The 53,409-nt window shown below is 67.7% G+C and carries 57 protein-coding genes (1 of these 57 running past the window's edge); 34 read left to right on the forward strand and 23 right to left on the reverse strand.

What is annotated here, in order from left to right; genetic code table 11:
• Nucleotides 1-51: 51 nt before the first annotated feature.
• The 5 genes from creD (at nucleotide 52) to ACHMXA_RS03560 (ending at nucleotide 6,874) form a co-directional block, all read left to right on the forward strand.
• A complete protein-coding gene (gene creD / locus ACHMXA_RS03540) occupies nucleotides 52-1,530 on the forward strand; it encodes a cell envelope integrity protein CreD (RefSeq protein WP_395318504.1) in 1,479 nt (492 codons plus the stop codon).
• Nucleotides 1,527-2,819 (forward strand): glycoside hydrolase family 3 N-terminal domain-containing protein, encoded by a 1,293-nt coding sequence (locus ACHMXA_RS03545; RefSeq protein ID WP_395318506.1) that lies wholly within the window; start codon nucleotides 1,527-1,529, stop codon nucleotides 2,817-2,819. Before creD ends, ACHMXA_RS03545 begins: the two co-directional genes overlap by 4 nt.
• 17 nt (nucleotides 2,820-2,836) lie before the next feature.
• Nucleotides 2,837-5,242: a penicillin-binding protein 1A gene (locus ACHMXA_RS03550; RefSeq protein ID WP_395318508.1), complete on the forward strand. Its 2,406-nt coding sequence runs from the start codon at nucleotides 2,837-2,839 to the stop codon at nucleotides 5,240-5,242.
• A gap of 98 nt (nucleotides 5,243-5,340) precedes the next feature.
• Complete coding sequence (locus tag ACHMXA_RS03555) at nucleotides 5,341-5,946, forward strand: hypothetical protein (protein WP_176665414.1); 606 nt, start codon at nucleotides 5,341-5,343, stop codon at nucleotides 5,944-5,946.
• A gap of 10 nt (nucleotides 5,947-5,956) precedes the next feature.
• Nucleotides 5,957-6,874 (forward strand): acyl-CoA desaturase, encoded by a 918-nt coding sequence (locus ACHMXA_RS03560; RefSeq protein WP_395318510.1) that lies wholly within the window; start codon nucleotides 5,957-5,959, stop codon nucleotides 6,872-6,874.
• On the opposite strand, the gene creC is transcribed toward ACHMXA_RS03560, so the two are convergent.
• Nucleotides 6,860-8,299, reverse strand: a complete 1,440-nt coding sequence (creC, locus tag ACHMXA_RS03565; RefSeq protein WP_176665416.1) for a two-component system sensor histidine kinase CreC — start codon at nucleotides 8,297-8,299, stop codon at nucleotides 6,860-6,862. The genes ACHMXA_RS03560 and creC overlap by 15 nt on opposite strands.
• Nucleotides 8,300-8,422: 123 nt before the next feature.
• Nucleotides 8,423-9,214 (reverse strand): two-component system response regulator CreB, encoded by a 792-nt coding sequence (gene creB / locus ACHMXA_RS03570; RefSeq protein ID WP_176665417.1) that lies wholly within the window; start codon nucleotides 9,212-9,214, stop codon nucleotides 8,423-8,425.
• 570 nt (nucleotides 9,215-9,784) lie between these two features.
• Here creB and ACHMXA_RS03575 point away from each other — a divergent pair.
• Entirely contained in the window at nucleotides 9,785-10,726 is a 942-nt protein-coding gene (locus tag ACHMXA_RS03575; RefSeq protein WP_395318513.1) for a YcjF family protein, read from the forward strand.
• 109 nt (nucleotides 10,727-10,835) lie between these two features.
• Here ACHMXA_RS03575 and cueR read toward each other — a convergent pair whose 3' ends face one another.
• Together cueR and ACHMXA_RS03585 are read right to left on the reverse strand one after the other, a co-directional pair.
• Nucleotides 10,836-11,237, reverse strand: coding sequence for a Cu(I)-responsive transcriptional regulator (gene cueR / locus ACHMXA_RS03580; RefSeq protein WP_395318515.1), 402 nt, complete (start codon nucleotides 11,235-11,237; stop codon nucleotides 10,836-10,838).
• Nucleotides 11,234-11,428 carry a heavy-metal-associated domain-containing protein gene (locus tag ACHMXA_RS03585; protein WP_176665420.1) on the reverse strand — a complete coding sequence of 65 codons (195 nt, stop codon included), beginning with the start codon at nucleotides 11,426-11,428 and terminating at the stop codon, nucleotides 11,234-11,236. The genes cueR and ACHMXA_RS03585 overlap by 4 nt, the downstream gene beginning before the upstream one ends.
• 132 nt (nucleotides 11,429-11,560) lie before the next feature.
• Here ACHMXA_RS03585 and ACHMXA_RS03590 point away from each other — a divergent pair, with 132 nt between their 5' ends.
• A complete protein-coding gene (locus ACHMXA_RS03590; protein WP_395318518.1) occupies nucleotides 11,561-13,798 on the forward strand; it encodes a heavy metal translocating P-type ATPase in 2,238 nt (745 codons plus the stop codon).
• A gap of 18 nt (nucleotides 13,799-13,816) precedes the next feature.
• On the opposite strand, the gene ACHMXA_RS03595 is transcribed toward ACHMXA_RS03590, so the two are convergent.
• The 5 genes from ACHMXA_RS03595 to ACHMXA_RS03615 all read right to left on the reverse strand — a co-directional run bounded on the left by ACHMXA_RS03595 (nucleotide 13,817) and on the right by ACHMXA_RS03615 (nucleotide 17,642).
• Nucleotides 13,817-14,299, reverse strand: coding sequence for a GNAT family N-acetyltransferase (locus tag ACHMXA_RS03595; RefSeq protein WP_395318520.1), 483 nt, complete (start codon nucleotides 14,297-14,299; stop codon nucleotides 13,817-13,819).
• A 55-nt stretch (nucleotides 14,300-14,354) separates the two neighbouring features.
• On the reverse strand, nucleotides 14,355-15,485 hold the full coding sequence (locus tag ACHMXA_RS03600) for a sterol desaturase family protein (RefSeq protein ID WP_395318522.1): 1,131 nt from the start codon (nucleotides 15,483-15,485) through the stop codon (nucleotides 14,355-14,357).
• 33 nt (nucleotides 15,486-15,518) lie between these two features.
• Nucleotides 15,519-16,739, reverse strand: coding sequence for a beta-ketoacyl-[acyl-carrier-protein] synthase family protein (locus ACHMXA_RS03605; RefSeq protein WP_395318524.1), 1,221 nt, complete (start codon nucleotides 16,737-16,739; stop codon nucleotides 15,519-15,521).
• 61 nt (nucleotides 16,740-16,800) lie between these two features.
• Entirely contained in the window at nucleotides 16,801-17,097 is a 297-nt protein-coding gene (locus ACHMXA_RS03610) for an acyl carrier protein (protein ID WP_176665425.1), read from the reverse strand.
• 44 nt (nucleotides 17,098-17,141) lie between these two features.
• Nucleotides 17,142-17,642: an alpha/beta hydrolase gene (locus ACHMXA_RS03615; protein WP_395318526.1), complete on the reverse strand. Its 501-nt coding sequence runs from the start codon at nucleotides 17,640-17,642 to the stop codon at nucleotides 17,142-17,144.
• A 71-nt stretch (nucleotides 17,643-17,713) separates the two neighbouring features.
• Here ACHMXA_RS03615 and ACHMXA_RS03620 point away from each other — a divergent pair, with 71 nt between their 5' ends.
• From ACHMXA_RS03620 to ACHMXA_RS03630, 3 genes are all read left to right on the forward strand, one after another.
• Complete coding sequence (locus ACHMXA_RS03620; RefSeq protein ID WP_395318528.1) at nucleotides 17,714-17,836, forward strand: hypothetical protein; 123 nt, start codon at nucleotides 17,714-17,716, stop codon at nucleotides 17,834-17,836.
• 304 nt (nucleotides 17,837-18,140) lie between these two features.
• Nucleotides 18,141-18,830 (forward strand): response regulator transcription factor, encoded by a 690-nt coding sequence (locus ACHMXA_RS03625; RefSeq protein ID WP_019653620.1) that lies wholly within the window; start codon nucleotides 18,141-18,143, stop codon nucleotides 18,828-18,830.
• 7 nt (nucleotides 18,831-18,837) lie between these two features.
• Nucleotides 18,838-20,238, forward strand: coding sequence for a sensor histidine kinase (locus ACHMXA_RS03630; RefSeq protein WP_395318531.1), 1,401 nt, complete (start codon nucleotides 18,838-18,840; stop codon nucleotides 20,236-20,238).
• Here ACHMXA_RS03630 and ACHMXA_RS03635 read toward each other — a convergent pair.
• The 8 genes from ACHMXA_RS03635 to gstA all read right to left on the reverse strand — a co-directional run bounded on the left by ACHMXA_RS03635 (nucleotide 20,235) and on the right by gstA (nucleotide 27,128).
• Nucleotides 20,235-20,999 carry a VOC family protein gene (locus tag ACHMXA_RS03635; RefSeq protein ID WP_395318533.1) on the reverse strand — a complete coding sequence of 255 codons (765 nt, stop codon included), beginning with the start codon at nucleotides 20,997-20,999 and terminating at the stop codon, nucleotides 20,235-20,237. The two genes, ACHMXA_RS03630 and ACHMXA_RS03635, sit on opposite strands and share 4 nt — an antisense overlap.
• Nucleotides 20,999-21,463 carry a GNAT family N-acetyltransferase gene (locus ACHMXA_RS03640; protein ID WP_395318535.1) on the reverse strand — a complete coding sequence of 155 codons (465 nt, stop codon included), beginning with the start codon at nucleotides 21,461-21,463 and terminating at the stop codon, nucleotides 20,999-21,001. The genes ACHMXA_RS03635 and ACHMXA_RS03640 overlap by 1 nt, the downstream gene beginning before the upstream one ends.
• Nucleotides 21,460-21,945 carry a RidA family protein gene (locus ACHMXA_RS03645; protein ID WP_395318537.1) on the reverse strand — a complete coding sequence of 162 codons (486 nt, stop codon included), beginning with the start codon at nucleotides 21,943-21,945 and terminating at the stop codon, nucleotides 21,460-21,462. The genes ACHMXA_RS03640 and ACHMXA_RS03645 overlap by 4 nt, the downstream gene beginning before the upstream one ends.
• Nucleotides 21,946-21,958: 13 nt before the next feature.
• Nucleotides 21,959-22,444 carry a hypothetical protein gene (locus ACHMXA_RS03650; RefSeq protein WP_395318539.1) on the reverse strand — a complete coding sequence of 162 codons (486 nt, stop codon included), beginning with the start codon at nucleotides 22,442-22,444 and terminating at the stop codon, nucleotides 21,959-21,961.
• A 106-nt stretch (nucleotides 22,445-22,550) separates the two neighbouring features.
• Nucleotides 22,551-23,654, reverse strand: a complete 1,104-nt coding sequence (locus tag ACHMXA_RS03655; protein WP_176665431.1) for an alkene reductase — start codon at nucleotides 23,652-23,654, stop codon at nucleotides 22,551-22,553.
• An 85-nt stretch (nucleotides 23,655-23,739) separates the two neighbouring features.
• The gene (locus tag ACHMXA_RS03660; RefSeq protein ID WP_395318541.1) at nucleotides 23,740-25,572 is read right to left on the reverse strand and encodes an acyclic terpene utilization AtuA family protein; all 1,833 of its coding nucleotides are present in this window, start codon (nucleotides 25,570-25,572) and stop codon (nucleotides 23,740-23,742) included.
• Nucleotides 25,569-26,351 carry an enoyl-CoA hydratase/isomerase family protein gene (locus tag ACHMXA_RS03665; protein WP_395318543.1) on the reverse strand — a complete coding sequence of 261 codons (783 nt, stop codon included), beginning with the start codon at nucleotides 26,349-26,351 and terminating at the stop codon, nucleotides 25,569-25,571. The genes ACHMXA_RS03660 and ACHMXA_RS03665 overlap by 4 nt, the downstream gene beginning before the upstream one ends.
• Before the next feature lie 168 nt (nucleotides 26,352-26,519).
• A complete protein-coding gene (gene gstA / locus ACHMXA_RS03670; RefSeq protein ID WP_395318545.1) occupies nucleotides 26,520-27,128 on the reverse strand; it encodes a glutathione transferase GstA in 609 nt (202 codons plus the stop codon).
• Between the two features lie 185 nt (nucleotides 27,129-27,313).
• On the opposite strand from gstA, the gene ACHMXA_RS03675 reads away from it, so the two are divergent.
• The 9 genes from ACHMXA_RS03675 (at nucleotide 27,314) to ACHMXA_RS03715 (ending at nucleotide 35,406) form a co-directional block, all read left to right on the forward strand.
• A complete protein-coding gene (locus ACHMXA_RS03675; RefSeq protein WP_056574793.1) occupies nucleotides 27,314-27,499 on the forward strand; it encodes a DUF1328 family protein in 186 nt (61 codons plus the stop codon).
• Nucleotides 27,499-28,395, forward strand: coding sequence for a transglutaminase family protein (locus ACHMXA_RS03680; protein ID WP_395318548.1), 897 nt, complete (start codon nucleotides 27,499-27,501; stop codon nucleotides 28,393-28,395). Before ACHMXA_RS03675 ends, ACHMXA_RS03680 begins: the two co-directional genes overlap by 1 nt.
• 172 nt (nucleotides 28,396-28,567) lie before the next feature.
• Nucleotides 28,568-30,499: a tRNA uridine-5-carboxymethylaminomethyl(34) synthesis enzyme MnmG gene (gene mnmG, locus ACHMXA_RS03685; protein WP_395318550.1), complete on the forward strand. Its 1,932-nt coding sequence runs from the start codon at nucleotides 28,568-28,570 to the stop codon at nucleotides 30,497-30,499.
• Complete coding sequence (rsmG, locus tag ACHMXA_RS03690) at nucleotides 30,496-31,149, forward strand: 16S rRNA (guanine(527)-N(7))-methyltransferase RsmG (RefSeq protein WP_395318552.1); 654 nt, start codon at nucleotides 30,496-30,498, stop codon at nucleotides 31,147-31,149. Before mnmG ends, rsmG begins: the two co-directional genes overlap by 4 nt.
• Nucleotides 31,150-31,275: 126 nt before the next feature.
• A complete protein-coding gene (locus ACHMXA_RS03695) occupies nucleotides 31,276-31,890 on the forward strand; it encodes a LysE family transporter (protein ID WP_395318554.1) in 615 nt (204 codons plus the stop codon).
• Nucleotides 31,891-31,912: 22 nt separating this feature from the next.
• A complete protein-coding gene (locus ACHMXA_RS03700; protein WP_395318556.1) occupies nucleotides 31,913-32,833 on the forward strand; it encodes a ParA family protein in 921 nt (306 codons plus the stop codon).
• 42 nt (nucleotides 32,834-32,875) lie between these two features.
• The gene (locus ACHMXA_RS03705) at nucleotides 32,876-33,421 is read left to right on the forward strand and encodes an RBBP9/YdeN family alpha/beta hydrolase (protein WP_395318558.1); all 546 of its coding nucleotides are present in this window, start codon (nucleotides 32,876-32,878) and stop codon (nucleotides 33,419-33,421) included.
• The gene (locus tag ACHMXA_RS03710) at nucleotides 33,421-34,389 is read left to right on the forward strand and encodes a ParB/RepB/Spo0J family partition protein (RefSeq protein WP_395318560.1); all 969 of its coding nucleotides are present in this window, start codon (nucleotides 33,421-33,423) and stop codon (nucleotides 34,387-34,389) included. Before ACHMXA_RS03705 ends, ACHMXA_RS03710 begins: the two co-directional genes overlap by 1 nt.
• 117 nt (nucleotides 34,390-34,506) lie before the next feature.
• Nucleotides 34,507-35,406 (forward strand): CsgG/HfaB family protein, encoded by a 900-nt coding sequence (locus tag ACHMXA_RS03715; RefSeq protein ID WP_176665442.1) that lies wholly within the window; start codon nucleotides 34,507-34,509, stop codon nucleotides 35,404-35,406.
• A 79-nt stretch (nucleotides 35,407-35,485) separates the two neighbouring features.
• Here ACHMXA_RS03715 and ACHMXA_RS03720 read toward each other — a convergent pair whose 3' ends face one another.
• A complete protein-coding gene (locus ACHMXA_RS03720) occupies nucleotides 35,486-36,910 on the reverse strand; it encodes an FAD-binding oxidoreductase (protein ID WP_176665443.1) in 1,425 nt (474 codons plus the stop codon).
• Between the two features lie 71 nt (nucleotides 36,911-36,981).
• On the opposite strand from ACHMXA_RS03720, the gene ACHMXA_RS03725 reads away from it, so the two are divergent.
• The 4 genes from ACHMXA_RS03725 to ACHMXA_RS03740 all read left to right on the forward strand — a co-directional run bounded on the left by ACHMXA_RS03725 (nucleotide 36,982) and on the right by ACHMXA_RS03740 (nucleotide 39,274).
• Nucleotides 36,982-37,482: a DinB family protein gene (locus ACHMXA_RS03725; RefSeq protein ID WP_395318563.1), complete on the forward strand. Its 501-nt coding sequence runs from the start codon at nucleotides 36,982-36,984 to the stop codon at nucleotides 37,480-37,482.
• A 19-nt stretch (nucleotides 37,483-37,501) separates the two neighbouring features.
• Nucleotides 37,502-38,101, forward strand: coding sequence for a cob(I)yrinic acid a,c-diamide adenosyltransferase (locus ACHMXA_RS03730; RefSeq protein ID WP_395318565.1), 600 nt, complete (start codon nucleotides 37,502-37,504; stop codon nucleotides 38,099-38,101).
• Nucleotides 38,098-38,457 carry a hypothetical protein gene (locus ACHMXA_RS03735; RefSeq protein WP_395318567.1) on the forward strand — a complete coding sequence of 120 codons (360 nt, stop codon included), beginning with the start codon at nucleotides 38,098-38,100 and terminating at the stop codon, nucleotides 38,455-38,457. Before ACHMXA_RS03730 ends, ACHMXA_RS03735 begins: the two co-directional genes overlap by 4 nt.
• Before the next feature lie 289 nt (nucleotides 38,458-38,746).
• Complete coding sequence (locus ACHMXA_RS03740) at nucleotides 38,747-39,274, forward strand: class IV adenylate cyclase (protein ID WP_395318569.1); 528 nt, start codon at nucleotides 38,747-38,749, stop codon at nucleotides 39,272-39,274.
• Here the strand turns inward: ACHMXA_RS03740 and ACHMXA_RS03745 are convergent.
• Nucleotides 39,252-39,890 carry a GDSL-type esterase/lipase family protein gene (locus ACHMXA_RS03745; RefSeq protein WP_395318571.1) on the reverse strand — a complete coding sequence of 213 codons (639 nt, stop codon included), beginning with the start codon at nucleotides 39,888-39,890 and terminating at the stop codon, nucleotides 39,252-39,254. The genes ACHMXA_RS03740 and ACHMXA_RS03745 overlap by 23 nt on opposite strands.
• 167 nt (nucleotides 39,891-40,057) lie before the next feature.
• Between ACHMXA_RS03745 and ACHMXA_RS03750 the strand changes: the two genes are divergently transcribed.
• Genes ACHMXA_RS03750 through ACHMXA_RS03775 form a run of 6 tightly spaced genes read left to right on the forward strand, consistent with a single transcriptional unit; the run spans nucleotide 40,058 to nucleotide 46,370 of the window.
• The gene (locus ACHMXA_RS03750) at nucleotides 40,058-41,239 is read left to right on the forward strand and encodes an ABC transporter substrate-binding protein (RefSeq protein ID WP_176665449.1); all 1,182 of its coding nucleotides are present in this window, start codon (nucleotides 40,058-40,060) and stop codon (nucleotides 41,237-41,239) included.
• Between the two features lie 59 nt (nucleotides 41,240-41,298).
• Nucleotides 41,299-43,128, forward strand: coding sequence for an ABC transporter permease (locus ACHMXA_RS03755; RefSeq protein WP_395318574.1), 1,830 nt, complete (start codon nucleotides 41,299-41,301; stop codon nucleotides 43,126-43,128).
• Between the two features lie 14 nt (nucleotides 43,129-43,142).
• Nucleotides 43,143-43,721: an OsmC family protein gene (locus tag ACHMXA_RS03760; protein ID WP_395318576.1), complete on the forward strand. Its 579-nt coding sequence runs from the start codon at nucleotides 43,143-43,145 to the stop codon at nucleotides 43,719-43,721.
• Entirely contained in the window at nucleotides 43,705-44,568 is an 864-nt protein-coding gene (locus ACHMXA_RS03765) for an ABC transporter ATP-binding protein (protein WP_395318578.1), read from the forward strand. The genes ACHMXA_RS03760 and ACHMXA_RS03765 overlap by 17 nt, the downstream gene beginning before the upstream one ends.
• Nucleotides 44,565-45,419: an ABC transporter ATP-binding protein gene (locus ACHMXA_RS03770; RefSeq protein ID WP_395318580.1), complete on the forward strand. Its 855-nt coding sequence runs from the start codon at nucleotides 44,565-44,567 to the stop codon at nucleotides 45,417-45,419. Before ACHMXA_RS03765 ends, ACHMXA_RS03770 begins: the two co-directional genes overlap by 4 nt.
• A gap of 39 nt (nucleotides 45,420-45,458) precedes the next feature.
• Complete coding sequence (locus ACHMXA_RS03775; RefSeq protein WP_395318582.1) at nucleotides 45,459-46,370, forward strand: VOC family protein; 912 nt, start codon at nucleotides 45,459-45,461, stop codon at nucleotides 46,368-46,370.
• Between the two features lie 54 nt (nucleotides 46,371-46,424).
• Here the strand turns inward: ACHMXA_RS03775 and ACHMXA_RS03780 are convergent, their stop codons facing one another.
• Nucleotides 46,425-46,847, reverse strand: a complete 423-nt coding sequence (locus ACHMXA_RS03780) for a helix-turn-helix domain-containing protein (RefSeq protein ID WP_176665453.1) — start codon at nucleotides 46,845-46,847, stop codon at nucleotides 46,425-46,427.
• Nucleotides 46,848-46,947: 100 nt separating this feature from the next.
• Between ACHMXA_RS03780 and ACHMXA_RS03785 the strand changes: the two genes are divergently transcribed.
• Both ACHMXA_RS03785 and ACHMXA_RS03790 read left to right on the forward strand, forming a co-directional pair.
• Nucleotides 46,948-47,541, forward strand: a complete 594-nt coding sequence (locus tag ACHMXA_RS03785; protein ID WP_395318585.1) for a dihydrofolate reductase family protein — start codon at nucleotides 46,948-46,950, stop codon at nucleotides 47,539-47,541.
• A 124-nt stretch (nucleotides 47,542-47,665) separates the two neighbouring features.
• Nucleotides 47,666-48,097, forward strand: a complete 432-nt coding sequence (locus ACHMXA_RS03790) for an RcnB family protein (protein ID WP_395318587.1) — start codon at nucleotides 47,666-47,668, stop codon at nucleotides 48,095-48,097.
• Here ACHMXA_RS03790 and ACHMXA_RS03795 read toward each other — a convergent pair.
• Both ACHMXA_RS03795 and ACHMXA_RS03800 read right to left on the reverse strand, forming a co-directional pair.
• Nucleotides 48,016-48,447, reverse strand: coding sequence for a hypothetical protein (locus ACHMXA_RS03795; protein ID WP_395318589.1), 432 nt, complete (start codon nucleotides 48,445-48,447; stop codon nucleotides 48,016-48,018). The two genes, ACHMXA_RS03790 and ACHMXA_RS03795, sit on opposite strands and share 82 nt — an antisense overlap.
• Nucleotides 48,448-48,574: 127 nt before the next feature.
• Entirely contained in the window at nucleotides 48,575-49,519 is a 945-nt protein-coding gene (locus tag ACHMXA_RS03800; RefSeq protein ID WP_093196167.1) for a CysB family HTH-type transcriptional regulator, read from the reverse strand.
• A gap of 180 nt (nucleotides 49,520-49,699) precedes the next feature.
• On the opposite strand from ACHMXA_RS03800, the gene ACHMXA_RS03805 reads away from it, so the two are divergent.
• Nucleotides 49,700-50,302, forward strand: coding sequence for a TetR/AcrR family transcriptional regulator (locus tag ACHMXA_RS03805; protein WP_395318591.1), 603 nt, complete (start codon nucleotides 49,700-49,702; stop codon nucleotides 50,300-50,302).
• A 222-nt stretch (nucleotides 50,303-50,524) separates the two neighbouring features.
• Nucleotides 50,525-51,439, forward strand: coding sequence for an alpha/beta hydrolase (locus tag ACHMXA_RS03810; protein WP_395318593.1), 915 nt, complete (start codon nucleotides 50,525-50,527; stop codon nucleotides 51,437-51,439).
• A gap of 20 nt (nucleotides 51,440-51,459) precedes the next feature.
• On the opposite strand, the gene ACHMXA_RS03815 is transcribed toward ACHMXA_RS03810, so the two are convergent.
• The gene (locus ACHMXA_RS03815) at nucleotides 51,460-52,395 is read right to left on the reverse strand and encodes a fatty acid desaturase (protein ID WP_395318595.1); all 936 of its coding nucleotides are present in this window, start codon (nucleotides 52,393-52,395) and stop codon (nucleotides 51,460-51,462) included.
• 186 nt (nucleotides 52,396-52,581) lie between these two features.
• On the opposite strand from ACHMXA_RS03815, the gene ACHMXA_RS03820 reads away from it, so the two are divergent.
• Nucleotides 52,582-53,409, forward strand: partial view of a Bug family tripartite tricarboxylate transporter substrate binding protein gene (locus ACHMXA_RS03820; RefSeq protein ID WP_395318597.1) — the 5' portion only. It continues 153 nt past the right edge of the window; only the first 828 of its 981 coding nucleotides appear in the window; the start codon lies at nucleotides 52,582-52,584; its stop codon lies off the right edge, out of view.

Raw genomic sequence — 53,409 nt, forward strand, 5'->3', positions numbered from 1 at the left:
CGGTTCGCGCGGCGAGCATCGCGGCCATCGCTACAGACGAGGAGAGAAAAGATGTTTCAGCTGCTGAAGGCGCTCCAGAGCTCCATGCTGGCGAAAGTCGCCGGCCTGTTTTTCCTGCTGCTGCTCCTGTGCATTCCGCTGGGGGAGATCGATTCGATCAACCGCGCCCGCGGCGAGAGCCAGCGCGAGGCCGCCGATGAACTCGCCGCCACCTACGCGGGCCGCCAGACCATGGTGGGACCGCTGCTGCTGGTGCCCTACGTGGAACGCTGGATGGAGCCGCTGCGTAACGCACAGGGCAAGGTGATCGGCCAGGAGCCGCGCAGCAAGGAGATGGCCCACGTGGTGTTCCCCGACAAGCTGCACATCGAGGGCTCGATGGCGCCGCAGGAACGCTATCGCGGCATCTTCAAGATTCCGTTCTACACGCTCGACGCCACGCTCAGCGGCGGCTTCGCGGCCTTCGACCCCAAGGCCGTGCCGCACAGCGAGCCCGACTCGAAGATCGAGTTCAAGTCGCCGCTCATCGCCTTCAACGTGAGCGACCTGCGCGGCCTCGATGGTTCACCGAGCATGACGATGGGCGGCGAGGCCCTGCGCTTCAGGCAGCGCGTGCCAGGCCTGGACGACGATGCCTGGTTCGCGAACGGCATCCACGCACCGGTCACCGGCGCCGCGCTCACGGCCTGGCAGGCCGGCACGCCGATCCCCTTCGAGATGAAGCTGGGCCTGGTCGGGCAGGACACGCTCGCCATCGCTCCCATCGCCGAGGAGACGACCGCACACCTGCGTTCGCCCTGGGCGCATCCCAGCTTCGGCGGCCGCTTCCTCGCGGCCGAGCGCAGCGTGACGCCTCAGGGCTTCGATGCGCACTGGCGTGTGTCCTCGCTCGTGACCTCGGCGCGCGAGCAGGTGCGTGCGGGCCTTTCAGGCCAGGGCGGCTCGGCGGACGTGGCCGGCAGCGCCCACCCGGCGGCGGCCGTTCCGACACGCCGCAACATGGGCCCGCTGCAGACCTTCGACGTATCGCTCGCGCAGCCGATCAACGTCTATTCGATGAGCACGCGCGCGGGCAAGTACGGCGTGCTCTTCATCGGCCTCGTGCTGATGGCGGCCTTCATGTTCGAGCTGTTCCGCAAGCTGCGCCTGCATCCGATCCAGTACGGCCTGGTCGGCCTGTCGATCGCGCTTTTCTTCCTGCTGCTGCTGGCGCTGTCGGAGAAGTTCACGTTCTGGATGGCCTATGCGGGCGCCGCCTCGGCGAGCGTCATGCTGCTGGCCGTGTACTTCAGCGCGGTGCTCGGCGGCTGGCGGCGAGGCCTCTCGTTCGGTGCCTTCGTGGCGCTGCTGTATGGCGCGCTCTACGGCCTGCTGGCTTCGGAAAGCAACGCGCTGCTGCTGGGTGCGCTGCTGATCTTCGGCATGCTGTCGGTGCTGATGCTCGTGACGCGCAAGGTCGACTGGTACGCGCTCTCGCGCCGCAGCGAAGCCGCTCCCGTGGCGGCGCCCGAGGCGCAGACGGCCGCATGAAGCCCCTGCGGGTCATCGCAGGTGCTTCGGGCTGGCTGGCCCTGGCCGTGCTGTGGTTCTGGGCCTGGCACCTGAAGGACCCGCACCTGCGCTTCATGCGCGCATGGGAACTGCCGCTGCTCCTGGCACTGACGGCGGCGGCCATCGCGATCGCGTGGCGGCTCTCACGCGGCAGGGTGCGCCCGCTGGCCCTCGGGCTGGCGTTCGCGGCATTGCTGACCGCCCTGTGCAACGAGGCGGCTTCGCACCGGCACCGCGCCGAGGTGAATGCGTCCGGCGGCTCGCTTGCCCGGGCGCTGGGTGCGCACTTCATCGTCGGCTACGACGATGCGAGAAATCTGCGCGACTTGGCCGGCAAGGGGCTGATCGGCGGCATCTTCGTAACCGGTCGCAATGTCAGGGGCCGGACGGCCGACGAGCTGCGCAGCGAGATCGCCGATCTGCAGGCGGTGCGCCGCGCGGCCGGGCTGCCGCCGCTGATCGTCGCGACCGATCAGGAAGGCGGCGCCGTCTCGCGGCTGTCGCCGCTGGTCGAACACCAGCCCTCGCTCGCCTCGCTGCTGGATGCAGACCTGCCCGACGAGGAACTCGCGCAACGTGCCCGTGCCTACGGAGCCCGCCAGGGCAGGGCACTTGCCGGCCTGGGCATCACGCTCAATTTCAGTCCGGTGGTCGACCTGCGCACAGGCCGCGCGCCGGGGCGCTGGGACCTGCACACCCGCATCGACGAACGCGCCATCTCGGCAGACCCGGCGGTCACTGCGCAGGTGGCGCTCGCTTACGAGCTGGGCCTCGAATCGGCTGGGGTGCGCGGCACGCTCAAGCACTTTCCCGGGCTGGCCGGCGTGATCGAGGACACCCACCATTTCGCCGCCGAACTGCGCACGCCGGTCGCCCGGCTCTCGGCCCACGACTGGAAGCCGTTTCAAGACGTATCGAAACATTCGGATGCGGCGATCATGCTCGGCCATGTCATCCTTGCGGAACTCGACGCCGTCTATCCGGTCTCTTTCTCGCGCAAAATCGTGCAGCGGGTGATTCGAGGCGAATGGGGCTACCAGGGCCTGCTCGTCACCGACGATCTCACGATGGGCGCGGCCTACAACCGCGGTCTTTGCGACGCCACCGTCCACGCCCTGAACTCCGGCGTGGATCTCCTGCTGATCGCCTTCGACCACGACAAGTATTTCGATGCCATGCATTGCGCGCAGCGCGCTGCGCGGCAAGGCACGCTCGACTTCCGGATGCTGGAACGCGGCAACGCGCGGCGGCTCCAATCCTTTCGATAGCCAAACAGGCATTTCCCATGTTCAAACGCTCAAATTCCAAGGCTTCCGGCGACGACGGCGCGGCGCCACCCGGCTCCCGCTTCAACTGGAAGCGCGTTGCCGGCTGGGGCGCCATCGGTGTCGGCTCCGGCGCGCTGGTGGTGCTGGTCGCGGCCATCGTCGCCGTGGTCACCATTTACCCGAAGCTGCCCGACGTCTCGGAGCTTTCCGACTACCGCCCCAAGCTGCCGCTGCGTGTGTATTCCACCGAAGGCCAGCTGATCGGCGAGTTCGGCGAAGAGCGCCGCAACCTCACGCCCTTCGCCAACATCCCGAAGGTGATGAAGGACGCGGTGCTGGCCGTGGAGGACGCCCGGTTCTACGACCACGGCGGCGTCGACTACAAGGGCTTCCTGCGAGCGGCCGTGGCGAGCCTGAAGGGCGGACGCAAGCAGGGCGCCTCGACCATCACGATGCAGGTGGCACGCAACGTGTACCTCACCTCCGAGCGGACCATGAGCCGCAAGACCTACGAGATCCTGCTGGCGATGCGGCTGGAACAGCAGCTCACGAAGGACCAGATCCTCGAGATCTACCTGAACCAGATCTACCTCGGCAACCGCGCCTACGGCTTCGCCGCCGCGGCCGAAACCTATTTCGGCAAGCCGCTGCAGAACATCACCATCGCCGAGGCCGCGATGCTCGCCGGCCTGCCGAAGGCGCCCGGCGCCAACAACCCGGTCGCCAACCCGCGACGCGCGCGTGCGCGCCAGCTGTACGTGATCGACCGCATGCAGGAGACCGGCTTCATCACCGCCGAGCAGGCGGCGGCCGCGAAGAAGGAAGAGCTGCACCTGCGCGATGCGGCCGACCCGAACCGGCTGCACGCCGAATACGTGGCCGAGACGGTGCGCCAGATGATGTACGCGCAGTACGGCGACAGCATCTACACCAGCGGCATGAAGGTCTACACCTCGATCGTGGCGGCCGACCAGGCTGCGGCGTACCGGTCGCTGCGCAAGGGCATCATGGACTACGAACGCCGCCAGCCCTACCGCGGGCCAGAGAAGTTCGTCGACCTGCCGACAGAGCAAAAGGAAATCGACGAAGCGGTGGACGACGCGCTGGCCGAGCATCCGGACAACGGCGACGTGATCGCGGCCGTGGTGCTCGACGTGAACGCGAAGGAAATCAGCGCGGTGCGCGCGAACGGCGAAACCATCCAGATCACCGGCGACGGCCTCAAGCCCGCTCAGTCGGGCCTTGCCGCGAAGGCGCCGCCCAACATCAAGATCCGCCGTGGCGCCGTCATCCGCGTGGCGAAGACGCCGAAGAACACCTGGGAGATCACCCAGCTGCCCGAGGTGGAGGGCGCCTTCATCGGCATGGACCCGCGCAGCGGTGCCATCAAGGCGCTGGTGGGCGGCTTCGACTACGGCAAGAACAAGTTCAACCACGTGACGCAGGCCTGGCGCCAGCCGGGTTCGAGCTTCAAGCCCTTCATCTACTCGGCCGCGCTCGAGAAGGGCTTCACGCCCGCCACCGTGGTGAACGATGCGCCGCTGTACTTCGACGCCAGCGCCAACGGCGGCCAGCCCTGGGAACCGAAGAACTTCGAGGGCACCTACGAAGGCCCGATGCCGCTGCGCACCGCGCTGATGAAGTCGAAGAACCTGGTCACGCTGCGCGTGCTGCAGTCCATTGGCGCGCCCTATGCGCAGGACTGGATCACGAAGTTCGGCTTCGACAAGGACAAGCATCCCGCCAACCTGCCGATGGGCCTGGGCGCCGGCTCGGTCACGCCGATGCAGATGGCGGTGGGCTACTCGGTGTTCGCCAACGGCGGCTATCGCGTCAATCCCTATCTGGTCACGCGCGTCACCGACCTGCGCGACAAGGTCATCATGGAAACCGAGCCGCCTGTGCTCGACGAGACGCGCCGCGCCATCCCGCAGCGCAACGCCTTCATCATGGATTCGCTGCTGCAGAGCGTGGTGCGAAACGGCACCGGCTTCAAGGCCTACCAGACGCTCAAGCGCGACGACCTCTACGGCAAGACCGGCACCACCAACGATTCCTTCGACACCTGGTTCGCCGGCTTCCAGCCGACCATGGTGGGCATCGCATGGGTCGGCTACGACACGCCGCGCCAGCTCGGCGTGCGCGGAGAGACCGGCGGCAGCCTGAGCCTGCCGATCTGGACCGGCTACATGCAGACCGCGCTGCAGGGCGTGCCGGTGACGCATCCGGCCCAGCCCGAAGGCGTGGTGAGCATCGACGGCGAGTGGTACTTCGACGACTTCACGCCGGGCCACAACGTGGCGAGCCTGGGCCTGGAGAACAGCGACACGCCGCCGCCGCCGGTGGAAGAGCTCACCGGCGCGCCCGTGGGTGCGCCGCCTCCGCCGGAAGAGCGCAACCGGATCCTCGATTTCTTCCGGTAGCCGGGCTCTCTTCACGGAGTTGAAAAGAGAAGGCGGGTCGCGGTGCCTACACTCGGTACCGCGACCCGCCTTTTCTTTTTTCTCCTCTGCCCGTATCCATGGAAATCCTCACCCTGGTGGCACTCTTCGCCGCCGGCTTCTACATCCTCAAGTCTAGGGAGCAGCGCATCCGCATCGCGCTGCTGGCCAGCCACCTCGGCCGCTACCAGATCGAGAAGCTGATGGAGAGCCTCACCTCCGGCTACATGCGCTGCCTGGGCGAAGACGATGCCGAACGCCGCCGGCAGATCTGGCTGCTGCTCGACACCACCGAGGAAAAACTCTCCAGCCAGGTCGACGGCTTCGCGGCCGAGTTCTCGCGCATGCCCGAGCCGATCACCCGCGTGAGCAAGCTGCCCGTGGCCATCCCGCTCTTCACTCAGCTATTTCCGGCCGCGAGCTTCGACATGCGCCAGGCATTGCTCATCCACGCGCGCGGCATTGCCGGTGTGATGCGCAACGAAGCGGGCCGCACGCCGAAGTCCAAGGCCTACATGATGTCGGCCGAGCTGTTCCTGCTGCAGCACACCTGCCACTGGTATTGCCGTTCGAAGACGGTGGCCTCGGCACGCATGATCGGGCAGCACCAGACGCAGTACCTGCAGGCCCTCGGAGCCGTGAGTCCGGAGACGCGCGAAGCCTATCGTGCGCTGATCGGGCGCTGAGCCTTGCGCGATGCTGCCCACGGGTCTCGACAATCATCGGGTTCACGCGGGGCAGGCCGATTTCGTCTGCCAGGGCGAAGTTCTGTACGCACCGGTCAAGTCGCTCTGGTTCTCCGGCATGGCCGCCGCCGCACTGGTTGGCGGTTTTTTCTTTTTCCGGTGGGATGCATTCGCGCTTTTCGTCGCAAGCACCGCGCTCGTGCTGTTGTTCGGCCACTCGCTGGGCAGCCATCGCCAGCTGATTCATCACAGCTTCCAATGCCCCCGATGGCTGCGCTGCGCCTTGATCTACTGCGGCGTGCTCGTCGGCCTGGCCGGTCCTCTGGGCATTCTTCGCCAGCACGAGTTGCGCGACTACGCACAACGCCTGCCGGTCTGCCATGACTACCTGCGTCACGGCCGCGGTTTCTGGACGGATGCATGGTGGCAGCTTCACTGCGAGCTTCATCTCGCGCATCCACCCGGCATCCGGATCGAACCGCTTGTTGCGAACGACCGCTTCCTGCAATGGCTGGAAAGAACCTGGATGCTGCAGCAGTTGCCCGTCGCCGTACTTTTTTATCTGTGGGGCGGGTGGGCTTTCGTTTTCTGGGGCGTGTGCGCACGCGTCACCGCGGGCGTGCTGGGTCACTGGTTGATCGGCTGGTTCGCGCACAACCAGGGCGAGATGAACTACGAAGTGCGAGGCGCTGCCGTGCAAGGGCGAAACATACCGTGGACCTCGCTGCTGACCATGGGCGAGAGCTGGCACAACAACCACCATGCCTTTCCCGGCTCCGCCAGGCTGGGGCTCGCGCCCGGGGAATGGGACCCGGGATGGTGGATGCTCCGGCTGCTCGAACGGTGCGGCCTGGTGTGGGATCTGCGCCTTCCCGAAACGCTTCCGCCGCGCCCGGAACTCGTCGAGACCCGCTCAGTGATGCGATGACAGCGGCAGCGTGAGCGTTGCCACCGCCCCGCCGCGCGATGCATTGCCAAGATCGATGCGGCCATGGTGCAGGGCCGCGATCTCCTTGACGAAAGCCAGCCCCAGGCCCGTGCTCTTCTTCTGGTTGTGCGGCCTGGCGAGCGAATAGAACTTCTGGAAGACCTTTTCCTGGGCGTATTCCGGAATGCCGGGGCCGTGGTCGCGCACGCTGATGCGAGCCAGCTTCGAAGTCGTTTCGAGCGTCAAAAGCACCTCGCTGTCCGGCGGCGAGAAATCGATGGCGTTGTCGAGCAGGTTGCTGATCGCCCGGCGCAGCAGGAAGGGGTCGCCCTCGGTGCGGGCTTCGTTGCGGATGTTCACGAGCAGCCTGATGCTGCGCTTGGAGGCGGCGGGCTGCGCGCTGGCGGAGATGTCTTCGATCAGCGCGGCGAGCGACACCGGTTCCGTACGGTCGAGCGCGCGCCGGGTTTCCAGCGCAGTGAGCTCCATCATGCGATCGACGATTTCCTGGATGCGCTGGGTTTCCCGCTCGATGTTCTTCAGGAAGCGTTCGCGCTCGGCGTGCGGCATCGATGGCTCCTGCAGCAGCTCGGCCGCGCCGCGGATGGCGGAGAGCGGGCTCTTCACCTCGTGCGTGAAGGTCTGCACGTAGTCGGCGACGTAGTTGCGCCCGGTGAGCGCGTCGCGCATTTCGCTGAAGCCTGTGCGCACGCCGTCTACGGCGCGCCGCGCCATGCGTGAAAGGCTCAGCGTGCGCTGGGCGCGCACCCAGGTCCAGTAGTCGCGGATCAGGCCGAAGGGCCGCACCAGCCAGACCGAGACGATCAGGGTGAGCAGCAGCAGCGCCAGCGCCGAACCCACGCCGACCCAGATGGTGCGCCCGCGCGCATCCTCCACGAACTGGCCGAAGCTCTGCACCGGCTTGCCCACGCTGACCATGCCGACGATCTCGTTGTTCCAGCGGATCGGCGCGCCCACGTACATGACCGAGGTGCGCGGGTCGCCATCGACGTCGCGCGAAGTGCGCGCGCCGTACAGGCCGGCGAGCGTGCGGCTCACGTCGCTCCATTTCGAATAGTCGGCGCCGAGGTGCCTGCCGAGTGAATCGAACATCACGCGGCCGTTGCGGTCGGTGACGTACACGCGCAGCTCGACGCGGCTCTTGTGCAGGTTGTAGATCTGCGCGGAGAACTCGCGCGCGTAGATCGTACGGAACAGCGGCTCCAGCCGCGCAGTGTTGATGGCGCCGGCGATCACGTCCTGCTCGACCAGGCTGGCCACCAGCTGCGAGGTCTCGACCAGCGATTCCTCGGCCGATTCGCGATAGCGCGGATCGATATCGGACACGACGCGGTACAGCAGGAAGGCGATGCCCGCCGTGTAGATCAGCAGGATGCCGATGAAGATGCGCGTGCGCCGTGTCAAAGCCTGGCTCCCCCCAGGCTTGTCCACTTCGTGTGGCCGCCAACCCCCTCGCCGGGGGCAATACCTGCGGCCCGGCAAAGCCGGTTCCGCGGTATTCCGCGACAAGGCGGGCCAGGGACGGCGTCATGCCTTTGATGGCAGTTCTTCGTTCAGTGCGTAGCCGGTGCCGCGCAGCGTGCGGATCGGTTCCACCTCCGGCGCGATCGCCTTGAGCTTGGCGCGCAGGGTCTTGATGTGCGCGTCGACCGTGCGGTCGAAGCTGTCGCTGGCGTCGTCCCAGACCAGTTCGAGCAGTTCGTCGCGCGTGAAGACGCGGCCGGGCCGTTGCACCAGGAGCTTCAGCAGGCCGTATTCGTAGCGCGAGAGTTCCAGCAGGCGTCCGTAATAGCGGATCTGCATGCGCTCGACATCCAGCGCGAAGGGCATTGGAGGCACCTGGGAGACCGCAGGAGGCGCCTGGCCCGGAATCTGATGGGGGGCCCCTTGGTTTCCGCCCGGGCCCGCCTGCGGAGCTCCTGAGCCGTTCCTGGCACTACGCCGCAGGATGGTCCGCACACGCGCGACGAGCTCCCGTGGAGAAAAGGGCTTGGCGATGTAGTCGTCGGCACCGAGCTCGAGGCCGACCACGCGGTCTATCTCGTCGCTGCGGGCCGTGAGGAACACCATGGGCACTTCCGGTCCGCCCATGGACTGGTTGAGCGCCTGCAGGCGCTTGAAGAGCTCGAAACCGTTGAGATCCGGCAGCCCGATGTCCAGGATGGCCAGCGCCGGCGGTTCCTGCGCGAACTGGGCGATGGCTTCCTCGGCCGTGGCGCACCAGACCGGGATGAATCCGTCGCTCTTCAGGACGTATTGCAGCGTGTCGGCGATGCCCGACTCGTCTTCGGCGATCAGGATCCGGGGTTTGAAGCTCATCCGCGAATGTTAGCGAGGGGGAGGAGGAAGCCGGGAGAACCGGTTCCGTCCGCAGCGCCCGGGACCGGCGCGGCCGTTCGCTGCTTTTTTTTTTTGGGGCGCGGCTTCTCTTGTTCCCTATCTCTTGTTTTTATTATTCAAATTAGTAGTAGTAGATAAGGGTCGCACCCCTCTGTGGACATGCCCCTTTTTTCGTTATGCGACAAGGACTTGTCATGCCGCTGTCACTGTGCGCAGCCGCGCTTCCGGTTTGTACCCGCGACATGGACAACATTGGGTAACCCTTCGGGCCTGTGGATAAACCATGCCTTGTTCAAAAAATGTCCCCAGACTTGTCCTTTGACGGCCCTTCGAAAATCTGCGAAAGCGGTTTTTGCCGGAGAAATTCATTGCCGAAAAAATGGGCAGGCTAAGGATTCTTCTTTCAAATCAAAGGCTTGTGCGACCCCTACACAGAAGTGCCGACGTTATCCACAGAGTTGCCCAAGGTTTGTGGGGAGAACGGGCGGAGGAACCTTCAGGCGCGGGCCGCGACCCCACCAGGTCGTTGAAATTGCGGAAATATCGAACATGTCACCTTTTGAAACAAAGTCGATCGTTACCCTCAGCCTGCTGGCCGCATTCGTCGACGGCGAGAAGCACGAGCGGGAGCGCGCGGAGATCAAGCGCATCGCGGAAGGGCTGTCGCAGGCCGACGGCCTGAACCTGCCGACGCTCTACCAGGACGTGCTGATGAAGCGCGTGTCGCTCGCCTCGGTGGCAGGGGAGCTGAAGAGTCCGGAGGCGAGGCAGCTTGCCTACGAGATGGCGGTGTGCGTCTGCGACGCGGACGGCACGCAGTCGGAGGCGGAACGCATGTTCCTGGCGGACGTGCGCACCTCGCTCGGGCTGGACGCCTCGGCGGCGGCGTTCTCGCAGAAGGCCGAGGAAATCGCCGCAGTGCCCGTGGCTGCCACCTCGGCGGCGGCATCGGTACCTGCGGCACCGAATAGCCCTGACACGGCGGAACTGGACAAGTCGATCCTCAACGCCGCCATCCTCAACGGCGCGCTCGAGCTGCTGCCCGAGACGCTGTCGACCATGGCCATCATTCCGCTGCAGATGAAGCTGGTCTACCGTATCGGCAAGTCGTACGGCTACGAGCTCGACAGCGGCCACGTCAAGGATTTCCTGGCCACGGTCGGCGTGGGCCTCACCTCGCAATACCTGGAACAGGCCGGGCGCAAGCTGCTGGGGGGCCTGCTCGGCAAGGTGGGCGGCGGCCTGCTGCGCGGGCTGGGCAACCAGGCCGTGAGCTCAGGCATGAGCTTCGCATCGACCTACGCACTGGGCCACGTCGCCAAGCGCTACTACGCCGGCGGCCGCACGCTCTCGACGCAGATGCTGAAGGACGCCTTCTCGGGCGTGGTGAAGGAAGGCCAGAGCCTGCAGACGCAGTACCTGCCCGCCATCCAGGAAAAGGCCCGCACGCTGGATGCAGGCAAGGTCTTGTCGTTGGTGCGCGGCGCTTGAAGGACTTGTTCCAGGAACACCGCGGAACCGGCTTCGCCGGGCCGCAGGTGTTGCCCCCGGCGAGGGGGTAGGCGAAGCGACACGAAGTGCGCGAAGCCTGGGGGAGTACTTAATTTGCCAGATCGTCGAGGATCGGGCAGTCCGGCCGCGAGTCGCCGTGGCAGCAGTGCACCAGGTGCGCCAGCGTGCTGCGCATCGACTGCATGTCCGCGATGCGCTGCTCCAGTTCGCCCAGGTGCTTCTGTGCGATGCGCTTCACGCTCGAGCTGGCGCGCCGCCGGTTGTTCCACAGCCCGACGAGCTCGGCGATCTCTTCCATCGAGAAGCCCAGGTCGCGCGAACGTTTGATGAAGCGCAGCGTGTGGATGTCGGCCTCGCCGTACTGGCGGTAGCCGCTCTCGGTGCGCGCCACTGCCGGCAGCAGGCCCAGTCCCTCGTAGTGGCGGACCATGCGGGCCGATACGCCGGAACGCTGCGCCGCTTCGCCGATGCTGACCGGGCCCGTCGTCATTGGACCGCGTACCCCGCGTTCTCGATGGCGGCCAGGATGTCCTTGCGCGGCTGTTCGCTCAGCACGTCGACATGACCCGTTTCCAGATCGACCGTGACCTGCGCTTCGGGATCCACCGTCTGCACCGCGTTCTGCACTGCGTTCACGCAGTGGCCGCAGCTCATGCCCGTGACCTGGAATTTCTGGCTCATCGTGTTGCTCCTTGAAAATGAGGAATAGCTGGAGGCTGCAGTTTGAACCCTCTCACGATGTCAATGTCCATGGCAGGGGTTCTGAAAACGTCCGCTTGACCTTGACATCGTGTGAGCCTTTAGCCTTCGCACATGGAAAAACTTCAGCAGAACCCTTCCGTCGCCACTTTCGACCTCTCGGTGGGCGGCATGACCTGCGCCTCGTGCGTCATGCGCGTGGAGCGTGCCTTGAAGAACGTACCGGGCGTGCAGGACGTGAGCGTGAACCTCGCGACCGAATCGGCCCGCGTGGTGACCGGTGGCAGCGAAGACATGGACGCCCGGCTGCGCCGTGCCGTGCGCGCAGCGGGCTACGAACCCCGTACGCCGGAAAGTGCCGCCGATGAAGCAGCGCTTTCGCCATGGGCCGGCTTCGGCCCGGTCGCGATCGGTCTCGCGCTGTCGATTCCGCTGATGGCGCCGATGCTGGGCGATCTCTTCGGGCTCGACTGGATGCTGCCGCCGTGGGTGCAACTGCTGCTCGCGGCGCCGGTGCAGTTCTGGCTGGGCGCGCGCTTCTATCGCGCCGGGTGGCATGCCGTGAAGGCGCGTGCCGGCAACATGGACCTGCTGGTGGCGCTGGGCACCAGCGCGGCCTTCGGCCTTTCGCTGTGGCTCTGGTGGCGCGCAGCCGCCGGCGAGCATGCGGGCCATGGCATGGTGCCGCACCTTTACTTCGAGGCCTCGGCGGTGGTGATCACGCTGGTGCTGTTGGGCAAGTGGCTCGAGGCGCGCGCCAAGCGCCAGGCCACTTCGGCGATCCGCGCCCTGCAGCAGCTGCGGCCCGAAGTGGCGCATCTGATCGGTGCCCGTGGCAAGGAGAGCGACGTACCGCTGTCCGAGGTGATGGTGGGCGACCGCCTCGCGGTGCGTCCCGGCGAGCGCGTGCCGGCCGACGCGAAGGTTGTCGAGGGGCAATCCGAAGTCGACGAATCGATGCTCACCGGCGAACCGCTGCCCGTGCCCAAGGGCCCGGGAGATGTGCTCACGGGCGGTGCGGTCAATGGCGACGGCCGCATGGTCGTGGAGGTGAGCGCGATCGGCGCCGAGAGCGTGCTCGCGCGCATCATCCGCCTGGTGGAGGACGCGCAGGCCGCGAAGGCGCCGATACAGCGGCTGGTGGACAAGGTCGCGGCCGTTTTCGTGCCGGCGGTGCTGCTGATCGCGCTGGCCACTTTCGCAGGCTGGATGGTGTCGGGTGCCGGCGTCGAGACGGCGCTGATCCATGCGGTGGCGGTGCTCGTCATCGCATGTCCGTGTGCGCTGGGTCTCGCGACGCCCGTGGCGGTGATGGCCGGTACAGGCGTGGCGGCGCGGCATGGCGTGCTCATCAAGGACGCGCGCGCGCTCGAAATCGCGCATCGCGTCGACACGGTGGCATTCGACAAGACCGGCACGCTGACCATCGGCCGCCCCATGCTGACTGCACTGGTTCCTGTAGCCGGCACTTCGGCCTCGCAAGACCAGCTGCTGGCCACCGCAGCCAGCCTGCAAGGCGGCAGCGAGCATCCGCTGGCCAAGGCGGTGTTGTCGGCCGCCGCGCAGCGCAACCTGCAGGTGCCTTCCCTCGGTGCGATGCAGGCGTCGCCGGGCCGCGGCGTGCGCGGAGAGGTCGAGGGCGTCCAATGGGCCATCGCCAGCCTGCGCTGGTGCCGGGAGCTCGACGCCATGCCCGACGACGCGGAAGTCGAGCGCCTGCAGTCACAGGGCGCGACGGTCTCTGCGCTGCTGCGTTTCGACGAATCCGGTGCCGCGCATGTGCAGGCCTTGCTCGCCTTTGCCGACGAACCCAAGCCCCAAGCTGCGGAAGCGATCCGCACTCTGCGTGCCAGGGGCCTGCGCGTGGTGATGATCTCGGGCGACAACCTGCGCGCGGCGCAGGCGATGGCGGCTCGGCTCGGCATCGCGGCGGAAGACGTTCGCGCCGACGTGCTGCCGGCCGACAAGGCCGCGCAGGTCAGCGCTCTCCGAAACAACGGGCATGTCGTCGCGATGGTCGGCGACGGTGCCAACGACGCACCAGCACTGGCCGCGGCCGACGTCGGCATCGCGATGGCGCCTTCGGGCGGCGGCACAGACGTGGCGATGGAAGCGGCAGGCATCACGCTGATGCGCGGAGACCTCGCGCTGGTCGCGCAGGCCTTCGAGCTTTCGGGCCGCACGGTGGCGAAGATCCGCCAGAACCTGTTCTGGGCCTTCGCCTACAACGTGGCCGGCATCCCGCTCGCGGCCCTCGGGCTGCTGAGCCCGGTGGTGGCCGGCGCGGCGATGGCGCTGTCGAGCGTGAGCGTGATGGCGAATGCGCTGCTGCTGCGGCGCTGGAAGCCCTGAGGCTTCTTCCGCGGAGGTTCAGTCGAGCAGCAGCGCCATGATGTGGTCGTCGATGGCCTGCGCATCCGAGGCGCGCTTGTAGAACTTGCGCAGCGTGCCTTCCCTTTCGAAGCCGAGCTTCTCGTAGAAGCGCAGCGCCGGTGCGTTGTCGCTTTCCACGATGAGCTCGATGCGTTTGATGCCATCCGCCTTCAGTCGCTCGATCGCATCCGTGACCATCGCCAGCGCAATGCCTTGACCATGCAGTGCGGGGTCTACAGCGAGTGTGCCGAGGCTGGCCACGTGCCGCACACGGCCCGGGTAGCGCGAGGCCCGGTAGAAGCCGGCGATGCGGCCATCGCGTTCGTAGACGAAGAAGTCGCGGCCATCCAGCAGTTGCCGGTAGATCTTCTTGAAGTCTTCCAGCGGCATCGGGTCGTAGCCCAGGTAGGGCACGACCTTCTCGTGCATGTAGAGGGCGAAGACCGTGTCGATGTCTTCGGGAGTGGCCAGCCTGCGCATGATGGGTGCCCCGCAACGATGAAGGCGCCGAGCATAGCGGGCCGTGCCCGGGTGCTCAGCCGAAGAGCAGCACCGCCGAGACCGCCAGCAGCGCAGCCTGCCCGCACCATGCCCATCGCAAGCGCAGCCGCGAATCGAGTACCGCGCCTATGGACCAGAAGCCGCCGACCGACAACGCGAGCAGCGTGAGCCCGGTGTGGAAGGCGAGGTCGTCCGCACGCCAGAGAAAGGCCAGCGTCACGCCGACCCAGCATGCGAAGTGGAGGGCGGCCGACGCGACCTGCGGGCGCGTGAGCACGGGAGCGTGGATTTGCATGGCTTCTTCCAGCGAGAACGCGGGTTCCGGAAAGCGCGCCGCCACGTCGGCCGGCCGCCAGCCCGGGGGCTTGAACCACACGGCGATCTTGTCCCGCCAGCGCTTCGTGTGCCAGGCGTCGCGCAGCAGCGGCACGTAGGGGCCGAGGATCGCGCGCATAGGGTCGAAGCTCGCGAGCGCCTTGCGCGTGCCGTAGACGCAGCGTTCGGTTTCCTCGGCGAAGGTGCCGAACATGCGGTCCCACACCACCAGCATGCCGCCGTAGTTGCGGTCGATGTAGCGGTCATTCACCGCGTGATGCACGCGATGGTTCGAGGGCGAGGAGAACACGCGGTCGAACCAGCCGAGCTTGCCGATGTGCTCGGTGTGGATCCAGAACTGGTAGACCAGCACGATCAGCCCCGCGAGCCCGAACTGCTCCGGCGGCACGCCGATCACGGCCATCGGCAGGTAGAAGGCCCAGCCGAGGAACGCGACGGTGCTTTCCTGCCGCAGCGCGGTGGAGAAGTTGAAGTGCTGGCTCTGGTGGTGCACCGAATGCGCGGCCCAGAACACGGCCGACTCGTGCCCCGCGCGATGCAGCCAGTAGTCGAAGAAGTCGAACAGCAGCACCGCGGCGATCCAGCCCATGGCACTGTCCCAGAAGGCGGGCCGCGTCCAGATCGCGACCAGCGGATAGGCCATCGCGTACAAGCCGATCTGGAAGAGCTGCGTGCACACCGCCAACGCCTGGCTCAGCAGTCCCTGGCTCAGGCTGCCGATGGTGTCGCCGAAGCGGTAGGTGTTGCGCCGCTTCAGCCAGCCCCAGGCGAACTCGCACGCCATGAGCAGCGCGAACACCGGCACCACGAAAACGACCAGCCGATGCACCGCGCGATTTTTCAGGAAGCGTTCAGCGAATCTTCAGCGATCGGACGCGCGGCCGGCCACGATGACTGCATTGGTGCCGCCAAAGGCGAAGGAATTGGACAGCGCATAGCGCATGCCCTTGGCCTCGCGGGCCTCGCCCTGCACGAAGTCGAGGTCGAACGCCGCATCGGGCGTCTGCAGGTTGGCGATGGGCGGCAGCGTCTCGCGCGCCAGGGCACGCAGCGCCGCGACGAGCTCGATCGCACCGCCGCCGCCGAGCACGTGGCCGTGGATGGCCTTGGTCGCGCTCACCGGCACGGTGTTGCCGAACACCTCGCGGATCGATGCGGCCTCGGCTGCATCGCCGGCCGAGGTGGCCGTGCCGTGTGCGTTGATGTGGCCGATCTCGGAAGCCTCGATGCCAGCGTCGCGCAGCGCGGCGCGCATCACGCGCACCTGGCCCGCGCTGTCGGGGTTGGTGATGTGCGTGCCGTCGCAGTTGGTGGCGTAGCCCGCGAGCACGAAAGGCGCGGCTTCTGCGCCGCGCGCGGCTGCATGCGCTTCGGATTCGAGCACCAATGCAGCGGCACCTTCGCCGATGGCGAAGCCCGCGCGGTCGCCCGAGAAGGGGCGGCATGCGGTCGACGGCGCATCGGCCGGTGGCGGCGCCATCACGCGCATGGCGTGCCAGCTGGCCATCACGCCGGGCGTGAGCATGGCGTCGTGGCCGCCGACGATGGCGACGTCGATCCAGCCGCCGCGAATCGCGCGCATTGCCTCGCCGATGGCCACGGCCGAGGAGGCGCAGGCGCAGGCGTAGGCGATGGCCGAGCCGCGCGCGCCGAAGTGCAGCGCGAGCTCTGCCACGGCGGCGTTGGGCATCACCGTGAGCACGGTGGTCGGGCGCATGCGGCGCTGTTCGCCATAGAGCGCGCTGGTGGTGTTGTCGAAGGTGCCCGCGCCGGCGAGCCCGCAGCCCCAGAAGATGCCGAGCCGGTCGCGGTCGATGGCCGCGAGATCGAGCTTTGCTTCGCCGGCCGCGTCCTGCGCGGCGGCGAGCGCCATCGCGGTGCCGCGGTCCAGCGGCAGGCGCGACGTGCTGCGGATGCCGTTCGAGTCGAAGTCGCAGGCGGCGACGGCCAGCGACATCGGGTCCATGCCCTTGATCTCCAGCGTCTGCGCGCGCACCGCCGAGCGGCCCGCGAACAGCGCCTCGTCGAAGGCCTCCACGGTGCGGCCGATGGGCGTGACGAAGCCGATGCCGCTCACGCGCACGGGGGCGGATGCGGCGCGCGCGCGGCGGAGGCCGCGAGCACGGAATGCGCTGCGCCGCTGCTCATGCCGTTGCTTCTGCGGGCTGTGCCGCGACGGCGCCAGCGCTCTCGGCGTCGATCACTTCGCACAGGCGCTGCAGCGTGATGCCGGCTTCGCGCGGGTCGAGGCGGTCTTCGGGAATGCGCAGGTGGAAGGCGTCCTCGACGGCGAAGACGAACTCCATCAGCGCGAGCGAGTCGAGGCCGAGGTCAGTCAGCGCGGTGGCCGGCGAGACGGCCGCGGGGTCGACGCGGAAGTCGTCCCGCAGGATCGCGGCGATGGTGTTGAAGGTGGGCGAGAAGACAGCGGAAGAAGACATGGAGATGCTTTCCTTTCAGGCGTGGTCGGACGGGTTCGAAGCAGTCAGGCGTACAGCGGATGCTCGGGCATCGTGCCATGCGCTACTGCATCGACGAACGACACGGTTTCGCTCACGACCTGTTGACGATCGTTGTCGATCGTGATCATGTGGTAGCTGTTGGCCACCACGACGGCACGGAATGCGCGGCAGCGAAGGCCGCGCGCGAGGATGCCCAGGTTGGCCACGCTGGCCACCTCGTCCTGCTGGGCATGCAGCGCGAGCACGTTGGGGCACTGCACGCTGCCGAGGTTGCGGCGCACGTGGCGGATGAGCCGGTCGTGCTCGCGCAGGTGGCCCACGCCGATGACCGAACTGCCCGCGCGCGAGACCTTGCGGTGGCGCAGCTCGCGCTCGATCCAGGCGCGCACGCGTTCGTTCTTCACGCCGTAGGGCGGGCGTTCGCGGTATTGCCAGAGCCGGCCCAGCGGCGTGTAGAAGGCCAGCGGCAGCAGGAACTGCGTGCGCGGAATGGCCCAGCCGTCGAAGCGCAGCGTGGTCGACATGAGCACCAGTGCGTCGACCTCGCTGCCGCAGCGGATGGCGGCGCCCAGCGCAAGCGAGGAGCCCGGCGGAGATGCCGACCAGCATCACGCGGTCGTGCCGCTCGCGCAGCGACTTCACCTGCGCCTGGATCGCGTCGAGCCAGCGTTCGTACGGCGCGGCGTGCTGCAGGGGCGCGCTCGCGTCGAAGGAGTAGCCCTCGATCGAAAGCGGGTAGACCGGATAGCCGCGGCTGCGCAGCGCGGACTGCACGGTCAGCAACTCGTCAGGCGTGCTGCATAAACCATGCAGCAGGACCACGGCGGTGCCTTGCACTGCCGGGGAAACCAGGCTCAGCAGATCGGAGGGTTCGCGCGCACTCATCGTGTGGTGCGGGCCATGAAAATGGCCCGTGATTCATCGTGCTGTCGTATGCTCATGTTGCGTTTATCGCTTGGAGCGACTGACCGGCCGCTGACCCGTCGTTCGCAAGGCAGATTACCCCCAACCATTCAAAGACCATGCGAATTCTGCTTGTCGAAGACGACACCGTTCTGCGCGACGTGATGGTGCGCAGCCTTGCTGATGCCGGCCATCGCGTGGACGTGTCGACCAATGTCGAGGATGCCGACCACCTGTGGCGCGTGCAGCCTTTCGATGCGGTGCTGCTCGACCTCAACCTGCCTGCCACCGCGAGCCCGACCAGCGGCCTCGCGAGCGGCCTCACAGCGCTGCGGCAGGCGCGTGCGCGCGGCGACCGCACGCCGGTGCTCGTGCTCACCGCACGCGGACGCACGGAGGAGCGCATCGCCGGCCTCGATGCCGGCGCTGACGACTACCTCGGCAAGCCCTTCGACCTGGCCGAGGTCGAGGCGCGATTGCGTGCGCTGGTGCGTCGCGCGAAGGGCACGGAAGACATCGTGCTGCTGGGGCAGCTGAAGCTCGACCGCAAGGCACGCCGCTTCTCCACGGCCAACGGCCCGCTCGACCTGCCGGCGCGCGAGTTCGAGGTGCTGTGGGAGCTCATGAGCCCGCCGGGCCGCACGGTGAGCAAGCGCGCGCTGTCCGACAAGCTCTCCAGCTTCGACGAATCGCTCGGCGACAACGCGCTGGAGGCCTTCATTTCCCGCCTGCGCAAGAAGCTGCAGGGCACCGGCGCGAGCATCCGCACGCTGCGCGGCATCGGCTACCTGCTCGAAGCCGAGGTCTGATCCGCGCGTGACCGGTCAGCAGCAGACCACCGAATCGCAGCCGGCGGCGGTGCGCGCGCCGTCGCTCACGCGGCGCGTGCTGCGCAACGTGCTGGTGCCGCTGGCGCTCACGTGGATGGTCGGTGCGGTCATCGCGCTGGTCATCGCCAACTACTTCTCCGAGCAGGCCTTCGACCGCGGCATGCTCGACGACGCGTATGCGCTGTCGGCCAACGTGCAGGCGGGCGAGCGCGGCATCGAGCTGATGCTCACGCCGCGCGAAGTGGCCACCGTGCTCTTCGACCAGGTCGACAAGGTCTACTTCGCGGTGCAGCGTCTCGACGGTTCGCTGATCTCGGGCCAGGCGGGCCTGAAGGCGCCGCTGCCGGTGGATGGCTCGCGCTATCGCTTCTCCGACGTCGACTACGAGGGCAGCACGCTGCGCGCGGTGGTGCTCGAGCACGACGCGGAGCCCGACATCAGCATGCCCTACCGCGTGATCATCGCGCAGACCACGCTGAGCCGGACCGCGCTGGTGCGGCAGCTGCTGGGCTATGCGCTGGCGCCGCAGATCGTGCTGCTGATCCTGCTCGCGGTCTGGCTCTGGTACGGCATCCGCAGCGACCTGCGCCCGCTCGGCGAGCTGCAGCGCGCGCTCGACCGGCGCGATGTGCGCGACCTCTCGCCGGTGGCGGTGGCGCAGACCTCGCGCGAGATCCAGCGCCTGGGCAACGCGGTCAACTCGCTGTTCGAGCGGCTGGGCAACAGCGTGCAGGCACAGCGCGAGTTCGTGGGCAACGTGGCGCACGAGCTGCGCACGCCGCTGGCGGGCATCCGCGCGCTGGCCGAGTACGGCCTGGCGCAACACGACACCAAGGTATGGCGCGAGCAGCTCGAGCGCGTGTCGGAACGCCAGGCGCGTGCCAGCCACCTCATCGACCAGCTGCTCGCGCTCGCGCTGGCCGAGGAGGCGCGCACCGAGCTCAAGCGCGTGCCCGTGCGGCTCGACGTGCTGGCCGAGCAGACGGTGCTGCGGCACCTTGCGCGTGCCGATGCGCGAGGCGTCGACCTGGGCGCGCGAGGCCTCGACGACGGCGTGATCGTGAACGCGAACGAGGCGCTGGTGGAGGGCATCCTCGACAACCTGATCGACAACGCGCTGCGCTACGGCGGGCGCACGATCACGGTCGAGCTCGCGGGCCATACGCTGAGCGTGATCGACGACGGTCCCGGCATCCCCCTGGAAGCGCAGCGCGACCTGATGCGGCGCTGGGCCCAGGGTCCCGCGGGGGAGAAGCTGGGGCAGGGGTCGGGGCTCGGGCTGTCGATTGTCTCGCGCTATGCGGAGCTGCTGGGCGCGGAACTGCGGCTCGAGGCGGCTGAGCCCACGGGCCTTCGCGTGAGCGTGGCCTTCGGCGAAGCGATCTAGAGCGACAGCGGCGTGCCCTGGTGGAACGCCATGCGCCAGCGCCCCGAGCGCCGTCGCCAGAGCGAGCTGCGCAGCGAGTCCGCGCCGGGACGCTGCGCAATGGCTTCGCGGTGGGCGCGATAGGTGACCAGCGCCACGTCCGGCCCCATGCGCAGCACGCGGAAGTCCGACATCGTGCGTTCCGAGAAGGCTTCGTCGCGCAGTGCCTCGATGATGGCGGCGCGCGTCCACACCGTGCCCGAGACGCCCAGTTCATGGAAGTCGTCGTCGAGCAGTTCCTCGAGCCGCGCGGCGCTCGCGCGAACCTCGCGGAGATGCAGCGCGCCTTCGAGCTTCAGAAGCAGTGCATCCAGGTCTTGCTCCGGCGCGGCCTCATAGAGTTCGAGCGGAAGGCCATCGGGGTCGGCGAAGAAGGTGAAGCGCCGGCCCGTGAATTCATCGATGCGCAGCGGCTCGACGGCAATGCCCTTGGCCGAGAGTTCGTCGGCCGCCGCCTGCACGTCTGGTACCTCGAAGGACAGGTGGCGCAGCCCCTGAGCCTCGGGTCGCGTAGGGCGCGCGGGTGCATCGGGGAAGGAGAAGAGCTCGACCTGCGAGCCGTCAGGCAGCGCCAGGTCGAGCTTGTAGGAATCGCGTGCGGCGCGGTAGTTCTCGGCGATCACGCGCAGGCCCAGAACCTCGGTGTAGAAGCGCTTCGACACTGCGTAGTCCGAGCAGATGACGGCGACGTGATGAATGCGTTCGAGCTGCATCGTGACCATCACTTCTTCAGTTGCTTGCGAAGAAAGACGCGCGTGCGTTCGGCGAAGGCGATCCGCTTGTATTCGACATAGCCGATGCGCTCGTAGAGCGCGCGGTTCTCGCTCATCTTCTCGTTGGTGAAGAGGTGGATCGAACAGTGGCCCTGCCGCAGCGCTTCGCTTTCCGCAAGCTCGAGCAATGCGCGGCCCACGCCGGTGCCCTGATGCGCGGGGTGCACCGCGATCACGTCGATGAGGAAGCCTTCGTCGGTAACGTCGAGCACCAGCGCGGCGACGATTCGCTCCCGCTGCTGCGCGACCCAGACCTGCGCGTTGGCGATCGCTGCGCCGTAGTCCCTGGTCATCGGCGTCGGCGTGAGGCCGAGGCGCGGAATGTAGTGGCGAAAGGCTTCCACAGCGCATTCGCCGATGGCGGAGGCATCGCCGATGTCCGCACGCCGCAGGGTCCATGGCGAGGCGCTCATGCGTCGAATTCCACCTCGCCCTCGATCTCCACAGGGATGTTGAAGGGCAGCTCCGCCATGCCCACCGCGCTGCGCGAATGCGCGCCGATGTCGGGGCCGAAGACTTCGAGGATGAGGTCGGAGAAGCCGTTGATGACGGCTGGCTGCCTGTCGAAGCCCGGTGCGCTGGCGACCATGCCGAACACCCGCGTCCATGCGGTGATGCGGTCCAGGTCGCCGAGTGCGCGCTGCAGGCTGCCGAGTATTGCGAGCCCGGTGAGGCGCGCGGCGGTGTAGCCCTGCTCGACGCTCACTTCGCGGCCGAGCTTGCCCAGCGGCCCGGCGATGGTGCCGTCGGCATCGAGCGGGCCGTGGCCGGAGATCAGTGCGCGTCGGCCGACGATGCGCACGAACTGGAAAGGCAGCACGACGCCGGGTGGCGGTATCACTGCGGGCGGCAGTGCGAGACCGAGGTCGGCGAGCTTGCGTTCGATATGGGCCATGGTTGGTGCAGGTTCAGGGTGTGTTCGGATCGAAGTCTTCGTCCAGCGAGAACTCGCCGCGCTCGAAGGCCGCGATGACTTCGTTGGCCTGTTCGACGAAAGCCTGCGGCACGCGCAGGCTCGCTCCGCCCAGGGCGATGCTCCACAGCATGTTGGCCTGCACCAGCGCAGCGTCGGCCACGGTCGCGGGAATGCCCGCGGCTTCCAGGCAGCCGCAGAGCATCTGGGCGTCGGTGGGCGTGAAGCGGCGCGCGATGGTGACCATGTCGCCGTGATAGACCTCGGGGTCGACCGACTCCTGTGGCGGCTCGGGCTGGGAGAGCTCCGGTGCCTGGATGCCGCGGCCTCGCAATTCGGCCGTGGCGATTGCGTGGGCCTCTTCGGAGAAGAAGCCCGCTGCGCAGCGGCGCAGCAGTTCCTCGTCGCTCAGCATCGCCAGGCGCGCGCCCAGTTCCGCTGCTTCACCATGGCTGCTGTCGTTGGCGTTGTCCGTTGCCATGCGGCGTTCCTCCCCAGGTTGGATGAGTAGCGAGCGTAAGGGCTCGCGGCCGCGCGGGCAATCGGCCCGCATGCGCAGCAGGCATGCTGACCGTTGGGGGAGGGACTCAGGCCAGTACCGGATAGTCCGTGTAGCCCTTCGCGCCGCCGCCGTACATGGTGGCCTTGTCGAGCGGGTTCAGCGGTGCGTTCTCGCGCAGGCGGCGCACGAGGTCGGGGTTGGAGATGAAGGGCTTGCCGAAGGCCACGAGGTCGTCGCCTTCCTTCACTGCCTCTTCGGCCAGCGGACGGTCGTAGCCGTTGTTGACCATCCATGCGGCCTTGCCGCCGGCCTCGCGGTATGCGGCCTTGAGGGCTTCGTAGTCGAAGGGACGGTCCTCGATCTCGCGCGGGCCGCCGGTGGCGCCTTCGATGATGTGGATGTAGGCGAGGTCGAGCGTGGCGAGCTGCTTCACCACGTAGGTGAAGAGGGGCTGCGGGTCGCTGTCGTGGGCGTCGTTGGCGGGCGTGACGGGCGACAGGCGGATGCCGGTCTTGCGGGCGCCGACGGCGTCGGCCACGGCGCGCGTGGTCTCCAGCAGCAGGCGGGCGCGGTTCTCGATGCTGCCGCCGTAGTCGTCGGTGCGCTTGTTGCTGCCGTCCTTCAGGAACTGGTCGAGCAGGTAGCCGTTGGCGCCGTGCACTTCCACGCCGTCGAAGCCGGCGGTCTCCACCGCGCTGCGTGCGGCCACCGCATAGGCGTGCACGATGCCGGGCAGTTCGCCGGCGTCGAGCGCGCGCGGCTCGGAGGTGTCGACGAATGTGGGAACGCCGTCCTTGATGAGCACGGTCTTGGTCTTGGCGGTGATGGCCGAGGGGGCGACGGGCTTTCCGCCACCGGGTTGCAGTTCGTTGTGCGAGACGCGACCCACGTGCCACAGCTGCACCACGATCTTGCCGCCCTTGGCGTGGACGGCTTCGGTCACGCGCTTCCAGGCGTCGAGCTGCTCGGTGCCGTAGAGGCCGGGCACGTCGGAGTAGCCCTGGCCCTGGTGGCTGATGGCGGTGGCTTCGGTGATGAGCAGGCCCGCGCTGGCGCGCTGGGCGTAGTAGGTGGCGGCGATGTCGGGCGGGATGGCGTTCGGCGAGCGGTTGCGCGTGAGCGGCGCCATGACGATGCGGTTGGCGAGCTTCAGGTCGCCGGCCTGTACGGGGTCGAAAAGGGTGGACATCGTGCGATCGAAAGCAGAGTTGATACGGGGCGCAAGGCTAAGCGCGCCGCCTCAACCCTGCTGTCGCACGGTTGACGGATTGGTGCTAGGCGAGCAGCGCCAGCAGCGCGGGGCTCACCCTCACCGGCATCGCCAGCAGGATCTGCCCCATGCCCTTGCCCAGCGGATCGTTGCGCAGCGATGCCATGCCGCCGCCGCCCAGCGCCTGTTCGCAGACGAAGTTGAAGGCGTCGATGCCGGGCACCTCGTAGCGCGTGACGCGGCCCTTGACCAGGTGCGCGAGCCAATCGGCCACGCGCGCTTCGGTGAGCTGCCCGCGCAGCAGCGACAGCAGGGCAGGGTGGCGCGCGATGACGCCGATGTTCGAGGTGTCGCCCTTGTCGCCGCTGCGGGCCCAGGCCAGGCGAATCAGGGGTACCTTGATGCCGTCGGCAGCGGAGGTGTCGATCGTCGTCTGGATGGCTCTGGCAGGCGAAGAGATGGCTTCGACCGCTTTCGACGCCGGGACTGGGTCCGCGCGTGGAACATTGATGCGCTCTCCGTCGATGGTCACCGATGCCTCGACCTGCGACTTGCCGAGCAGGAACGCATATTGCCGGATCGACGGCGACACCGAGGCCCGCCCACCGCCCGCGCCGGTGGTGCCCGGCGCCCATGACGTGCCGGCGGGTGCGACCTCCCGCGCGAACAGCTCCAGCGCGTCCTTGCGCGGGTGCGTGACCGCGAGCCGCAGCACCGCTTCGCGCGTCTGCAATGCCTGCTGTGCGTGCGGGCCGTAGCACGACTCCGCGCCCAGCACCTCGATGTGCGTGCCGCTGTAGGGGCCGAAGCCTTGCTGCGAGAACAGCGCAGCCGTGCGCGCGAGGATGGCCTCGCCCGTTCGCCTCGCCTTCGCCACCGCATCGAAGCCCACAATGGTGAGCTGCGCCGCCGTCTTGAATCCTTCGACATGGGTGGCGCTGACCTTGTAGCTCGCGGTGGGCGCACGGCCGCGTGCGCCGTGCACGCGCACACGGTGCTCGCCGGCCTGCTCGATGCGTACCTGCGTGAAGTCGGCCACCACGTCGGGCAGCAGGTAGGCGGAGGGATCGCCGATCTCGTAGAGCATCTGCTCGGCCACCACCGCGGGCGTGACCTTGCCGCCGGTGCCCGCGGGCTTGGTGACGACGAAGCTGCCGTCGGCGCTGCATTCGACGACGGGGTAGCCGATGTTGGGCCAGTCGGGCACGGTGTCCCAGTCGGTGTGCAGGCCGCCGGTGGCCTGGCAGCCGCATTCGATGATGTGGCCCGCGAGGCTGCCCGCGGCGAGCAGGTCGAGGTCGTTCGGCTGCCACTCGAATTCATGCATGAGCACGCCGAGCGTGACGGCCGAGTCGACGCAGCGGCCGGTGATGACGACCTGCGCGCCCGCGTCGAGCGCAGCCTGTATCGGGCGCGCGCCGAGGTACGCGTTGGCGGTGAGCACGCGTTCGGGCAGGGCGGCGCCGCTCTGCAGTTCGCGCACGGGCGGTTGCGACTTGCGCAGCTCGGGCAGCAGCGGCGATACGTCGTCGCCGCTCACCACGGCGATCTTCAGTGCGATGCCCTGTTCGGCGGCGAGAGCCGCGAGCCCATCGGCGCAGCCTTGCGGGTTGACGCCGCCCGCGTTGCTCACCACGCGGATGCCCTGTTCCACGATGTCCTTCAGCACGGCCTTCATCGCGACCGACACGAAGTCGGTGGCGTAGCCGAGCTCGGGCTTCTTGAGCCGCGCGCCGGCGAGGATCGACATGGTGAGCTCGGCGAGGTAGTCGAACACGAGGTAGTCGATCTGGCCGCTGGCCACGAGCTGCGGCGCACCCACGCTGCTGTCGCCCCAGAAGCCGGAGGCGCCGCCGATGCGGACGATACGTTCGTTGTTGTTGCTGCTGCTGCTCATCGCCCGCTCCACTGCGGCTTGCGCTTCTCGCGGAAGGCGAGCTGTCCTTCGGCCGCGTCCTCGGTGAGCGCGAACAGGCCGATCTGGCTTTCGGTGAAGGCCATCGATTCCTCGAAGGCCATGGCTTCGATCTTCTTCATGGTGTAGAGGCCGCGGCGGATGGCTGCGGGCGACTTGTCGAGCATGCGGCCGAGCAGCCAGTCGACGCTTTCGTCGACGTCGTCGCTCACGCGGTTGACGAGATCAAGTTCCAGCGCCTGCGCCGCGTCGATGGGCTCGCCGGTGATGCACATCTCGGCCAGCACGCGGCGCGGCAGCAGGCCACCGAGCACGCTGAGCACTTGCGTGGGAAAGAGGCCGACCTTCACCTCGGGCAGGCCGAACACCGCCTGGCTGCTGGCCACCGCCATGTCGCACATCGCCGTGAGGCCCATGCCGCCGGCCATGCAGGCGCCGTTGACGCGCGCGATCAGCGGCACGGTCGATTGCCGGGCCTGGCGGAAGAGGTTGGCGAAGCCCTGGTAGGGCGTTGCGTAGTCGAACTTGAACGAGGAGCCGCTCTGCAGGTCGGCGCCCGCGCAGAAGGCGCGAGTGCCGGCGCCGGTGATGACCACGGCGCGCACCGCGCTGTCGTTGTTGGCGCGTGAGATGGCATCGCCCAGACCGGCGAGTACGGCGCCGTTGATGGCATTGCGGCGCTCTTCGCGCTCGATGGTGAGCCACATGACGGGCCCGCGCATCTCTTCGCGCAGTTCGGTGGACGGAGGTGTTTCGGGCATGGCGCGGGTCCTTGTGCTTCGGTGTCCGGAGGCTTGTTCTCTCCTGTCCGTAGCGTGGCCCGAAAAAAAAGCCGCATCGTGCGGCTTGTGGCTGAAGCGGTTCGGGTTTTCCCTGAAGGGGTTCCGATCCGCTTGCTGCTGCTTCTGAACGCTTTTGCGTGCTTCGGCTTACTTCAGAAGACCTTCGGCCTTCATCGCCTCCTGCACGGCGGGGCGGGCACCCACGCGGGCATGCCAGGCGAGCAGGTTGGGGAAGTCGGAGATGTCCACGCCGGTGGGCTTGGTCCAGTTGGTGACGGTGAACAGGTAGCCGTCGGCCACGCTGAAGTGCTCGCCCATCAGGTATTCCTTGCTGGCCAGTTCCTTGTCGAGCCACTGGAAGCGCGACTTGAGCTTGTCCTTGAAGATGGCCTTGGCTTCCTCGGGCATGTTCGGGTTGAACAGCGGGCTGAAGCCCTTGTGCACTTCGGTGCCGATGAAGGTCAGCCATTCCTGCAGGCGGTAGCGCTGCATGGTGCCGGCGGCCGGCGCGAGATTCTTGGTGGGGGCGAGGTCGGCGATGTACTGGAGGATGGCGGGGCCTTCGCGCAGGCGGGTGCCGTCGTCGAGCTCGAGCATCGGCACGTAGCCCAGCGGGTTGATGCCGTAGTAGTCGGTGCCGTCCTGCAGCTTGTGGCTCTTGGTGCTGGCCAGCACGGGTTCGGCGGCGATGCCCGCTTCATGCAGCGCGATGTGCGGGGAAAGCGAGCAGGCGCCGGGCGAGTAATACAGCTTCATTCGAAAAACTCCAGTGATGACGAGGTTGATTGATTGTTGTGAGGAACCGCAGCGGATGCTAGCGGGTTTGGCGGCCTCGCGTTTTTGTCCTACGGCCGCATGCGCGCGGCGACTATCGGGCGCGCGGGACGCGTTTTCTAAGCTGCCTCGCACGGTGGGCAAGGCCTGCTGCAAGGAGTAGAAGGATGTTGAAGTACGCGATCATTTTTGCAGTCATTTCCCTCGTGGCCGGCTTGCTCGGCTTCGGTGGCATCGCGGCGGGTGCCGCGGGCATCGCGAAGCTGCTGTTCGGCCTGTTCCTGGTGCTGGCGGTGCTGTTCGTGGTGCTGGCGGCGCTCGGTGTGGGCGCGGTGAAAAAAGCGATCGACTGATGCACCTCTCGCACATCGAGGCGCAGCTCGACTACGAAGTCGCCGCCCCGGCGCACATGCTGCTGAACATCGAGGCGGCGCGCTCGGGCACGCAGAGCGTGGTCGGGGAGGAACTGGTCGTGGAGCCGCCGACGCCGCTGCGGCTGTTCTGTGACGAGGGAAGCGGCAATCGCTTCATCCGTTTCGATGCGAAGCCCGGGCCGCTGAAGATCGCCTACAAGGCCAGCGTGCGGCGCGCCCACGTGGTGGTGCCGAACGACCTGGCCGAGATGCCGGTGACCGAGGTGCCCGACGAGGTGCTGCACTACATGATGCCGACGCGCTATTGCGAGTCGGACCTCATGGCGCGCTGCGCGCAGCAGCTCTTCGGCGACCTGCCGCCCGGCATTGGCCGGGTGCAGGCCGTTGTCGACTGGATCCACGACAGCATCACCTACGAGCCGGGCAGCAGCGATTCGACCACCACCGCGCGCGAGGTGTTCGTGGAACGCGCAGGCGTGTGCCGCGACTTCGCCCACCTGGGCATCACCTTCTGCCGAGCGCTGAACATTCCGGCGAGGCTGGTGGTCGGCTACGTGTGGTTCGACGAACCTCCGCAGGACTTCCACGCGGTGTTCGAAGCGTGGCTCGGCGGACGGTGGGTGCTGTTCGATCCGACGCGCATGGCACCGGTCGACAGGCTGGTGCGCGTGGGCACCGGGCGCGATGCGAAGGACGTGGCCTTCTGCACGATCTTCGGCGACGTGCGCATGACCGGCAAGAAGCTCGTGGTGCGCGAGCTGCAGGACGAAAGCCTGCAGCCGTCGATGCCGCCCTCGCCCACCGGCGAGGTGATGGGCATCGAGAAGCCGGTGCCGCTTGGCGCGGTGGGCGAGGCGAACGAAGCGGCAGCCTAGCAGGCATGTTTGCTATAAAAAATATAGCAAACTATCGCGTGACGGCGGTAGAGGCAGCCGTTAGGCATCGCCCTCCAAGCTTATCCACACAGGGGACGCAAAGGGGCACGGCCGATTAAAATCGGTGCCCCTTTTGCGCCGCGCACGCGTCAGTTGTGCGCTCCCACTCCAAATGCTGTACCCCGAAGAATTCGACGTGATCGTCGTCGGCGGTGGCCATGCCGGCACCGAGGCCGCGCTCGCCGCCGCGCGCATGGGCGCCAAGACGCTGCTGCTCTCCCACAACATCGAGACGCTGGGGCAGATGAGCTGCAACCCGTCGATCGGCGGCATTGGCAAGGGCCACCTGGTGAAGGAGGTCGACGCGCTCGGCGGTGCGATGGCGATCGCTACCGACGAGGCCGGCATCCAGTTCCGCATTCTCAATTCGAGCAAGGGTCCGGCCGTGCGCGCAACCCGCGCCCAGGCGGACCGCGTTCTGTACAAGGCCGCCATTCGCCGCCGGCTTGAGAACCAGCCGAACCTGAGCCTGTTCCAGCAGGCAGTCGATGATCTGATGGTGGAGGGTGACCGCGTGGTCGGCGCCGTCACGCAGGTCGGCATCGCTTTCCGCGCGCGAACCGTGGTGCTGACGGCGGGCACTTTCCTCGATGGCCGCATCCACGTCGGTCTCGACAACTACCAGGCCGGGCGCGCGGGCGATCCGCCGGCGGTCAGCCTCTCTGCGCGGCTCAAGGAACTGAAGCTGCCGCAAGGCCGGCTCAAGACCGGCACGCCGCCGCGGCTCGACGGGCGCAGCATCGATTTCTCGAAGTGCACCGAGCAGCCCGGCGACGGCATGCCCGGCGGGGCAGGGCCGATGCCGGTCTTCAGCTTCATGGGTCGCGCAGACATGCACCCGCAGCAGATGCCCTGCTGGATCACCCACACCAATGCGCGCACGCACGAGATCATCCGCTCGGGCTTCGACCGCAGCCCCATGTTCACCGGCAAGATCGACGGCGTGGGTCCGCGCTACTGCCCGAGCGTGGAAGACAAGATCAATCGCTTCGCCGACAAGGAAAGCCACCAGATCTTCCTGGAGCCCGAAGGCCTGACGACCAACGAGTACTACCCGAACGGGATCTCGACCAGCCTGCCGTTCGACATCCAGTACCAGCTGGTGCGCTCGATGTCCGGGCTGGAGAACGCGCACATCCTGCGACCGGGCTATGCCATCGAGTACGACTACTTCGATCCGCGCGAGCTCAAGAGCAGCTTCGAGACGCGTTCGGTCAAGGGCCTGTTCTTCGCCGGGCAGATCAATGGCACGACCGGCTACGAAGAGGCGGCGGCCCAGGGGCTGTTCGCCGGAATCAACGCCGCGCTGCAATGCCGCGGAGAAGATGCCTGGCTGCCACGCCGCGACGAGGCCTATCTTGGCGTGCTGGTCGACGACCTCATCACCAAGGGCGTGACGGAGCCGTACCGCATGTTCACCAGCCGCGCGGAGTTCCGTCTGCAGCTGCGTGAAGACAACGCTGACATGCGCCTCACCGAAGCCGGCCGCAAGCTGGGTCTGGTGGACGACGAACGCTGGGACGCCTTCAGCCGCAAGCGCGACGCTGTTTCACGTGAAACAGAGCGGCTCAAGTCGATCTGGGTGAACCCGCGCAACCTGCCGGCGTTGGAATCGGAGCGGGTGCTGGGCAAGGCCATCGATCACGAATACAACCTGGCCGACCTCCTGCGCCGGCCGGACGTAAGCTACGAAACGCTGATGACGCTCGACGGCGGCAAGTACGGCGCTCCGGCTCCGCTGAGCGAAACCGAGATTGAGCAGATCGAGATTTCGGCCAAGTATTCCGGCTACATCGAGCGCCAGCACGATGAAGTGGAGCGCGCCGCGCACTTCGAGAACCTGAAGCTGCCCGCCGATTTCGACTACAGCCAGGTTAAGGCGCTGAGCTTCGAGGTCCGGCAGAAGCTGGACAAGCACCGGCCGGAGACGCTGGGACTGGCCTCGCGCATCTCGGGCGTAACACCGGCTGCCATCTCCTTGCTGATGATTCACCTGCGCAAGGGCGGCCACAAGGCATTCGCCCGGGAAGCTGCCGCCGAATGACGGCGCCCATCGACACGCTGCGCTCCGGCGCAGCCGCCATGGGCGTGACTCTGTCCGACACCCAGGCCGAGCGCCTGCTGGCCTACGGCACGCTGATGCTCAAGTGGAACAAGGTCTACAACCTGACGGCGCTGCGCGATCCGGCAAGTGTGCTGACGCACCATCTGCTCGACAGCCTCGCGGCCGTTGCGCCGCTGCAGCGCGAGTGGGCCGGGAAGGGCAAGCTGCTGGACGTGGGTTCCGGTGGTGGCTTGCCCGGCGTGGTGATCGCCATCATGCGGCCCGACCTGGAAGTCAGCTGTCTCGACGCGGTCGCCAAGAAGGCCGCCTTCGTTCAACAAGTCGCAGCCGAGCTGGAGTTGCCCAATCTTCGCGGCCTGCACGCCCGGGTCGAATCGCTGGCGGGAAGCTATGAAGTCATCAGCTCGCGCGCCTTCGCCTCGCTGCCAGACTTCTTCAACGGTTCCATGAACCTGCTCGCGTCCGGCGGTGTATGGCTCGCCATGAAGGGCAAGCTACCGACGGACGAACTTGCAGTCGTGCCCAAGGGCGTGTCGGTGTTTCACGTGGAACAACTGACGGTTCCGGGCCTGGATGCGGAGCGCTGCATCGTCTGGGCGCGCAAGGACTCCGTCGGAATCGGCGCCTGAATACGCAAAAGAAGCGGCGACACCGGTAAAAGCCGGTGTCCGAACGATCGTCGCGGCGGTGTGCTCGCTTAGACTCGATGCCTCCCTCTGGTCTCTTCCCCGGCTCGCTTTTTCGAGGCAAATCCCATGTTCGGCATCGCTGACTACGGCGCATTCGTCGCCGCCATCGTCCTGTTCCTTCTGATTCCCGGCCCGGGTAATCTGGCGCTGATCACCTCGACGAGCAAGGGCGGCATCCGCGGCGGATCGGCTGCGACGGCCGGCGTGATCATCGGCGACCAGTTCCTGCTGTGGGCGGCGGTGGCCGGCGTGTCGGCCGTGATGGCTGCGTACCCGGCTGCCTTCAAGGCGGTGCAATGGCTGGGCGCCGCCTACCTGGGCTGGATGGGCATCAAGATGCTGCTGGCAAAGCCCGGCTCGGCGCCTATCCTCAACATCAAGCCCAGCCATTTCATGCGCCAGGCTTTCACCATCACGCTGCTCAACCCCAAGGCCATCGTGTTCTACATGGCCTTCTTCCCGCTGTTCGTGGACCCGGCCCGGCACCAAGGCCTGATCACTTTCGGCGCCATGGCGGTGACGATTGCCGCGCTGACCTTCCTGTACGGCCTGACCTCGACGCTGCTCACGCACTTCCTGGCCGAGCGCATCCGCGCGAATCCCCGCATTTCCACCACGCTCGAAAAGCTTGCCGGCACCTTCCTGATCGCCTTCGGCGTCAAGCTCGCAATCTCGCGCTGATCGATCGACCCCCGGTAACCACATGGCCAAGATTTTCTGCATCGCCAACCAGAAGGGCGGCGTCGGCAAGACCACCACCACAGTCAATCTCGCCGCCGGCCTGGCGAAAGTAGGCCAGCGCGTGCTGATGATCGACCTCGACCCACAGGGCAACGCCACCATGGGTTCGGGCATCGACAAGCGCGAGTTGGAGCTGACGGTGTACGACGTGCTGCTCGAATCGGCCTCGGTGGCCGAGGCGCGGGTCAAGTCCGACAAGCTGGTGGAAGGCGGTTGCAGCTACGACGTACTCGGCGCCAACCGCGAGCTGGCGGGCGCCGAAGTCGAGATGGTCGCGCTCGACCGGCGCGAGAAGCGCCTTCGCACCGCGCTGGCCGCGGTCGGCGCCGAGTACGACTTCATCCTGATCGACTGCCCGCCCAGCCTGAGCCTGCTGACGCTGAACGGCCTGTGCGCCGCCCACGGCGTGATCGTGCCTATGCAGTGCGAGTACTTCGCGCTCGAAGGCCTGACCGACCTGGTCAACACCATCAAGCAGGTGCACGCCAACCTCAACAAGAACCTGCAGATCATCGGCCTGTTGCGCGTGATGTTCGATCCGCGCATCACGCTGCAGCAGCAGGTGAGCGAGCAGCTCAAGTCCCACTTCGGCGACAAGGTGTTCGACACGGTGATCCCGCGCAACGTGCGGCTGGCCGAGGCACCGAGCTACGGACTGCCGGGCGTGGTGTTCGATCCGGCCGCGCGCGGCAGCCAGGCCTTCATCGCCTTCGCTCAGGAACTGGTCGAGAAGATGCCGCCTGCCAGCGCCTTCGCCTCGGGCGCGGTGGCCCCGCCGATCGCGCCGGTCGCGCGCATCACGCCGGACCTGCCCATTCCCGACGACGTGCTGGCGCCCGCTGCGTCGCCGGCTGCCGACTCCACCAGTGAAAACAACGCCTGACATGCGCTTGAGCCTCGCAGGTCGCTATCAAATCAGTAGCAAATGACAGAGCCCCGCATCCTGCTGCTGCCCGGTTGGCAGAACAGCGGCCCCGGCCATTGGCAGACCCGCTGGGAATCTCTCTACGGCGACCATCGCGTCGAACAGCACGAGTGGATGCGACCGCTGCGCGGCGACTGGTCCGCACGGCTCGAAGAAGAAGTGCTGGCCTCGCCTGGCCAGGTCGTCTTTGCGGCACACAGCCTCGGCTGCATCCTGGTCGCCGCCTGGGCCTCGCATTCGCGCAACACGCACAGGGTGCGCGGCGCGCTGCTGGTCGCGCCGGGCGACGTCGAGAGTGACAACCTGCGCCAGCTGATTCCGGGCTGGGCGCCCATCGTGCGCAAGCCGCTGCCGTTCCCGGCGGTGTTGATCGCCGCCAATGACGACCCGTACTGCGAAGCCTCGCGCTCGCGGCAGCTTGCTGCCGACTGGGGCGCGCGCTTCATCGACGCCGGTGCGGGCGGCCACCTGAACGCCGAATCGGGCCTGGGCGATTGGCCCGAAGGCCGGAAACTCCTGAACGAAATCTCGAAAGAAAAGAACTGATGGCGACCAAGAAACCCAAGGGACTGGGCCGAGGCCTCGAAGCGCTGCTGGGTCCGACGGCCGCGCCTTCCGCCGACAACGGCGGCAGCAACGCCGGCGCTGCCGACGCGGAGGAGGGCGGCGCCCAACGCAACCCGAGCACGCTGATGCTCGACCAGATGGTCGCCGGCGTCTACCAGCCGCGCACGCGCATGGACGAGGGCGCGCTGTACGAACTGGCCGAGAGCATCAAGGTGCAGGGCATCATGCAGCCGATCCTGGTGCGGCGGCTCGATCCCGAATCGGCCGCGGCCAAGAACGCCGAGTACGAGATCATCGCGGGCGAACGGCGTTTCCGTGCCGCGAAGCTCGCCGGCCTCGACAGCGTGCCGGTGCTGGTGCGGGACGTGCCCAACGAAGCCGCCGCCGCGATGTCGCTCATCGAGAACATCCAGCGCGAGGATCTCAACCCGCTCGAAGAGGCCCAGGGCCTGCAACGCCTGGTGACCGAGTTTGGGCTCACTCACGAGCAGGCGGCCCAGGCCGTGGGCCGCTCGCGCAGTGCGGCGAGCAACCTGCTGCGCCTGCTGAACCTGGCCGAGCCCGCGCAGCAAATGCTGATGGCCGGCGACATCGACATGGGCCACGCCCGCGCGCTGCTGTCGCTGGACCGCGGCACGCAGATCACGGCCGCGAACCAGATCGCGGCCAGGAAGATGTCGGTGCGCGAGGCCGAGGCGCTGGTGAAGAAGCTCGCGGCCGAGTTCACGCTTACGCCCTCGCGCCGCAGCAACGACGGCGAGAAGTCGCGCGACCTGCTGCGCGTGGAAGAAGAACTGGCCGACCTGCTCACCGCCGAGGTCGAGGTGCGCATCAAGAAGCGCAGCAAGCGCGGCGGCCGCGTCGAGGAAAGCGGCGAGCTCGCGATCCACTTCGGATCCATCGAAGCGCTCAACGGATTGATCGAGCGCATCCGCCGAACGGCCTAGTGTTGCGAATCGGGGCTCCGGCGTTCGTTTGATTGATTCCTGCAATCCTTTGCGCGTATCCTCGACCGCTGGTTTTTCCAACCCCAGTTCTCTGAACAACAGAGGGAGTAGTCCACCATGCAACTCACCAGGTTCCCGCTCGCGGCCATCGCCGCCGGCGCGCTTCTTCTCACCGGTTGCGCCGCGACCGACATGCAGATGGGCAGCCAGTCGGCCAAGACCATGGCCACCGGCAGCGCCGCAGGCGGCGCCACCGACAACGCAAGCAGCCAGCTCGAGCGCTGCGAATCGCCGCTCGGTACCGTGTCGCTGATCGAGAACCAGAGCGCCGGCTGGTACACCATCCTCACCGGCGAATACCGCCTGCCTCCCACCGCCAACCTGCTGCGCCTGCTGGTGCAGCAATCGAACTGCTTCATCGTGGTCGAGCGCGGCGCGGCCGGCATGAACGCCATGACGCGCGAACGCGCGCTGCAGCAGTCGGGCGAGATGCGCGGCGGCAGCAACTTCGGCCGCGGCCAGATGGTGGCCTCCGACTACGGTCTGTCGCCCGAGATCGTCTTCAGCAACAGCGACGCCGGCGGCGTCGGCGGCGCGCTCGGCGGCCTGGTGGGCGGTGGCCGTGGCCGTGCCCTCGCGGCCATCGGCGGCAGCATGCAGACCAAGGAAGCCAGTGCGCTCCTGACGCTGATCGACAACCGTTCCGGCGTGCAGGTCGCGGCCTCCGAAGGCAGCGCCTCCAAGACCGACTTCGGCGCCTTCGGCGCGCTGGCCGGCCGCAGCGCGGGCGGTGGCCTCGGCGGCTACACGAACACGGCACAGGGCAAGGTCATTGCCGCAGCCTTCATGGACGCCTTCAACCAGATGGTTCGTTCGCTGCGCAACTACAAGGCGCAGACGGTGCGCGGCCAGGGCCTGGGCGGCGGTGGCCGCCTGGGCGTGGATGGCGGCGCGGCTCCCTCGCAGACCTATGTGCCGGCCGAGAAGGCACCGCCGGCGCGTCGCCGCACCAACTGATCCCGCCAGACGCAAGTCAAAACAAAGCCCGGCGGCTCGCAAGAGCCCCGGGCTTTTCACTGGGTGCCTGGGCAGCGGATCAGAGGCTGAAGATCTTCCCCGGATTCATGATGTTCTTCGGATCGAGCGCACGCTTGATCGTGCGCATCATGTCGATCGCGCCCGCGCCCGCCTCGTTCACCAGGAACTCCATCTTGTGCAGCCCCACGCCGTGCTCGCCGGTGCAGGTGCCTTCGAGTGCCAGAGCGCGGCTCACCAGCGCGTGGTTCAGCTCCTCGGCCTTCACGCGCTCCTCGGGAATGTTCGGGTCGAGCAGGTAGCCGAAGTGGAAGTTGCCGTCGCCGACGTGGCCGACGAGGAAGTAGGGGATGCCGCTCGCATCTGCCTCGGCCACCGAGTCGAGCAGGCAGTCGGCCAGGCGCGAGATCGGCACGCAGGTGTCGGTGGAGATCACGCGGCAGCCGGGCCGCGACTGCACCGCCGCGAAGTAGCTGTTGTGCCGCGCCGTCCACAGGCGCGTGCGCTCTTCCGGCGTGCTGGCCCACTCGAAGGCATTGCCGCCATGGCCGCTCGCGAGCTCCTGCACCGTCTCGGCCTGCTCCTTCACGCCGGCGGGCGAGCCGTGGAACTCCATCAGCAGCATCGGTTCCTCGCGCAGGTTCAGCTTGGCGTAGGCGTTCACCATGCGCACCGTGTTCACGTCGATCAGCTCCACGCGCGCGATCGGCACGCCGAGCTGGATGGTCTCGATGGTGGTGCGCACCGCTGCCTCGATGCTCGGGAACGAGCAGATCGCCGCGGACACCGCCTCGGGCAGCGGATAGATGCGCAGCGTGATCTCGGTGACCACGCCCAGCGTGCCCTCGCTGCCCACCATGAGGCGCGTGAGGTCGTAGCCGGCCGACGACTTCTTCGCGCGCGTGCCGGTGCGGATGACGTCGCCCGCGGCCGTCACCACCTCGAGCGCCAGCACGTTCTCGCGCATCGTGCCGTAGCGCACCGCGTTCGTGCCGCTGGCGCGCGTGGCCGTCATGCCGCCGATGGAGGCGTCGGCGCCCGGGTCGATGGGGAAGAACAGGCCCGTGCTCTTGATCTCTTCATTGAGCTGCTTGCGAGTAACACCGGGCTGCACCGTCACCGTGAGGTCGTCGGCATTGACCGACAGCACCTTGTTCATGCGCGACACGTCGATGCTGATGCCGCCCTGCACCGCCAGCAGGTGGCCTTCGAGCGAGGAGCCGACGCCGAAGGGGATGACCGGCACGCTGTGCTCGCTCGCGAGCTTCACCGCGTCTGCAACATCCTGCGTGCTCTCGGCGAACACCACGGCGGAGGGGGGCGGTGCGTCGAAGGAAGACTCGTCGCGCCCATGCTGCGTGCGCACCGCCATCGCCGTGGAACAGTTGGCGCCGAAGCGGGCCTTCAGGGCCTCGATCAGGCTGTCGGGCACGTCGCGCAGGTGAAGCTCCGGCATCAGGTGAGAGGTTTGGGTCGGGGCGTTCATCGGCTGTCTCCTGGCGGTGGGGTGATCGGTCATTCTACGGAGCGAGCACCATAATGCGCTTCGGAAAAAACATGAACCCCACCACACTCAGCGCCCTTGCGGCCTTCCCCTCGCAGCTGGAGGCCCACTACGCGGCCATCCCCACGGCTTTCAGGCACTGGGCGCCGCCCTCGTGGGAAGGCGTGCCCAGCGAGGCCTTCACCGCCATCGAGCAGCTCTGCCACGTGCGTGACATCGAGATCGAGGGCTACCACGTGCGCTTTCGCCGCACCTTGAGTGAATCCCATCCGACGCTCGCCTCCATCGACAGCGAGCCGCTGGCCATCGAGCGCAACTACGGCGCGGCCGATGCGGCCCAGGTGCTGGCCGATTTCCGCATGGCGCGCGCGCAGACGATGGAGATCATCTCCAGCCTGAGCGACGCGCAGCTCGCGCGCACGGCAGTGTTCGAGGGCTACGGCCCGCTCACGATGCGCAGCCTCATCCACTACCTCTGCAGCCACGACCAGCAGCACCTCGCCGGGCTGCAATGGCTGGCGGGCAAGATCGACGCATCGACCGTCGCGCAATAAGAACGAAGCAGGAGCGCCCATGGGCAACCGACTTTCCCAGATCGCCACCCGCACCGGCGACGACGGCACCACCGGCCTCGGCGACAACACGCGCGTGTCGAAAGACAACCTGCGCGTGCACGCGATGGGCGACGTGGACGAGCTCAACTCGCACATCGGCGTGCTGCTGTGCGAGCCCCTGCCGGAGCCCGTTCGCGAGCTGCTGGTGGACGTGCAGCACCAGCTCTTCAATCTCGGCGGAGAGCTGTCGATGCCGGGCTTCACGCTGCTGAAGCCCGAAGCCCTGCTGCAGCTGGACAACGCACTGGCCGATCACAACGCCGCATTGCCGCGCCTGGCCGAATTCATCCTGCCCGCCGGCACGCGCGCAGCCTCGCTCGCGCATGTGTGCCGCACCGTTGCGCGCAGGGCCGAGCGCGCGGTGGTCGCCCTGAGCGCCGCAGAGCAGCTCAACGATGCGTTGCGGCAATACCTCAACCGGCTCAGCGACCTGCTCTTCGTGCTCGCGCGCGTGCTCAACCGCGTGGACGGCGGCGACGACGTCTACTGGAAGAGCGAACGCATGGCGCGTGCTGCCGCTGTGGCAGCGGAAGAAACAGACACCAAGGAGGCTCCATGAAACTTTCCGTCTCTCTCCACGCATCGCTTGCCGTGGCGATGTCCGCCATGCTGTGCCTGCCCGGTCTTGCGCAGGCCCAGAGCGCCGACAACCCGCCGAAGGCGCAGCGCGCCCACACGCTCAAGTCGCCCTCACGCGGCGGCAAGGTGGTGGGCAGCGTGCAGCGCGGCACCAATGCCGCCGGCCGCAGCATCGACCGCGCCGACGCGGCCACGCGACGCGGCGTCAACAACGTGTCGGAAAAGGCCAGCCGGCCCGTGCGCAGGGTGGGCGAGGCCTTCGGGCGCAAGCTGTCGCCGGGATCGAGCGGACGTGCTGCGCCGCCCTCGGTGGGGCCGCAGGGCAGCGCGCCCTGATCCTTGGAGCCGCTGTTCGGGGCGCGATCACGCCGACGGGGTACCTTGCTCCGCGAATGTCCCCCGCCCTTCGGGCTCCTCCTTTATTTCGCTGCGCAAGGCACCCCATCGGCGTGATCGATCGGCGCAGCGCTCATGCGACCGGCATGAGCAGAGCGTCGATGTGCGAATGGCACCGGGTGCTCCCCGCAGCGAAATAAAGGAGGAGGCCGAAGGCCGGGGGACATTCGCGGAGGGGAGTACCCGGTGTCATTCGTACGCATCCCGGATGCATCTCTCCAAGGAACACATGGCACGAAATGTAGAGATCAAGGCCCGCATCGACAGCATCGAACGGGTCGCAGCCATCGCCGCGACACTGGCCGACAAGGGCCCCATCGAGATCGCGCAGGACGACACCTTCTTCCGCTGCACCGACGGCGCCGATCGCCTCAAGCTGCGTACCTTCGCGCCCGACCGCGCGGAGTTGATCTTCTACCGCCGTGCGAACAGCGTCGGCCCGAAGGAATCGTTCTACCTGATCACGCCCTGCGCCACGCCCGACGTGCTGCGCGAATCGCTCACGCTCGCGTGGGGCCAGGCGGGCCGCGTGCGCAAGCAGCGCCGGTTGTTCCTCGCGGGCCGCACGCGCATCCACCTCGATTGCGTGGAAGGGCTCGGCGAGTTTCTCGAACTCGAGGTGGTGCTGGACGAGGGCGAGTCGGCCGAAGCCGGCATCGCCGAGGCGCATGCGCTCATGGCGCGGCTGGGCGTGGGCACCGACCAGCTGGTGCAGGGCGCCTACGTCGACCTGATCAACGCCAGCCTGCGGACTTGAACTGCTCCGCCAGGAGCTGCGCGACCTTCTCGTAGCCCCGCGCGTTCGCATGGATGCGGTCGGAGCGCAGCGACGAATCCGAGAGCACGCTCGAATACACATTGGCGACCAGCAGCGCCTGCTGCGCCTTCGCCACCTCTTCGTAGAAGGGCGCATCGCTGAGCGAGCCCACCGCCGCGCGCATGGCATCTGGCGCGGGCGTTGCCAGGACAGCGACGTAGGGCGTGTGCGCACGTGCTTGCGTGATCAGTTCTACGAGGTTGTCGCGCGTGGACGCGGCCGATACGCCCCGCAGCATGTCGTTGCCGCCGATGCCTATCAGGATCGCGTCGTAGCTCGCGCCATTCAGCAGTCCTGGCAGGCGCTGCAGCGCACCTTCCGAGGTGTCGCCGTTGATGCCCGCGTTCTCAACCTGCCAGCCCGTGAGCTCGCCCAGCTTCGTCGGCCATGAGGCCTCGGGCGGCGCGCCGTAGCCGAAGGTCAGGCTGTCGCCCAGGGCCAGCACTTGGGCGCCGGGCTTCAGTGCCGCGGCCGAGGGCTTGCGCCTGCCGCAGGCTGCCAGCAGGCCCGCGGCAGGTACGCCCGCCAGCAGATGGAGGAGGTGTCGTCGCTTCATGTGGCGCGCAGCTTAATCGCAGCTTGACGGCGCGCGAGGGCTTGTCCCTTTGCTCGGAAAGCGCATAAGCCTCCCCGTTTTTGTTAGTTCCCCGGCGATGGAGGCGGGCGAAGAATCACCAGCTGCCCTGCCTGCCTCTCAGTTCTTTCACCTCGGGATCCGACACCATGCCGACGCTCACCCGCCACCGCTTCCTGCGCCATGTGGCCGCACTCTCCATGGCCTTGCTGGCCGCACCGCTGTCAGCGCTGGCCGCGCCCGCCACGGGCGAGCCCGTGTGGTTCGGCGTCAGCGGGCCGCTCACCGGGCAGAACGCGCAGTACGGCGCGCAGTGGAAGGCCGGCTTCGACCTCGCGCTGGAGCACATCAACGCGCAGGGCGGCATCCACGGCCGTCCGCTGGCCTACAACTTCGAGGACAGCCAGAGCGATCCGCGCCAGTCGGTGGCCATCGCGCAGAAGCTGGTGAACGACAAGCGGGTGCTCATCGAGCTCGGCGACTTCTCCAGCCCGGCCTCCATGGCTGCGTCGCCCATCTACCAACGGGCGGGCCTGGTGCAGCTGGGCTTCACCAACTCGCACCCCGACTTCACCAAGGGCGGCGACTACATCTGGAGCCCTTCCATCAGCCAGGCCGATGCGCAGCCCTTGCTGGCCGAGCTCGCGGTGAAGACGCTGGGCTTCAAGCGCCTCGCCGTGCTGTATCTCAACACCGACTGGGGCCGCACCAGCAAGGACGTGCTCGTGAAGGCCGCGCAGGAGCGCGGCGCGCAGGTCGCGATCGCCGAGGGCTACCAGCCCGACGAAAAAGATTTCCGCTCGACCCTGGTGCGCGTGCGCGACGCCAACCCCGACGGGCTGGTGCTCATCTCCTATTACCCCGACGGCGCGCTCATCGCGGGCCAGGTACGCAGCGTGGGGCTGAAGCAGCCCATCGCCGCAGTGGGCTCGGTGTATTCGCCCAAGTTCATCGAGCTGGGCGGCGCGGCCGTGAACGGCATCTACACCAACACCGCCTTCTATCCCGAAGAGCCGCGCGCCGAGGTGCAGGACTTCGTGAAGAGCTTCCGCGCCAAGTACGGCAAGGAGCCCGACGCCTTCAACGCCTACGCCTACGACGCGGTCGTATACGCAGCCGCTGCGCTGCGCCAGGCCGGCCCCAGCGCCGACCGCAAGGCGGTGCGCGATGCGTTCTACAAGATCAAGGACGTGCCCAGCGTGATCTTCGGCAAGGCCAGCTTCGATGCGCAGACGCGGCGGATCATCGGCGTGAAGAGCGTCAACCTCGTCGTGAAGGACGGCAAGTGGGCGCAGCTGGACGAGAAGGCGGCGGTGGCTGCAGCCAAATGAATAGTCTTCCGCGTTGCTCCCTCTCCCGCTAGCGGGAGAGGGAGCAAGGCAGGTGCCCCATGAGCTTCACCTCCTTCTTCGACTACACCGTCAACGGCCTGATCATCGGCAACATCTATGCGTTGCTGGCGGTGGGGCTCGCGCTGATCTTCGGCGTCTCGCATCTCATCAACTTCGCGCACGGCTCGGTGTACACGGTGGGCGCGTACATCGGCTGGGCGTCGATCACGTATCTGCACACGCCGCTGCCCGTGACCATCGCGCTGGTGGTGATCGGCTCGGGTGCGCTGGGCATGCTGATCGAGCGCGTGGGCCTGCGGCCGCTGCAGGGCTCGGCGCGCATCGCGCCGCTGCTGGCCACCATCGGCATCAGCTTCGTCCTCGACATTCTGGTGCAGCTGGTGTTCAGCCCCGACCCGCGCTCGCTGCCCACGCAGCTGCCCGACTGGCGCCTGCAGATCGGCACCGGCACCATCGGCGCGCTCGACATCCTCATCGCCGGCATCGGCCTCGCGAGCGCAGCCGTGCTCTTCGGCTTCCTGCGTTTCACGAAGCTCGGCTGGGCGGTGCGCGCCACCGCGCAGGACCGCGACGCGGCGCAGCAGATGGGCGTGGACGTCGACCGGGTGAACCAGACCGTGTTCGCCATCGCCGCCGCGCTGGGCGGCCTCTCGGGCCTGCTGGTGGGCATGTACTACAACAACATCAGCCCCGCGATGAGCTTCCAGGCCACGCTCAAGGGCGTGGTGGCCACGGTGGTCGGCGGCGTGGGCAACGTACCGGGCGCCATCGCCGGCAGCCTGCTGCTGGGGCTGATCGAGAGCTATGGCGTGGCGATCCTCGGCACGCCGTACCGCAATCTCTTCGCCTTCGCGCTGCTGCTCGTGATCCTGCTGTGGAAGCCCAACGGGCTGTTCGGGCGCAAGCGCGCATTGCCGCCCGAGCCGCTCACCGGCACCTTCATCGCGCCGAGCAAGCCGTGGCACGTGCCGCGCAGCCTGCTGCTCGCGCTGTTCGCGGCGGCGGTGGCGCTGCCGCTGTTCGACCCGTCGCCGTACCTGCTGCAGACGCTCACCAACGCGTGGCTCTACGGCGCGCTCGCGCTGAGCCTCACGCTGGTGGCGGGCACCATCGGGCAGATCTCGCTGGGCCACGCGGGGCTGCTGGCCATCGGGGCCTATGCGTCGTCGCTGCTGGTGCTCGACCTGCGCCTGCCGGTGGGCACGGGCATCGTGCTCGCGGGCGTTCTCACTTCGCTGATCGGCACGGCGCTGATCTTCCCGGCCTTCAGGCTGCGCGGCCACTACGTGTCGATCGCCACGCTGGGCATCGGCGAGATCGTGGCGCTCACCATCCTCAACTGGGAAAGCCTCACGCACGGGCCCATCGGCATGTCGGGCATTCCGCCGCTGTCGCTGTTCGGGCGCGATGCGTCGTCGAACGAGGCGCTCTACTGGGCTTCGTTCGGCGCGATGGTGCTGCTCGCGCTGCTGCAGTGGCGCCTTCTGCGCTCTCACCTGGGCCGCACCTTCCGCGCGGTGCGCGAGGACGAGGTGGCCGCGCGCGCCTACGGCGTGAGCCCCGACCGCTACAAGGCGCTGGCCTTCGGCTTCGGCGGCTTCGCGGCCGGCGTGAGCGGCGCCTTCACCGCGCACATGTACTCGTACATCAACCACGAGACCTTCGGCTCGCAGATCTCGATCCTCGCGCTGACGATGGTGATCCTCGGCGGGCTCGGGAACATCAGCGGCGCGCTGCTGGGCGCCGTGGCGCTGGTGAGCCTGCCGGAGCTGTTCCGCGTGACGGCGGAGTACCGGATGCTGATCTACGGCGTCGCACTGCTTCTCCTGATCCGATTCCGCCCGCAGGGTTTGCTGGGCACTGTCTGAAAGAACACACCACCATGAGCCACCTCAACGACTACCTCGCCGAGAAACGTGCCGCCGTGCTGGCACGCAATGCCGCCGTTGAAGCCGGCACAGCGCAGCCCGTGCAGCTCAAGGCCAGCGTGAAGGCCGAAGGCCGCAGCGGCGTGCGCCGGCTGCGCATCCGCGAACACCAGGTCATCAGCGACAGCCCGCCGGACTTCGCAGGCTACAACCTCGGCCCCAGCTCGCCAGAGCTGCAGCTGGGCGTGCTGGGCACCTGCGTCACGCACATCTTCCTGATCCAGGCGGCCGAGCGGCAGGTTCCACTCGAGAGCCTCGAGGTGGAGGTGACGGGCATCATCGATCCGCGCGGCGGCAAGCCGGGCCACGAGAAGACGCCCATCTGGCCGCACGAGATCGGCTACACGGTGCACATCGACTCGCCCGCGAGCCGCGAGGAGATCGACGCGCTCTTCGAGGCGGTGGAGCGCAACTGCCCCATCCTCAACCTGCTGCGCAATCCGCAGACCATCCGCGCCGAGGTGAAGCTGGTCAACTCGAAGGCCGAGGCTGCCAACGCGCCGCGGAAAGAGGACGATGCCGTCGCTGCTTGAGATACGCGGCCTCGTGCGCCGCTTCGGCGGCCTTACGGCCGTCAACGCGGTCGACCTGCACGTGGGCGAGGGCGAGCTGCTGAGCGTGATCGGGCCGAACGGCGCGGGCAAGACCACGCTCTTCAACCTGGTCACCGGCCTCGACCGGCCCGACGAAGGGCGGGTGCTGTTCGACGGGCAGGACATCACCGGACTGCCTGCGCGGCAGCTCGCGCAGCGCGGGCTGGCACGCACCTTCCAGCATGGGCGCGTGTTCGCGAATCTGACTGTGCTCGACAACGTGCTGGTCGGCGCGCACACGCGGCTGCGCGCCGTGAAACCGCGCCTGGGCGGCGTGCCCGGGCTGGGCGCCATCGCCGAGCTGGCGCTCGCGCTGGTGCAGCCCGGCGCGGTACGCCGCGAGGAAGAGGCGTTGCGCGAGGAGGCGCGAGAGATCATCGCGCTCTTCGGCCAGCGCCTCGCGCCGCGCATCGACCACCCGGCCTACAGCCTCTCCTACGCCAACCGCCGCCGCGTGGAAATCGCGCGCGCGCTCGCACTCAAGCCGCGCCTGCTGCTGCTCGACGAGCCCACCGCCGGCATGAACGAGAGCGAGACGGCCGAGATGCTGGAGATCATCCGCGGCCTGAAGGCGCGCGGCCAGGCCATCCTGCTGATCGAACACAAGCTCGACCTGGTGATGCAGCTGTCGGACCGCGTGGCCGTGCTCGACGACGGCCGCAAGATCGCCGAAGGGCTGCCCGGCGAGGTGCGCCACGACCCGGCGGTGATCGAGGCGTACCTTGGCCATCGCCACGTAGGTTCGGCGGACGTGCCGCGCGAAGAGAAAGAGGCGGTGCCCGCATGATCGCCACCGTCGCCCGCACCGGCCTCGCTCCCTCGCCCCTTTGGGGAGAGGGCCGGGGTGAGGGGCAGTTGCCCGAACGTAGCGCAGCATCCGCTTCCAGCGAACCGCAGCCAGAGCAACCGCTTCTCCAGCTGCGCAAGATCAACAGCTTCTACGGCCCCGTGCAGGCCCACTTCGATCTGGACATCGAGGTGCGCAGGGGCCAGATCGTCAGCCTGCTCGGCGGCAACGCCAGCGGCAAGTCGACCACGATGAAGATCGTGCTCGGGCTGCTCAAGCCGCGTTCGGGCGAGGTGCTCTTCAATGGCGAATCGACGCTCGGGCTGAGCACGCCGCAGATCGTGCGCAGGGGCATCGGCTCGGTGCCCGAGGCGCGCCGGCTGTTCCCCGCGATGACGGTGCGCGAGAACCTGCTGATGGGTGCCTATGCGCGCAACGACCGCAAGGCCGTGGCCGAAGACCTCGAGCGCATGCTGGAGCTGTTCCCGCGCGTGGCCGAGCGCATCGAGTTCCAGGCCGGCACGCTCTCGGGCGGCGAGCAGCAGATGGTGGCGATGGCGCGCGCGCTCATGGGCCGGCCGCAGCTCATCTGCATGGACGAGCCGACCATGGGCCTGTCGCCGCTGTACGTCGACAAGGTGCTGGAGCTCATCGCGCGCATCAACGCGCAGGGCGTGTCGGTGTTCATGGTCGAACAGAACGCGAGCCTCGCGCTGCAGATCGCGCACCACGGCTACGTGCTGCAGACGGGGCGCATCGTGCTCTCGGGCCCGGCGCGCGAGCTGCTGGCCGACGCGCGCATCCGCGACGCCTACCTCGGCGGCGACGGCGCAGCGCGCACCGCCTCCTGAGCCGAAGAGATCCGCAAACATCCACGGGAGAACACACGAATGTCCTTGAAACTCGACCACATCGTGATCGCGGTGCACGACCTCGAACGCACCATCGCCGACTACGGCGCGCTGGGCTTCCACGTGCTGCGCGGCGGCGACCATCCGGGGCGCGCCACGCACAACGCGCTGGTGGTGTTCGCTGACGGAAGCTACCTGGAACTGATCGCGTGGCGCGAGCCTTCGCCCACGGAACGCTGGTGGCAGCTCCTGCAGACGCACGGCGAAGGCATCGTCGACTTCGCGCTGCTGCCGCGCGACACCGCCACCACAGTGGCCGATGCGAAGGCGCGGGGCCTCGCGCTCGAAGGCCCGCTCGATGGCGGCCGCGTGCGGCCCGACGGCGAACGCCTGCGCTGGCAGACGGCGCGCCCGTCATCGGCCGACCTGCCTTTCCTGTGCGGAGATCTCACGCCGCGCGCCCTGCGCGTGCCCGAAGGCGACGTGCGCGTGCATGCCAACGGCGTGCTGGGCGTGGCGAGCCTGGCCGTCGCGGTGCGCGATCTCGACGCGACGCTGGCGCGCTACCGTGCCTTGCTCGGCAGCAGCGTGTCCGACGATGCGGACACCCACATCGGCGAGCCCGTGGCGGTGCCGGGCAGCAATGTGCGAGTCGCCATCATCGCGCTGGGACAAAGCGTGCTGGTGCTTTCGTCGCCGCGAGAAAACAGCGGCAGCAGTGCGTCGAACGAAGGGGAGGGCGGCGGCAGCCTCGGGCAGCGCCTCGCGGCGCGCGGCGAGGGCCCCTATGCGCTCGTGCTGCATACCGACAAGCCGCAGGCCACAGGCACCTTCGATCTCGCAAGGGCGCACGGCGCATTGATCGAACTCGACCTGCCGCCGCTGGACCGCCACGCGAAGCAGGGCAGCGGCTCGCGCGGCTACCAGGTCAACAGCGCCGTCGGCGGCTGAGCCGTCGGTCGGCCATTGCCGCGCTGCCTGGCGGCTTCTGCCGAGGCCGCTGCTTCAGTGCCCGCCGAGATGCGCCTTGCGCAGCCCGGCCTGCATCTTCTTCTGCAGCGCGGCCCCGCCTTTTTCCAGCGCTTCGGCGTCGGCACCGCTCTCCTCGGTCACGGGCCGGTACTTGCGGCCCCAGATGCCGATCTGCGCCACCACCGGCAGCAGGTCGATGCCCATCGGCGTGAGGCTGTAGATGGCCTTCTGCTTGTGGGTAGGGTCGTCGGCCCTGGAGAGAACGCCGTACTCGACCAGCTTGCCCAGGCGCTCGGTGAGGATGTTCGAGGAGATGCCTTCCTCGGATTGCAGGAACTCGCGGAAGTGGCGCTTGCCCGCGAACATCATGTCGCGAACGATCAGCAGGCTCCATCGGTCGCCGAAGACTTCGAGTGCGAGATTGATCGGACACGCCGACTTTTCGCTGGAGGCCATGCTCTTTCCGATCTCCTTGAAAAACTGCTTGCATTTTCGCATCGGTTGCCGAACACTTCAACTGCTTGCATTTGGCAAGCAGTAAAGAAGGAGAACCGGCATGAGAAAACTCATCCTCCAAATGCAGATGTCGGTCGACGGCTATGTGTCGCCGGCCAATGGCAATCTCGACTGGCAGCTCTGGGGCTGGGGCGATCGCTGGGGTTGGGACGAAAAGCTCAAGCGCGACTTCAACGCCGTCTTCGAAGGCATCGACACGATCTTGCTGAGCCGGCTCGTCGCGCAGGAGGGCTACCTCGACCACTGGGGCCGCGCGGCGAAGAGATTTCCCGCGGATCCGCACTACGCCTTCGCGCAGAAGATCGTCGACGCGCGCAAGGTCGTGCTCACCGGCAAGCTCGAGTCTTCGCAATGGGAGCGCACCGTGATCGCGCGAGGCGGCATGGTGGAAGAAGTGAACGCGCTGAAGCGCGAGCCGGGCAAGGACATCATCACCATCGGCGGTGTCGGCTTCGCGTCGGCGCTGGTGGCGGCGGGGCTGGTCGACGAGTTCCAGTTCTTCGTGAATCCCACGGCAGTGGGCGCGGGGCGCTCGGTGTTCCACGACACGCGCAAGGGCCACAAGCTGCGGCTGTTGCGCTCGACGGCCTACGAGAGCGGCATGGTGGTCAACCGCTACGCCCCGGCCTCATGAAGGACAAGGCGCCGCGCGGATACCAGCGCTTACCTGGTTTCACCTGACCGAGACCTGAACTGGCTGAACCGGACACATGCGGTGCGCACAATGGACTCGTCATCAACGCATGAAGGAGTTCCGGATGAACACCAACTCGAAGAAGATCATGGCCGTGGGAGCCGCGGCACTCGCGATGTGCATGGCCACGGGAAGCGCCTTTGCGCAGGACCGCCGATTCGACGACAACGGCCGGCACGGCGATGGCCGCTACGAGCAGCGCGACCGCAATTTCGACCGCCGTGGTCCGCACGGCGATCGCTACTACCGCGGCAACCAGGACTTCCGCGACGGCCGCCAGGTCGATCGCCGCGGCTTCCCGCAGCCGCACGCCGAATGGCGCCGCGGCGGGCGCGTGCCGCCGGAGTACCGTGGCCGCAACTACGTGGTGCAGGACTGGCGTGCCTACAGGCTCCAGCAGCCGCCCCGAGGCTATCAGTGGGTGGGCGTGGGCGGTGACTTCGTGCTCGCCGCCATCGCCACCGGCGTGATCGCGAACATCATCGCCGGCCAGTAAGCGAAGGCTTGCATCATGACGAAACCGCCACGGGCAACCGCGGCGGTTTTTTCTTTGGAGCGAACGCCGCAGCCGGTCTTCAGACCAGCGCCGAGGGCACCGACTGGGCGCACACGTTGCGCCCCGTGATGGTCAGGCGGAGGCCGCCGCCGTGCCAGCTCGAGCCAGTTGAGGCTCACATACGCGTCGATGTCGGCGTCGTCGATGCGATCTGCCTGGCGGCTCTGCAGCAACTCGACCGTGGCGGGCAGGGCCCGTCTCAGGCGTTCTCGCCGCTCCGCCGCATCGGCCGCCCTCTGGGAGGCCTTTGTTTGCTGTTGCGCTTGCTGCTGCGAGGTCGACGATGCCATTGCTGATCCATTTCCAGGAAGCCAGGTGATTAACCCGAATGTACGCCGCCTGTGTGAAGCTGCATTCTTCTTTTTTAACCTTTCTGTCGTCCTCAGTACACACCGCGCAACAGGCGCTGGACAAGCCCTAGATTTCGTAGTGCGAGGCCTTGGCTTCGTCTCCCAGAGCCTTTTCGACGACGGCGCGCGTCAGCGTGGGCGCAAAAGACTCGATGAAGGCGTAGACGTACTTGCGCAGGTAGGTGCCGCGCCGCACGGCCAGCTTGGTGAGGTTGATGCCGAAGAGCCGTCCCGCGTCGAGCGCGCGCAACTGGGTGTCGCGCTCGGCCTCGTAGGCCACGCCGGCCACGATGCCGATGCCCAGCCCCAGCTGCACGTAGGTCTTGATCACGTCGGCATCCATCGCGGCCAGCACGATGTTGGGCTGCAGCCCGCGCTGCTCGAAGGCCTCGTCGATGCGCGAGCGGCCGGTGAAGCCCGTGTCGTAGGTGATGAGCGGATAGCGCGTGAGCGCCTCCAGCGTGAGCGGCGCGTCGAGCAGCGGGTGCCCCGGCGGCACGATCACCGAGTGCGTCCAGCGGTAGCAGGGCAGGGCCACCAGCTGCGGGTAGTCGCCCAGCGCCTCGGTGGCGATGCCCACGTCGGCCTCGCCGTCGAGCAGCATCTGCGCGATCTGCTTGGGCGAGCCCTGGTGCAGGTGCAGCTTCACGTTCGGGAATTGCGCGCGGAATTCCTGCACCGCCACCGGCATCGCGTAGCGCGCCTGCGAGTGCGTGGCCGCCACCGAGAGCAGGCCGCTTTGCTGCGCGACGAACTCCTGGCCCGCGTGCTTGAGGTTGCTGCTTTCCATCAGCATGCGCTCGATGATCGGCAGCACGTGCCCGCCGGGCTCCGTGAGCCCCGTGAGCCGCTTGCCGGCGCGCACGAAGAGTTCGATGCCGAGCTCTTCCTCGAGCTCGCGGATCTGCCGACTCACGCCGGGCTGGGAGGTGTGAAGGGTATGGGCGACTTCGGTCAGGTTGAAGCCGCAACGAACGGCCTCGCGTACCGAGCGCAGTTGTTGGAAGTTCATCTGGCGCGGAGGAGTCATCGAAGCCCCGGATGGGGCCGACCGGCGATTCTCGGCAGAAGCGCTTATTCGGGGAACGATGCGTTTGTTGGTTTCACATGAGCAAAACATCTTTGAAGCGCTCCGGCGAAGCCTTCGCGCCGGGTTCTTGTAATTTCGCACGACTGTGCTAAAGTTCGCCGCATGGACGCCAAGACCCAGAAAAGCGAACTCACCCGCGCCGCCATCGTCGGCGCGGCAATGAACCTCGCGCTGGCCGAGGGCCTGGAAGCCATCACGCTGCAGGCCGTGGCCAGCAAGCTGGGCCTTTCCAAGAGCGGCGTGTTCTCACGCGTGGGCTCGCGCGAGGCGCTGCAGAAGGCCGTCATCGAGGAGTACGGCCGCGGCTTCCTGGCCGACGTGTTCGTGCCCGCCATGCAGAAGCCCAAGGGCCTGGCCCGGCTCAACGAGATCGTGGCGCGGTGGATCGCCCGCATGCGCGACGTCGAGATGCACACCGGCTGTCTCTACACCGCCGGCGCCTTCGAGTTCGACGACCGCGAAGGCGAGCTGCGCGAGGTGCTGCTGGGCGAAATCACCCGCTGGCGCGCCGCCCTGCGCCGCACCGTGCTGCAGGCCATGGAGACGGGCGAGCTCAAGGCCGACACCGACCCCGCACAGCTCGTGAGCGAGATCAACGGCCTGACCATGACCCAGCTGCACGACGCGCGCTTCCTGCGCGACCCGCAGGCCGCCGACCGCGCCACGCAGACCTGGCAGCGGCTTCTTTCCAGCTACCTCGCCTGAGCGAGCCTTTTCACGAAGCAGGCGGATTTCCCGCGCATCGATTTGCCAGGATTTCGCACAGTCGTGCGATAAAAGGAGAAGCACCATGCTGATCATTGCCCTCTTCCTCGCCGCGTATGCGGCCGTCCTCGGCCTCAAGAGCCTCCGCGACACCCTGCGCAGCCTGCCTGCGAGCAACAACGACTGGGTCTGGTACTGAAGACCCGCAAGGAACACCTGCCCATGACCAGCACTTCTCCTTCCGCCGGCCACGCCGCGCAGTCGAACTACTACCGGCCCAGCCGCACGATGCGCGCACTGCGCTTCGGGCTCACAGCCTCTCAGCGACTGTGGCCCGCGCTGGCGGTGCGAGCCGCCTACCGCGTCTTCGGCACGCCGCTGCCGCCCAAGTGGCTCTATCGCGGCCAGGGCCCTGGCGCCGACTGGCGACGCGAGAGCTGGGCCTTCGAGGACGCGAGCGTGGGCATCTACCACCTCGCGGCGCAGGACTCGGGTGCCGAATCGGCGCCTGTGGTGCTGCTGGTGCACGGCTGGGGCGGGCACGCGGGCCAGATGCTGCCGCTCGCGCAGGCCGTGGCGGCGGCGGGCCTGCGGCCGGTGCTGCTCGAACTGCCGGCGCATGGCCGCAGCGCAGGCGTGATGAGCAACTCGCCGCAGTTCGCACGCGCCATCGCGTATGTCGCGGCGCGGCTCGCGGCGGACGGCCATGCGCTGCGTGCCGCCATCGCGCATTCGCTGGGCGCAAACGGGCTCGCGCTGGCCACTGCGCGCGGCCTGCCGGCGGAACGCATCGTGCTGCTTGCGCCGCCGGCCTCGCCGCGCGACTACACGCGCTATTTCGCGCACACCTTCGGCCTCAGTGAAGCCACGCGCCTGGCGATGCAGCGGCTCTTCGAATCGCGCGAGGGCGTGCTGATGCAGCAGCTCGAACCGGCGGCGGTGGGACCGCGCATCGCGCAGCCGACGCTGATCGTGCATGACCGCGACGACCGCGTGAACCGCTTCGCCGACGCCGAGGCCTACCGCGACGCGATCGCCGGAGCCCGCCTCGTCGCCACGCAGGGCTGGGGGCATCGCCGCCTCCTCAAGGAGGCCGAGGTGCTGGAGCAGGTGGCACGCTTCGTGACGGAGGGTTGACGCCGTCCGCTGTCAGGTCCCTACCAGTTGGGATGGACCGGGGTGAACACCGGCTTGAACAGATGCCGGCGCACGATCTCCCCGTAGCCGCGGTAGTAGAAGTTGCCGTTCGCCTCCAGCACCGCCGCGCGGTGCCTGCGGAAGTACACCGGGATCTCGTACCAGGGCATGGTCGGCGCGCGGTGATGCACGTGGTGCAGGTTGTTGAAGAGGTACAGCAGCCCGAACACGAGGTTCGATTCCACGATGGCCACGCGCTCGTGCGGCGTGTCGGCCCAGCGGTGCTCGGTGAAGGTGCGCAGCGAGCCCAGCATCATCCCGGGGTACACGAAGTACAGCAGGTACTCGCCGAAGCCCATGCCGCAGACCTCGACCACGTAGTACAGCACCGGCGCCACGCTCAACGCGTGCCAGAACCACGTCGGCAGCCGCGAGAAGTCGCCCGCGAGCACGCGCCCGGCCTCGAAGCGCACGAGCTTCCAAAGCCGCAGGAACGGCCCCAGCACCACGCGGAACGCGATCGTCTGGTTGGCCATGTAGATCCATCGCCACACGGGCCCGTAGCTCTGCCACGCGGGCGCGGAGTGGTAGGCGCTCTCGTTGTCGCGCTCCGGATGCGTGAGATGGAAGTTGACGTGGTGCGAGCTGTGGCCGCGGTTGTAGAAGGGGTAGGGCAGCCAGAGGTTCAGCGGCGGCCACACCACGGCGTGGCGCAGCCACTTCGGCAGATGGCGCATCGCATGGATGCTCTCGTGCTGCAGCGAGAAATGCAGCTGCGCGAGAAAGCCGCCCACGACGAACAGCGCCCAGCCCGGAAGCAGCGCGTGCCACCACACCAGCGCGCCCCATGCGGCGTAGAGCAGGGCGGCCAGCAGAAGCGTGGGCACCTCGTAGTGCCACCACCAGTGGCGGCGGGCGGGTGCATTCCTGTGGAGGGGCAGGGCAGTCGATGTCATGGCGATGGGCGGGACTGCGATGCTAGGTAGCAAGCGGGCGCTTGCATGCGCGCTTTTCGCATAAGCATCGGCGCGAAACTTAGTTCGGCGGGCGCGGGGCGAGGCCTACGCTTCACGGCTTTGCTGCTGCACCCCTGCCCGCTGCGCCTTCACGGCAGCCGCGTGCCGGCCCTTTCGCTTCCTCCCATGAAGAAACTCCTCACCCGCATCGCGCTGGCGCTGCTCGCCGCGCTGTCCGTCGACGTGCAGATCCAGGCCGCCACGCTGGACGACTATCCGGCCAGGACCATCCGCCTCGTCGTGCCCTATCCGGCCGGCGGCATCGCCGACAAGATCGCCCGCGAGGTCGCCGAACAGCTCCAGCAGCGGCTCAAGCAGGCGGTGGTGGTCGAGAACCGCAGCGGCGCGGCGGGCAACATCGGCTTCGAATACGTCGCGCGGCAGCCGGCCGACGGCTACACGCTGCTGCTCGCGCCGGCTTCCAACCTCACGGTGCAGCCCGCGCTGTTCAAGCAGCTGAGCTACGACCTCTCGCGCGACTTCACGCCCGTGTCGCTGCTCGTGCAGACGCCGCAGGTGCTGCTGGTGAACCCGAAGCTGCCGGTGGCCAGCCCGCGCGAGCTGATCGACTATTCGAAGAAGAATCCCGGGAAGGTCAACTACGGCATCAGCGTGGGCGCGTACTCGCACCTCGCGGGCGAGCTGCTGAAGACGCAGACCGGCGCCGACTTCACCGCCATTCCCTACCAGGGCAGCGCCCCGGCCCTCAACGACCTGCTCGCGGGGCAGACGCAGTTCATCTTCAACGAGGTGGTCACCGCCATTCCCTTCGTGAAGGCCGGCACGCTCAAGCCGCTGGCCGTGGCCTACCGCACGCGCGCACCCTGGCTGCCCGACGTGCCCACCACCGCCGAAGCCGGCCTGCCCGATTTCGAGGTCACCTCGTGGTACGGCGTGGTGGTGCGCAGCGGCACGCCCGCGCCGCTGGTGCAGCGCCTGTCGCGCGAGCTGCGC

The sequence above is a fragment of the Variovorax sp. UC74_104 genome, from assembly GCF_044055375.1.
Taxonomy (GTDB): Bacteria; Pseudomonadota; Gammaproteobacteria; order Burkholderiales; family Burkholderiaceae_C; genus Variovorax.

Excerpts from the sequence above, each read along its gene's own strand:
- ACHMXA_RS03775 (WP_395318582.1), top strand. The coding sequence starts at position 45,459 with ATGTCCTTGAAACTCGACCACATCGTGATCGCGGTGCACGACCTCGAA.
- ACHMXA_RS03680 (WP_395318548.1), top strand. The coding sequence starts at position 27,499 with ATGCACCTCTCGCACATCGAGGCGCAGCTCGACTACGAAGTCGCCGCC.
- ACHMXA_RS03720 (WP_176665443.1), bottom strand. The coding sequence starts at position 36,910 with ATGAACGCCCCGACCCAAACCTCTCACCTGATGCCGGAGCTTCACCTG.
- ACHMXA_RS03645 (WP_395318537.1), bottom strand. The coding sequence starts at position 21,945 with ATGGCCCATATCGAACGCAAGCTCGCCGACCTCGGTCTCGCACTGCCG.
- ACHMXA_RS03575 (WP_395318513.1), top strand. The coding sequence starts at position 9,785 with ATGTCACCTTTTGAAACAAAGTCGATCGTTACCCTCAGCCTGCTGGCC.
- ACHMXA_RS03560 (WP_395318510.1), top strand. The coding sequence starts at position 5,957 with ATGCTGCCCACGGGTCTCGACAATCATCGGGTTCACGCGGGGCAGGCC.
- ACHMXA_RS03640 (WP_395318535.1), bottom strand. The coding sequence starts at position 21,463 with ATGAGCGCCTCGCCATGGACCCTGCGGCGTGCGGACATCGGCGATGCC.
- ACHMXA_RS03590 (WP_395318518.1), top strand. The coding sequence starts at position 11,561 with ATGGAAAAACTTCAGCAGAACCCTTCCGTCGCCACTTTCGACCTCTCG.
- ACHMXA_RS03555 (WP_176665414.1), top strand. The coding sequence starts at position 5,341 with ATGGAAATCCTCACCCTGGTGGCACTCTTCGCCGCCGGCTTCTACATC.
- ACHMXA_RS03705 (WP_395318558.1), top strand. The coding sequence starts at position 32,876 with ATGACAGAGCCCCGCATCCTGCTGCTGCCCGGTTGGCAGAACAGCGGC.
- ACHMXA_RS03715 (WP_176665442.1), top strand. The coding sequence starts at position 34,507 with ATGCAACTCACCAGGTTCCCGCTCGCGGCCATCGCCGCCGGCGCGCTT.
- rsmG (WP_395318552.1), top strand. The coding sequence starts at position 30,496 with ATGACGGCGCCCATCGACACGCTGCGCTCCGGCGCAGCCGCCATGGGC.
- ACHMXA_RS03760 (WP_395318576.1), top strand. The coding sequence starts at position 43,143 with ATGAGCCACCTCAACGACTACCTCGCCGAGAAACGTGCCGCCGTGCTG.
- ACHMXA_RS03785 (WP_395318585.1), top strand. The coding sequence starts at position 46,948 with ATGAGAAAACTCATCCTCCAAATGCAGATGTCGGTCGACGGCTATGTG.
- ACHMXA_RS03615 (WP_395318526.1), bottom strand. The coding sequence starts at position 17,642 with ATGTCGACCACGCTGCGCTTCGACGGCTGGGCCATTCCGCGCACGCAG.
- ACHMXA_RS03700 (WP_395318556.1), top strand. The coding sequence starts at position 31,913 with ATGGCCAAGATTTTCTGCATCGCCAACCAGAAGGGCGGCGTCGGCAAG.
- ACHMXA_RS03800 (WP_093196167.1), bottom strand. The coding sequence starts at position 49,519 with ATGAACTTCCAACAACTGCGCTCGGTACGCGAGGCCGTTCGTTGCGGC.
- creB (WP_176665417.1), bottom strand. The coding sequence starts at position 9,214 with ATGAGCTTCAAACCCCGGATCCTGATCGCCGAAGACGAGTCGGGCATC.
- ACHMXA_RS03545 (WP_395318506.1), top strand. The coding sequence starts at position 1,527 with ATGAAGCCCCTGCGGGTCATCGCAGGTGCTTCGGGCTGGCTGGCCCTG.
- ACHMXA_RS03675 (WP_056574793.1), top strand. The coding sequence starts at position 27,314 with ATGTTGAAGTACGCGATCATTTTTGCAGTCATTTCCCTCGTGGCCGGC.
- ACHMXA_RS03610 (WP_176665425.1), bottom strand. The coding sequence starts at position 17,097 with ATGTCTTCTTCCGCTGTCTTCTCGCCCACCTTCAACACCATCGCCGCG.
- ACHMXA_RS03745 (WP_395318571.1), bottom strand. The coding sequence starts at position 39,890 with ATGAAGCGACGACACCTCCTCCATCTGCTGGCGGGCGTACCTGCCGCG.
- ACHMXA_RS03780 (WP_176665453.1), bottom strand. The coding sequence starts at position 46,847 with ATGGCCTCCAGCGAAAAGTCGGCGTGTCCGATCAATCTCGCACTCGAA.
- ACHMXA_RS03665 (WP_395318543.1), bottom strand. The coding sequence starts at position 26,351 with ATGCCCGAAACACCTCCGTCCACCGAACTGCGCGAAGAGATGCGCGGG.
- ACHMXA_RS03805 (WP_395318591.1), top strand. The coding sequence starts at position 49,700 with ATGGACGCCAAGACCCAGAAAAGCGAACTCACCCGCGCCGCCATCGTC.
- ACHMXA_RS03635 (WP_395318533.1), bottom strand. The coding sequence starts at position 20,999 with ATGGTCACGATGCAGCTCGAACGCATTCATCACGTCGCCGTCATCTGC.
- ACHMXA_RS03710 (WP_395318560.1), top strand. The coding sequence starts at position 33,421 with ATGGCGACCAAGAAACCCAAGGGACTGGGCCGAGGCCTCGAAGCGCTG.
- ACHMXA_RS03750 (WP_176665449.1), top strand. The coding sequence starts at position 40,058 with ATGCCGACGCTCACCCGCCACCGCTTCCTGCGCCATGTGGCCGCACTC.
- gstA (WP_395318545.1), bottom strand. The coding sequence starts at position 27,128 with ATGAAGCTGTATTACTCGCCCGGCGCCTGCTCGCTTTCCCCGCACATC.
- ACHMXA_RS03810 (WP_395318593.1), top strand. The coding sequence starts at position 50,525 with ATGACCAGCACTTCTCCTTCCGCCGGCCACGCCGCGCAGTCGAACTAC.
- ACHMXA_RS03585 (WP_176665420.1), bottom strand. The coding sequence starts at position 11,428 with ATGAGCCAGAAATTCCAGGTCACGGGCATGAGCTGCGGCCACTGCGTG.
- ACHMXA_RS03650 (WP_395318539.1), bottom strand. The coding sequence starts at position 22,444 with ATGGCAACGGACAACGCCAACGACAGCAGCCATGGTGAAGCAGCGGAA.
- ACHMXA_RS03625 (WP_019653620.1), top strand. The coding sequence starts at position 18,141 with ATGCGAATTCTGCTTGTCGAAGACGACACCGTTCTGCGCGACGTGATG.
- ACHMXA_RS03730 (WP_395318565.1), top strand. The coding sequence starts at position 37,502 with ATGGGCAACCGACTTTCCCAGATCGCCACCCGCACCGGCGACGACGGC.
- ACHMXA_RS03795 (WP_395318589.1), bottom strand. The coding sequence starts at position 48,447 with ATGGCATCGTCGACCTCGCAGCAGCAAGCGCAACAGCAAACAAAGGCC.
- ACHMXA_RS03765 (WP_395318578.1), top strand. The coding sequence starts at position 43,705 with ATGCCGTCGCTGCTTGAGATACGCGGCCTCGTGCGCCGCTTCGGCGGC.
- ACHMXA_RS03620 (WP_395318528.1), top strand. The coding sequence starts at position 17,714 with ATGCCGACCAGCATCACGCGGTCGTGCCGCTCGCGCAGCGACTTCACC.
- ACHMXA_RS03770 (WP_395318580.1), top strand. The coding sequence starts at position 44,565 with ATGATCGCCACCGTCGCCCGCACCGGCCTCGCTCCCTCGCCCCTTTGG.
- ACHMXA_RS03790 (WP_395318587.1), top strand. The coding sequence starts at position 47,666 with ATGAACACCAACTCGAAGAAGATCATGGCCGTGGGAGCCGCGGCACTC.
- ACHMXA_RS03725 (WP_395318563.1), top strand. The coding sequence starts at position 36,982 with ATGAACCCCACCACACTCAGCGCCCTTGCGGCCTTCCCCTCGCAGCTG.
- ACHMXA_RS03755 (WP_395318574.1), top strand. The coding sequence starts at position 41,299 with ATGAGCTTCACCTCCTTCTTCGACTACACCGTCAACGGCCTGATCATC.
- ACHMXA_RS03595 (WP_395318520.1), bottom strand. The coding sequence starts at position 14,299 with ATGCGCAGGCTGGCCACTCCCGAAGACATCGACACGGTCTTCGCCCTC.
- ACHMXA_RS03550 (WP_395318508.1), top strand. The coding sequence starts at position 2,837 with ATGTTCAAACGCTCAAATTCCAAGGCTTCCGGCGACGACGGCGCGGCG.
- mnmG (WP_395318550.1), top strand. The coding sequence starts at position 28,568 with ATGCTGTACCCCGAAGAATTCGACGTGATCGTCGTCGGCGGTGGCCAT.
- ACHMXA_RS03815 (WP_395318595.1), bottom strand. The coding sequence starts at position 52,395 with ATGACATCGACTGCCCTGCCCCTCCACAGGAATGCACCCGCCCGCCGC.
- ACHMXA_RS03695 (WP_395318554.1), top strand. The coding sequence starts at position 31,276 with ATGTTCGGCATCGCTGACTACGGCGCATTCGTCGCCGCCATCGTCCTG.
- creD (WP_395318504.1), top strand. The coding sequence starts at position 52 with ATGTTTCAGCTGCTGAAGGCGCTCCAGAGCTCCATGCTGGCGAAAGTC.
- ACHMXA_RS03740 (WP_395318569.1), top strand. The coding sequence starts at position 38,747 with ATGGCACGAAATGTAGAGATCAAGGCCCGCATCGACAGCATCGAACGG.
- ACHMXA_RS03660 (WP_395318541.1), bottom strand. The coding sequence starts at position 25,572 with ATGAGCAGCAGCAGCAACAACAACGAACGTATCGTCCGCATCGGCGGC.
- cueR (WP_395318515.1), bottom strand. The coding sequence starts at position 11,237 with ATGACGACGGGCCCGGTCAGCATCGGCGAAGCGGCGCAGCGTTCCGGC.
- ACHMXA_RS03655 (WP_176665431.1), bottom strand. The coding sequence starts at position 23,654 with ATGTCCACCCTTTTCGACCCCGTACAGGCCGGCGACCTGAAGCTCGCC.
- ACHMXA_RS03735 (WP_395318567.1), top strand. The coding sequence starts at position 38,098 with ATGAAACTTTCCGTCTCTCTCCACGCATCGCTTGCCGTGGCGATGTCC.